The organism is Pseudomonas sp. JV414 (assembly GCF_032424305.1).
In the GTDB taxonomy this organism is placed as follows: domain Bacteria; phylum Pseudomonadota; class Gammaproteobacteria; order Pseudomonadales; family Pseudomonadaceae; genus Aquipseudomonas; species Aquipseudomonas lini.
The window spans coordinates 113,265-170,935 of record NZ_VYKC01000011.1; the positions used below are offsets into that span (position 1 = coordinate 113,265).

General features: G+C 58.9%; 53 protein-coding genes and 1 pseudogene (2 of these 54 cut by a window edge). 46 read left to right on the top strand and 8 right to left on the bottom strand.

Annotation, left to right across the window (positions count from 1 at the left end):
- Together dnaN and dnaA are read right to left on the bottom strand one after the other, a co-directional pair.
- Positions 1–837, bottom strand: partial view of a DNA polymerase III subunit beta gene (gene dnaN / locus F6R97_RS14350; protein WP_007903001.1) — the 5' portion only. Its footprint begins 267 nt before the window's first position; only the first 837 of its 1,104 coding nucleotides appear in the window; it begins with the start codon at positions 835–837; the stop codon falls past the left edge of the window.
- Between the two features lie 39 nt (positions 838–876).
- On the bottom strand, positions 877–2,397 hold the full coding sequence (dnaA, locus tag F6R97_RS14355; RefSeq protein ID WP_038980409.1) for a chromosomal replication initiator protein DnaA: 1,521 nt from the start codon (positions 2,395–2,397) through the stop codon (positions 877–879).
- Between the two features lie 567 nt (positions 2,398–2,964).
- On the opposite strand from dnaA, the gene rpmH reads away from it, so the two are divergent.
- From rpmH to F6R97_RS14550, 39 genes and pseudogenes are all read left to right on the top strand, one after another.
- Positions 2,965–3,099 (top strand): 50S ribosomal protein L34, encoded by a 135-nt coding sequence (gene rpmH / locus F6R97_RS14360; protein WP_003213577.1) that lies wholly within the window; start codon positions 2,965–2,967, stop codon positions 3,097–3,099.
- Positions 3,100–3,115: 16 nt separating this feature from the next.
- On the top strand, positions 3,116–3,517 hold the full coding sequence (gene rnpA / locus F6R97_RS14365) for a ribonuclease P protein component (RefSeq protein ID WP_038983561.1): 402 nt from the start codon (positions 3,116–3,118) through the stop codon (positions 3,515–3,517).
- A complete protein-coding gene (gene yidD / locus F6R97_RS14370) occupies positions 3,510–3,755 on the top strand; it encodes a membrane protein insertion efficiency factor YidD (RefSeq protein WP_052966011.1) in 246 nt (81 codons plus the stop codon). Before rnpA ends, yidD begins: the two co-directional genes overlap by 8 nt.
- Before the next feature lie 2 nt (positions 3,756–3,757).
- Entirely contained in the window at positions 3,758–5,446 is a 1,689-nt protein-coding gene (gene yidC, locus F6R97_RS14375) for a membrane protein insertase YidC (protein WP_038980411.1), read from the top strand.
- 79 nt (positions 5,447–5,525) lie between these two features.
- The gene (gene mnmE / locus F6R97_RS14380; protein ID WP_038980412.1) at positions 5,526–6,896 is read left to right on the top strand and encodes a tRNA uridine-5-carboxymethylaminomethyl(34) synthesis GTPase MnmE; all 1,371 of its coding nucleotides are present in this window, start codon (positions 5,526–5,528) and stop codon (positions 6,894–6,896) included.
- Between the two features lie 552 nt (positions 6,897–7,448).
- Positions 7,449–9,341, top strand: a complete 1,893-nt coding sequence (mnmG, locus tag F6R97_RS14385; RefSeq protein ID WP_038980414.1) for a tRNA uridine-5-carboxymethylaminomethyl(34) synthesis enzyme MnmG — start codon at positions 7,449–7,451, stop codon at positions 9,339–9,341.
- Positions 9,338–9,982 (top strand): 16S rRNA (guanine(527)-N(7))-methyltransferase RsmG, encoded by a 645-nt coding sequence (rsmG, locus tag F6R97_RS14390; RefSeq protein WP_038980416.1) that lies wholly within the window; start codon positions 9,338–9,340, stop codon positions 9,980–9,982. Before mnmG ends, rsmG begins: the two co-directional genes overlap by 4 nt.
- Positions 9,983–10,000: 18 nt before the next feature.
- Positions 10,001–10,798 carry a ParA family protein gene (locus tag F6R97_RS14395; protein ID WP_008007890.1) on the top strand — a complete coding sequence of 266 codons (798 nt, stop codon included), beginning with the start codon at positions 10,001–10,003 and terminating at the stop codon, positions 10,796–10,798.
- A 9-nt stretch (positions 10,799–10,807) separates the two neighbouring features.
- A complete protein-coding gene (locus F6R97_RS14400; RefSeq protein ID WP_008007888.1) occupies positions 10,808–11,680 on the top strand; it encodes a ParB/RepB/Spo0J family partition protein in 873 nt (290 codons plus the stop codon).
- 148 nt (positions 11,681–11,828) lie between these two features.
- On the top strand, positions 11,829–12,236 hold the full coding sequence (locus F6R97_RS14405) for a F0F1 ATP synthase subunit I (RefSeq protein ID WP_007903021.1): 408 nt from the start codon (positions 11,829–11,831) through the stop codon (positions 12,234–12,236).
- 16 nt (positions 12,237–12,252) lie between these two features.
- Positions 12,253–13,122 carry a F0F1 ATP synthase subunit A gene (gene atpB / locus F6R97_RS14410; RefSeq protein WP_007903023.1) on the top strand — a complete coding sequence of 290 codons (870 nt, stop codon included), beginning with the start codon at positions 12,253–12,255 and terminating at the stop codon, positions 13,120–13,122.
- A gap of 133 nt (positions 13,123–13,255) precedes the next feature.
- Entirely contained in the window at positions 13,256–13,513 is a 258-nt protein-coding gene (atpE, locus tag F6R97_RS14415) for a F0F1 ATP synthase subunit C (protein WP_002555987.1), read from the top strand.
- A gap of 56 nt (positions 13,514–13,569) precedes the next feature.
- A complete protein-coding gene (locus F6R97_RS14420; RefSeq protein ID WP_007903028.1) occupies positions 13,570–14,040 on the top strand; it encodes a F0F1 ATP synthase subunit B in 471 nt (156 codons plus the stop codon).
- Positions 14,041–14,052: 12 nt separating this feature from the next.
- Complete coding sequence (locus F6R97_RS14425) at positions 14,053–14,589, top strand: F0F1 ATP synthase subunit delta (protein ID WP_038980428.1); 537 nt, start codon at positions 14,053–14,055, stop codon at positions 14,587–14,589.
- A gap of 21 nt (positions 14,590–14,610) precedes the next feature.
- Positions 14,611–16,155: a F0F1 ATP synthase subunit alpha gene (atpA, locus tag F6R97_RS14430; RefSeq protein ID WP_038980430.1), complete on the top strand. Its 1,545-nt coding sequence runs from the start codon at positions 14,611–14,613 to the stop codon at positions 16,153–16,155.
- Positions 16,156–16,205: 50 nt separating this feature from the next.
- Positions 16,206–17,066: a F0F1 ATP synthase subunit gamma gene (atpG, locus tag F6R97_RS14435; protein WP_038980432.1), complete on the top strand. Its 861-nt coding sequence runs from the start codon at positions 16,206–16,208 to the stop codon at positions 17,064–17,066.
- Between the two features lie 27 nt (positions 17,067–17,093).
- The gene (gene atpD / locus F6R97_RS14440; protein ID WP_038980433.1) at positions 17,094–18,473 is read left to right on the top strand and encodes a F0F1 ATP synthase subunit beta; all 1,380 of its coding nucleotides are present in this window, start codon (positions 17,094–17,096) and stop codon (positions 18,471–18,473) included.
- A gap of 45 nt (positions 18,474–18,518) precedes the next feature.
- Entirely contained in the window at positions 18,519–18,944 is a 426-nt protein-coding gene (locus F6R97_RS14445; RefSeq protein WP_007969909.1) for a F0F1 ATP synthase subunit epsilon, read from the top strand.
- Between the two features lie 117 nt (positions 18,945–19,061).
- Positions 19,062–20,429 (top strand): bifunctional UDP-N-acetylglucosamine diphosphorylase/glucosamine-1-phosphate N-acetyltransferase GlmU, encoded by a 1,368-nt coding sequence (gene glmU, locus F6R97_RS14450; protein ID WP_038980434.1) that lies wholly within the window; start codon positions 19,062–19,064, stop codon positions 20,427–20,429.
- A 197-nt stretch (positions 20,430–20,626) separates the two neighbouring features.
- A complete protein-coding gene (locus F6R97_RS14455; protein WP_038980435.1) occupies positions 20,627–21,403 on the top strand; it encodes a DeoR/GlpR family DNA-binding transcription regulator in 777 nt (258 codons plus the stop codon).
- Between the two features lies 1 nt (position 21,404).
- Positions 21,405–23,237 carry a glutamine--fructose-6-phosphate transaminase (isomerizing) gene (glmS, locus tag F6R97_RS14460; RefSeq protein WP_050682848.1) on the top strand — a complete coding sequence of 611 codons (1,833 nt, stop codon included), beginning with the start codon at positions 21,405–21,407 and terminating at the stop codon, positions 23,235–23,237.
- A gap of 711 nt (positions 23,238–23,948) precedes the next feature.
- Entirely contained in the window at positions 23,949–25,010 is a 1,062-nt protein-coding gene (locus tag F6R97_RS14465) for a Gfo/Idh/MocA family protein (protein ID WP_038980437.1), read from the top strand.
- Between the two features lie 4 nt (positions 25,011–25,014).
- The gene (locus F6R97_RS14470) at positions 25,015–26,130 is read left to right on the top strand and encodes a DegT/DnrJ/EryC1/StrS family aminotransferase (RefSeq protein WP_048397370.1); all 1,116 of its coding nucleotides are present in this window, start codon (positions 25,015–25,017) and stop codon (positions 26,128–26,130) included.
- Positions 26,131–26,643, top strand: coding sequence for an NUDIX hydrolase (locus F6R97_RS14475; protein ID WP_038980441.1), 513 nt, complete (start codon positions 26,131–26,133; stop codon positions 26,641–26,643).
- Complete coding sequence (locus tag F6R97_RS14480; RefSeq protein ID WP_315866717.1) at positions 26,640–27,743, top strand: DegT/DnrJ/EryC1/StrS family aminotransferase; 1,104 nt, start codon at positions 26,640–26,642, stop codon at positions 27,741–27,743. The genes F6R97_RS14475 and F6R97_RS14480 overlap by 4 nt, the downstream gene beginning before the upstream one ends.
- The gene (locus tag F6R97_RS14485; RefSeq protein WP_315866718.1) at positions 27,724–29,094 is read left to right on the top strand and encodes an NAD(P)/FAD-dependent oxidoreductase; all 1,371 of its coding nucleotides are present in this window, start codon (positions 27,724–27,726) and stop codon (positions 29,092–29,094) included. The genes F6R97_RS14480 and F6R97_RS14485 overlap by 20 nt, the downstream gene beginning before the upstream one ends.
- Complete coding sequence (locus F6R97_RS14490; RefSeq protein WP_050682548.1) at positions 29,091–29,789, top strand: HAD family hydrolase; 699 nt, start codon at positions 29,091–29,093, stop codon at positions 29,787–29,789. Before F6R97_RS14485 ends, F6R97_RS14490 begins: the two co-directional genes overlap by 4 nt.
- A gap of 2 nt (positions 29,790–29,791) precedes the next feature.
- Positions 29,792–30,904, top strand: a complete 1,113-nt coding sequence (locus F6R97_RS14495) for a fatty acid desaturase family protein (protein ID WP_315866719.1) — start codon at positions 29,792–29,794, stop codon at positions 30,902–30,904.
- A complete protein-coding gene (gene mtnP / locus F6R97_RS14500; protein ID WP_315866720.1) occupies positions 30,901–31,812 on the top strand; it encodes an S-methyl-5'-thioadenosine phosphorylase in 912 nt (303 codons plus the stop codon). The genes F6R97_RS14495 and mtnP overlap by 4 nt, the downstream gene beginning before the upstream one ends.
- A gap of 4 nt (positions 31,813–31,816) precedes the next feature.
- Positions 31,817–32,413 carry a GDP-mannose pyrophosphatase NudK gene (gene nudK / locus F6R97_RS14505; RefSeq protein WP_038980451.1) on the top strand — a complete coding sequence of 199 codons (597 nt, stop codon included), beginning with the start codon at positions 31,817–31,819 and terminating at the stop codon, positions 32,411–32,413.
- Positions 32,414–32,415: 2 nt separating this feature from the next.
- Entirely contained in the window at positions 32,416–33,330 is a 915-nt protein-coding gene (locus tag F6R97_RS14510) for an ABC transporter substrate-binding protein (RefSeq protein ID WP_315866721.1), read from the top strand.
- An 11-nt stretch (positions 33,331–33,341) separates the two neighbouring features.
- Entirely contained in the window at positions 33,342–34,553 is a 1,212-nt protein-coding gene (locus tag F6R97_RS14515) for an MFS transporter (protein ID WP_409999802.1), read from the top strand.
- 7 nt (positions 34,554–34,560) lie between these two features.
- Positions 34,561–35,217: an HAD-IA family hydrolase gene (locus tag F6R97_RS14520; RefSeq protein WP_315866723.1), complete on the top strand. Its 657-nt coding sequence runs from the start codon at positions 34,561–34,563 to the stop codon at positions 35,215–35,217.
- Between the two features lie 60 nt (positions 35,218–35,277).
- Positions 35,278–36,180 carry a LysR family transcriptional regulator gene (locus tag F6R97_RS14525; protein WP_048397385.1) on the top strand — a complete coding sequence of 301 codons (903 nt, stop codon included), beginning with the start codon at positions 35,278–35,280 and terminating at the stop codon, positions 36,178–36,180.
- Positions 36,181–36,311: 131 nt separating this feature from the next.
- Positions 36,312–36,938, top strand: a complete 627-nt coding sequence (locus F6R97_RS14530; RefSeq protein ID WP_048397466.1) for a glutathione S-transferase family protein — start codon at positions 36,312–36,314, stop codon at positions 36,936–36,938.
- Between the two features lie 63 nt (positions 36,939–37,001).
- Positions 37,002–37,949, top strand: a pseudogene (locus F6R97_RS14535) (pyridoxamine 5'-phosphate oxidase family protein); the annotation flags it as partial.
- Between the two features lie 409 nt (positions 37,950–38,358).
- The gene (locus tag F6R97_RS14540; protein ID WP_315866724.1) at positions 38,359–38,733 is read left to right on the top strand and encodes a DUF6124 family protein; all 375 of its coding nucleotides are present in this window, start codon (positions 38,359–38,361) and stop codon (positions 38,731–38,733) included.
- Between the two features lie 371 nt (positions 38,734–39,104).
- Positions 39,105–40,298 carry a DUF3142 domain-containing protein gene (locus F6R97_RS14545; protein WP_315866725.1) on the top strand — a complete coding sequence of 398 codons (1,194 nt, stop codon included), beginning with the start codon at positions 39,105–39,107 and terminating at the stop codon, positions 40,296–40,298.
- A complete protein-coding gene (locus F6R97_RS14550; RefSeq protein ID WP_315866726.1) occupies positions 40,285–42,417 on the top strand; it encodes a hypothetical protein in 2,133 nt (710 codons plus the stop codon). The genes F6R97_RS14545 and F6R97_RS14550 overlap by 14 nt, the downstream gene beginning before the upstream one ends.
- A 10-nt stretch (positions 42,418–42,427) precedes the next feature.
- Here the strand turns inward: F6R97_RS14550 and F6R97_RS14555 are convergent, their stop codons facing one another.
- Entirely contained in the window at positions 42,428–43,057 is a 630-nt protein-coding gene (locus F6R97_RS14555; RefSeq protein WP_315866727.1) for a LysE family translocator, read from the bottom strand.
- Between the two features lie 145 nt (positions 43,058–43,202).
- On the opposite strand from F6R97_RS14555, the gene F6R97_RS14560 reads away from it, so the two are divergent.
- Positions 43,203–43,676 (top strand): Lrp/AsnC family transcriptional regulator, encoded by a 474-nt coding sequence (locus tag F6R97_RS14560; protein ID WP_052966045.1) that lies wholly within the window; start codon positions 43,203–43,205, stop codon positions 43,674–43,676.
- Positions 43,677–43,728: 52 nt separating this feature from the next.
- Here the strand turns inward: F6R97_RS14560 and lpdA are convergent, their stop codons facing one another.
- Positions 43,729–45,129, bottom strand: coding sequence for a dihydrolipoyl dehydrogenase (lpdA, locus tag F6R97_RS14565; RefSeq protein WP_315866728.1), 1,401 nt, complete (start codon positions 45,127–45,129; stop codon positions 43,729–43,731).
- A 207-nt stretch (positions 45,130–45,336) separates the two neighbouring features.
- Here lpdA and hflK point away from each other — a divergent pair, with 207 nt between their 5' ends.
- From hflK to cfaB, 5 genes are all read left to right on the top strand, one after another.
- Positions 45,337–47,301, top strand: coding sequence for a protease modulator HflK (gene hflK, locus F6R97_RS14570; RefSeq protein WP_038983565.1), 1,965 nt, complete (start codon positions 45,337–45,339; stop codon positions 47,299–47,301).
- Positions 47,298–48,347 carry a protease modulator HflC gene (gene hflC, locus F6R97_RS14575; RefSeq protein ID WP_038980476.1) on the top strand — a complete coding sequence of 350 codons (1,050 nt, stop codon included), beginning with the start codon at positions 47,298–47,300 and terminating at the stop codon, positions 48,345–48,347. The genes hflK and hflC overlap by 4 nt, the downstream gene beginning before the upstream one ends.
- The gene (locus tag F6R97_RS14580) at positions 48,344–49,402 is read left to right on the top strand and encodes a protease modulator HflK (protein WP_315866729.1); all 1,059 of its coding nucleotides are present in this window, start codon (positions 48,344–48,346) and stop codon (positions 49,400–49,402) included. The genes hflC and F6R97_RS14580 overlap by 4 nt, the downstream gene beginning before the upstream one ends.
- Positions 49,399–51,309 carry a cation-translocating P-type ATPase gene (locus F6R97_RS14585; RefSeq protein WP_315866730.1) on the top strand — a complete coding sequence of 637 codons (1,911 nt, stop codon included), beginning with the start codon at positions 49,399–49,401 and terminating at the stop codon, positions 51,307–51,309. The genes F6R97_RS14580 and F6R97_RS14585 overlap by 4 nt, the downstream gene beginning before the upstream one ends.
- 197 nt (positions 51,310–51,506) lie before the next feature.
- Positions 51,507–52,694, top strand: coding sequence for a C17 cyclopropane fatty acid synthase CfaB (cfaB, locus tag F6R97_RS14590; protein WP_038980482.1), 1,188 nt, complete (start codon positions 51,507–51,509; stop codon positions 52,692–52,694).
- On the opposite strand, the gene cls is transcribed toward cfaB, so the two are convergent.
- Complete coding sequence (gene cls, locus F6R97_RS14595) at positions 52,691–54,130, bottom strand: cardiolipin synthase (protein ID WP_038980485.1); 1,440 nt, start codon at positions 54,128–54,130, stop codon at positions 52,691–52,693. The genes cfaB and cls overlap by 4 nt on opposite strands.
- Positions 54,131–54,261: 131 nt before the next feature.
- Here cls and F6R97_RS14600 point away from each other — a divergent pair, with 131 nt between their 5' ends.
- The gene (locus F6R97_RS14600; RefSeq protein WP_038980487.1) at positions 54,262–54,783 is read left to right on the top strand and encodes a DUF3617 domain-containing protein; all 522 of its coding nucleotides are present in this window, start codon (positions 54,262–54,264) and stop codon (positions 54,781–54,783) included.
- Positions 54,784–54,861: 78 nt separating this feature from the next.
- Here the strand turns inward: F6R97_RS14600 and F6R97_RS14605 are convergent, their stop codons facing one another.
- The 3 genes in view from F6R97_RS14605 to F6R97_RS14615 are tightly spaced (at most 35 nt apart) and all read right to left on the bottom strand, a layout consistent with a single transcriptional unit that may run on beyond the window.
- Positions 54,862–55,764 (bottom strand): His/Gly/Thr/Pro-type tRNA ligase C-terminal domain-containing protein, encoded by a 903-nt coding sequence (locus F6R97_RS14605; protein ID WP_050681713.1) that lies wholly within the window; start codon positions 55,762–55,764, stop codon positions 54,862–54,864.
- Between the two features lie 35 nt (positions 55,765–55,799).
- A complete protein-coding gene (locus tag F6R97_RS14610; RefSeq protein WP_315866731.1) occupies positions 55,800–57,137 on the bottom strand; it encodes a dihydroorotase in 1,338 nt (445 codons plus the stop codon).
- A 2-nt stretch (positions 57,138–57,139) separates the two neighbouring features.
- Positions 57,140–57,671: the 3' portion of a DapH/DapD/GlmU-related protein gene (locus tag F6R97_RS14615; protein ID WP_052966054.1), read on the bottom strand. Its footprint extends 29 nt past the window's final position; the window shows 532 of its 561 coding nt (coding positions 30–561); its start codon lies off the right edge, out of view; it ends in the stop codon at positions 57,140–57,142.

Sequence of the window (57,671 nt, forward strand, 5' to 3'; positions counted from 1 at the left end):
GTACTTCTCGTTGGACAGAATCGCGGTACGGCTGAACGCCTCGCGCAACGCCTGGCGATCGCCGAGTACCAGCTTATCGCCGCCTTTGGGCAGAACACGCTCGTAGTCAGGGAATTTACCGTCGACCAGTTTCGAGGTGAAGGTGAACTCGCCGGTGGTGGCGCGAATGTGGTGCTGGCCCAGCACGATGCTGACGTTGCCGTCCGGTTCGGTCAGCAGACGCGCCAGTTCCAGAATACCTTTGCGCGGTACGATCACCTGATGACGATCCGGCTGACCGATATCGGCCTGCATCGAACACATGGCCAGACGGTGACCGTCCGTCGCCACGGCGCGGATGATCCCGGCCGAGACTTCCAGCAGCATGCCGTTGAGGTAGTAACGTACGTCCTGCTGCGCCATGGCGAAGCTGGTGCGTTCAATCAGACGACGCAGTTTGCTTTGCTCAAGGCTGCAGGTCAGCGAGCCTGGGCCTTCTTCCACGGTCGGGAAGTCATTGGCTGGCAGGGTCGACAGGGTGAAGCGGCTACGGCCGGCCTTTACTACGAGCTTCTGCTCATCGACCTTGATGTCGATCAGCGCATCGTTCGGCAGACTCTTGCAGATGTCCATCAGCTTGCGCGCAGGCACAGTGATGGAGCCCGGATCCGCAGGCTCTTCGAGTTGCACACGACCGACCAGCTCGACTTCCAGGTCGGTACCGGTCAGCGACAGTTGCTGGCCTTCGACAACCAGCAGCACGTTGGAGAGCACCGGCAAGGTCTGTCGGCGCTCGACGACGCCTGCGACCAGTTGCAGGGGTTTCAACAGGGCTTCGCGTTGAATGGTGAAATGCATGGTCTAGTCCCTTGCCTTAATAAGCTGCGCTGGTGTTCATCAAGTAGTCAGTGTACGCAGCAGGTTCTTATAGTCCTCGCGGATGTCCGCGTCGGATTCCTTAAGCTCGTTGATCTTGCGGCAGGCGTGCAAAACAGTCGTGTGGTCGCGGCCACCAAACACATCGCCGATTTCCGGCAGGCTGTGGTTGGTCAATTCCTTGGACAACGCCATGGCGACCTGACGCGGACGTGCTACCGAGCGTGAACGACGCTTGGACAGCAAGTCGGAGATCTTGATCTTGTAATACTCGGCGACGGTGCGCTGAATGTTATCCACAGACACCAGTTTATCTTGCAGCGCCAACAAGTCTTTCAGGGATTCGCGAATCAGCTCGATGGTGATATCGCGGCCCATGAAGTGCGAGTGGGCTATCACGCGTTTGAGCGCGCCTTCCAGCTCACGGACGTTGGAGCGAATACGCTGGGCAATGAAGAACGCTGCGTCGTGTGGCAGATCGACTTTGGCCTGGTCGGCCTTTTTCATCAGGATCGCCACGCGGGTTTCCAGCTCCGGTGGCTCGACGGCAACCGTCAGGCCCCAGCCGAAACGTGACTTCAGGCGTTCTTCAAGGCCTTCGATTTCTTTCGGATAGCGGTCACTGGTAAGAATGACCTGCTGGCCACCTTCAAGCAGGGCGTTGAAGGTGTGGAAAAATTCTTCCTGGGAGCGTTCCTTGCGGGCGAAGAACTGAATGTCATCGATCAGCAACGCATCCACCGAGCGGTAGAAGCGCTTGAACTCGTTGATCGCATTCAGCTGCAAGGCCTTGACCATGTCCGCAACGAAACGCTCGGAATGCAGGTACACAACCTTGGCATTCGGATTCTTCTTTAATAGGTGGTTACCCACAGCATGCATCAAGTGGGTTTTACCCAAGCCGACACCGCCATAAAGGAAGAGCGGGTTGTAGCCGTGCTTGGGGTTGTCCGCCACCTGCCAGGCCGCAGCCCGGGCCAGTTGGTTGGACTTGCCTTCGACGAAGTTCTCGAAGGTAAAAGTACGATTCAGGTAGCTGGTGTGCTTGAGCGCGCCTTCGACCTGCACCGTACGCTGTTCGGCGCGAACCGGAGCCTGTTGCGAACTGGCGCCGGCCATTGGATCGAAGCTGTCGCGGGACGGCTCTTCACTGACTTCAGCAACCTTTTGTGTCGCACGCTTGGTCGATGCAGCTGCCGGGGCTGGCGCCGGAGCGCTGACAGGCGCTTGAGCGGCCTGGGCCTGGGACGCCGCGGCGGCCAATGGAGCATTAGGTGCCGCACGCGGCGCCGAACTGCGTTTGCTGCCTATTAATAAGGAGAGCGCCGGCGCCAGGCCATTGCCATGCTCATCCAGCAGTTCAAGGACGCGGCCCAGGTACTTTTCATTGACCCAGTCGAGAACAAAACGATTCGGCGCGTAGACACGCAGCTCGTCGCCTTCGGCTTCGACCTGTAGTGGACGGATCCAAGTGTTGAATTGTTGGGCAGGCAGCTCATCGCGCAAAAGCTCTACGCACTGCTGCCAAAGTTCCACTGACACGGATATCCCCTAAGTTGAAAGCCGGTGAGGCAAAAACAAGCGGTCATTGTAGCGACCAGACGTCCACTTATCCACATGCAGGTTGCGCACAGGGCATGATTTATCAATGCGTTAACCCTGGAAAAGAAGACCAGCGGTATGTGAATAAGCTCTGTGGATAACCGCCCATGAGGGCACTGGACAAGTGGGGGCGAAACTCGGTGGATAACCTGCCTGTGGATAACTAGCCTTTCCACACACAGCTTATCCGACAGCGCAGCACAGGCTGACCACCGTTTTCCACCGTAGTTGTCATTCTCTGTACATCACGGTTTAGAAGGGCTAAAGGTAGTTATCCACAGATGAACGTGACCCTAGCTTTTATAAGCTTTACAGAAAAGCTTTAAATAATTCCCTTCTTTATTTCTATATCTAGCGAACGAGCTTCGACGAGCAAATCGTCTGGAGATCTATTTATAAGGAAACGCTGGTTGGAAATTGACCTAGAGGCTTGCTTTCTCTAGAATCCCCGGTCTCTTAAAACGGGGGCCATTCCGGCCCGTTGTGGACGAACCAGGTAACACGACAATGAAACGTACTTTCCAACCAAGCACTATCAAACGCGCTCGTACCCACGGTTTCCGTGCTCGCATGGCTACCAAGAACGGTCGTGCCGTCCTGTCGCGTCGTCGCGCCAAAGGTCGTGCGCGTCTGGCAGTTTGATAATCCGGCACTGGAGGTGAGTCAGGACTTCAGTCGGGAAAAGCGTCTGCTTACTCCCCGGCATTTCAAGGCAGTCTTTGACTCCCCTACCGGCAAGGTTCCGGGGAAAAATCTCCTGCTCCTTGCGCGCAATAACGATCTTGATCACCCCCGTCTCGGGCTGGTTATCGGGAAAAAGAGCGTAAAGCTCTCCGTCGAGCGCAATCGCCTCAAACGTCTGATGCGCGAATCGTTTCGCCTGAACCAGGATTTACTGGTCGGTTGGGACATTGTTATCGTCGCGCGCAAAGGTTTGGGTGACGTAGAAAGCCCCGAATTGATTCAGCATTTCGACAAGCTCTGGAAACGTCTGGCACGCAGCAAGCCGGTACCAGCAGTCAAAACCGAAACTGTAGGGGTAGACAGTCCCGATGCGTAAACTGGCACTCGTTCCGATCCAGTTTTATCGCTATGCCATCAGTCCCCTGATGGCCAGTCACTGTCGTTTCTACCCCAGTTGTTCCTGCTACGCGTATGAAGCCATAGAAAATCATGGCCTTCTGCGCGGTGGCTGGCTGACCTTTCGTCGTTTAGGTCGCTGTCATCCGTGGAATCCCGGTGGTTATGACCCGGTTCCATCTATCCCTACCTCCCGTTCTTCTTCGATGGCCGAGTAATCATGGATATCAAACGCACGATCCTGATCGTCGCCCTGGCAATCGTGTCCTACGTTATGGTTCTTAAATGGAACCAGGACTATGGCCAGGCTGCCCTGCCGACTCAGAATGTTGCTTCCAGTACTACCGCACCGGGCCTACCGGATACGGCGACTGGCAATAATGCTTCTGTCAGTGACGACATTCCCCGCGCCGCAAGCGATACCAGTGCAACTGCACCTGCTGAAACACCAGTAGCTGCAAGCAAAGACCTCATCCAGATCAAAACGGATGTGCTCAACCTGGCAATCGATCCACAAGGTGGCGATGTTGCCCAGTTGACGTTGCCGCTGTATCCACGTCGCCAGGACCATCCGGAAATTCCATTCCAGCTGTTTGATAACGGCAACGAGCGGACTTATCTGGCTCAAAGTGGCCTGATCGGCACCAACGGTCCGGACGCAAGTCCTGCCGGTCGTCCGGTTTACTCCTCCGAGAAGAAGATTTATCAACTGGCTGACGGTCAAGACCAATTGGTCGCGGACCTGAAGTTCAGCAAGGACGGCGTCAACTACATCAAGCGTTTCACGCTGAAACGTGGCCTGTATGACGTAACCGTTTCCTACCTGATCGACAACCAGAGCGCTCAGCCCTGGTCCGGTGCAATGTTCGCGCAACTGAAGCGCGATGCCAGCTCCGATCCTTCTTCCAGCACCGCCACCGGCACCGCGACTTACCTGGGCGCCGCCCTGTGGACAAGTAACGAGCCGTACAAGAAAGTGTCGATGAGCGACATGGACAAGGCTCAGCTGAAAGAAACCGTCACCGGTGGTTGGGTTGCCTGGTTGCAGCACTACTTCGTGACTGCCTGGATTCCGGTCAAGGGCGAAAACAATATCGTCCAGACCCGTAAAGACAGCAAAGGCAACTACATCATCGGCTACACCGCCCCGGCAATGACTGTCGCGCCAGGTGCAAAAGCCGAAACCAGCGCCGTTCTGTACGCAGGTCCGAAAAGCCAGGCTGTGCTGAAAGAGTTGTCCCCAGGTCTGGAATTGACCGTCGACTACGGCATTTTGTGGTTCATTGCCCAGCCAATCTTCTGGTTGCTGCAACATATCCACGCGCTGGTCGGTAACTGGGGCTGGTCGATCATCTTCCTGACCATGCTGATCAAGGGGATTTTCTTCCCGCTGTCGGCTGCCAGCTACAAATCCATGGCGCGCATGCGTGCAGTGGCACCGAAACTGGCCGCGCTGAAAGAGCAACATGGCGACGACCGGCAGAAAATGTCGCAAGCCATGATGGAGCTGTACAAGAAAGAGAAGATCAATCCGCTGGGTGGCTGCTTGCCAATCCTCGTGCAGATGCCGGTTTTCCTTTCGCTGTACTGGGTTCTGCTGGAAAGCGTGGAAATGCGCCAGGCGCCGTTCATGCTGTGGATTACTGACCTGTCGATCAAGGATCCGTTCTTCATTCTGCCGATCATCATGGGTGCAACCATGTTCATCCAGCAGCAGTTGAACCCGACTCCTCCGGATCCGATGCAGGCGAAGGTCATGAAAATGATGCCAATCATCTTCACCTTCTTCTTCCTGTGGTTCCCGGCAGGTCTGGTGCTGTACTGGGTTGTGAACAACGTGCTGTCCATCGCACAACAGTGGTACATCACGCGTAAGATCGAAGCGGCTACCAAAAAAGCCGAGGCGTAACTTACTCTGTGGATAACCACTCAAAACGCCCCCTAGTGGGGCGTTTTGCTATCTGTCACTTTTGTCTGGATACCGGTTTATGAGCGTTCCTCGTGAAACCATCGCTGCCGTCGCCACCGCTCAAGGTCGCGGCGGTGTGGGCATCGTCCGTATTTCCGGGCCGCTGGCGAGTCTGGCGGCCAAAGCCATCAGCGGTCGCGAACTGAAACCGCGGTTTGCCCATTACGGCCCGTTCCTCAGTGCAAACGAAGAGGTGCTGGACGAGGGCATCGCCCTATATTTCCCGGGACCGAACTCGTTCACCGGCGAAGATGTGCTTGAGCTGCAGGGCCACGGCGGGCCGATCGTTCTGGATATGCTGCTCAAGCGTTGCCTTGAACTGGGCTGTCGTCTGGCCCGGCCGGGTGAATTCAGCGAGCGCGCCTTCCTCAACGACAAACTCGATCTGGCTCAGGCCGAAGCCATTGCCGACTTGATTGAGGCAAGTTCTGCACAGGCGGCACGAAATGCCCTGCGTTCGTTGCAGGGTGCGTTTTCCCAGCGTGTGCATAACCTCACCGAGCAACTGATAGGCCTGCGCATTTACGTCGAGGCAGCCATCGACTTTCCCGAAGAAGAAATCGACTTCCTCGCCGACGGCCACGTCCTGAGCATGCTCGACAAAGTCCGCGACGAATTATCCACAGTGATGCGTGAAGCCGGGCAAGGAGCCTTGCTACGCGACGGCATGACCGTGGTCATCGCCGGCCGGCCGAATGCCGGTAAGTCCAGCCTTCTGAATGCCTTGGCTGGACGTGAAGCTGCGATCGTGACCGAGATTGCCGGCACTACCCGAGACATTCTTCGCGAACATATCCACATCGATGGCATGCCGTTACACGTGGTCGATACTGCCGGCTTGCGGGATACCGATGATCAGGTGGAAAAAATTGGCGTCGAACGGGCATTGAAAGCCATCGGCGAGGCAGATCGGGTATTGCTGGTGGTCGATGCCACCGCTCCCGAAGCCCTTGATCCCTTTGCCTTGTGGCCCGAATTCCTCGAAACCCGCCCGGATCCGGCAAAAGTTACGCTGATCCGTAACAAGGCTGACCTGACGGGCGAAGCGATTGCCCTGGAAGTCAGCAACGATGGCCACGTTACTATCAGCCTCAGTGCAAGGTCTGCCGGCGAAGGCCTGGAATTGCTGCGTGAGCACCTCAAGGCCTGCATGGGTTACGAGCAGACCTCCGAAAGCAGCTTCAGTGCTCGCAGGCGTCACCTGGAGGCACTGCGTCATGCGAGTGCATCCCTCGAGCATGGCCGTGCGCAGCTGACGCTAGCGGGTGCTGGTGAACTGTTGGCCGAAGATTTGCGCCAGGCGCAGCAGTCTTTGGGTGAAATCACCGGCGCATTCAGCTCCGATGATCTGCTGGGAAGGATCTTTTCCAGCTTCTGTATCGGTAAATAATCCCTTCTGCTATCCCCAGACAGGCCATTCAGGCCTGTCTGTTCTCTCCTTTTCTGAATTTTTTTTCCCAGTGCCGAGCAGATTCTTCGCTTGAGCGGATTTCCCTTGCTCGGGATTTGCTCATTCGGCGGCTTTTCTGTGGATTAAGCCCTGTGAATAAGTGCCGCTAAGGGCAGTTGATAACAAGGCCTCAAAACTGAAGATAACCACCTCTGTGGATAACCACCCCTTTCATCCACAGGCTTAAACCGGTTATCCAAGGGCCTCCTTGGCACATGACCACAGGGTTTTGAATCTCTGTACATACTGAAAATAAAGGGCTGTATCAATCTATCCACAGAAAGTTGGCTCAGTAGAAATAAACATAAAAACAAAGATTTAATAAATTTCTCTCTTTTTAATTTCTATAACCTCGACTTCTCCACAGCTGGTTAAATTTTGTGCAAAGGGTTCTTTAGGAAGGGCGAAGTCCCTATACTTGCCGACCAGGTCTAAAAACCTGAGCTCAAACTATTTCCGGATTACCTGACTGAAGCAGGCACGAGGTGCGTGGTGGATTTCCCTTCCCGTTTTGAAGTGATCGTCATCGGCGGCGGTCATGCCGGTACCGAGGCAGCACTGGCGTCAGCACGTATGGGGGCAAAAACCCTATTGCTGACGCATAACGTGGAAACCCTCGGTGCCATGAGTTGCAACCCGGCCATTGGCGGGATCGGCAAAAGCCATCTGGTTAAAGAAATCGATGCTCTGGGCGGCGCGATGGCCATGGCTACCGATAAAGGTGGTATTCAGTTTCGCGTATTGAACAGCCGCAAAGGCCCAGCCGTGCGTGCAACCCGCGCACAGGCAGATCGGGTTCTGTACAAGGCGGCTGTCCGCGAAGCTTTGGAAAACCAGCCGAACCTGTGGATATTTCAACAGGCTGCTGACGATCTGATCGTCGAGCAGGAACAAGTGCGCGGTGTTGTCACCCAAATGGGCCTGCGTTTCTTCGCAGATTCCGTGGTGTTGACCACTGGCACCTTCCTCGGTGGACTTATCCACATCGGCATGCAGAATTATTCCGGCGGTCGCGCCGGTGATCCGCCGTCGATTGCGCTGGCTCATCGTCTGCGCGAACTGCCATTGCGTGTTGGTCGCCTGAAAACCGGTACACCGCCGCGTATCGACGGTCGCACTGTGGATTTTTCGGTGATGACCGAGCAGGCAGGGGATACGCCGATTCCGGTGATGTCGTTCATGGGCTCCAAAGAGCAGCATCCGAAACAGGTCAGCTGCTGGATTACCCACACCAACGCCCGTACCCACGAAATCATTGCTTCGAACCTTGATCGTTCGCCGATGTATTCCGGTGTGATCGAAGGTATCGGCCCGCGTTATTGCCCATCGATCGAAGACAAGATCCACCGCTTTGCCGACAAGGAAAGCCACCAGGTGTTCATCGAGCCGGAAGGTCTGACCACCCACGAGCTGTACCCGAACGGGATATCCACATCCTTGCCGTTCGACGTGCAGCTGCAGATCGTGCAATCGATCCGCGGCATGGAAAACGCGCACATTGTTCGGCCTGGCTACGCCATCGAGTACGACTACTTCGACCCGCGTGACCTGAAGTACAGCCTGGAAACCAAAGTGATCGGCGGTTTGTTCTTCGCCGGGCAAATCAACGGCACCACCGGTTACGAAGAAGCCGGCGCCCAAGGTTTGCTGGCCGGAGCCAACGCCGCACTGCGTGCTCAGGGCAAAGATGCCTGGTGCCCGCGTCGCGACGAAGCGTACATCGGCGTTTTGGTCGACGACCTGATTACCCTGGGTACCCAGGAACCGTATCGGATGTTCACGTCCCGCGCCGAATACCGTTTGATCCTGCGCGAAGACAACGCCGACCTGCGCTTGACCGAAAAAGGTCGCGAATTGGGTCTGGTCGATGACGCGCGTTGGGCAGCGTTCTGCAAGAAACGCGAGAGCATCGACCTGGAAGAGCAACGCCTGAAAAGTACTTGGGTTCGCCCAGGCACCGAGCAGGGCGATGCGATTTCCGAGAAATTCGGTACGCCGCTGACCCACGAATACAATTTGCTCAACCTGCTGAGCCGTCCGGAAATCGACTACGCTGGTCTGATCGCCGTGACCGGCGGGGGCGCAGAAGATCCACAGGTCGCCGAACAGGTCGAAATCAAGACCAAATACGCCGGTTATATCGATCGCCAGCAGGACGAAATCGCACGGCTGCGGGCCAGCGAAGACACAAAACTGCCTGTGGATATCGATTACACGAACATCTCTGGTCTCTCGAAAGAGATCCAGAGCAAGCTCGGTGCGACCCGTCCAGAGACCCTGGGCCAGGCGTCGCGTATTCCGGGCGTGACCCCGGCAGCGATTTCGCTGTTGATGATTCATTTGAAAAAACGCGGCGCGGGCCGTCAGTTGGAGCAAAGCGCTTGAGTTCGTTGGTCACCTCGCAACACGCCGAAGAGTTATCCACAGGTGCTCGCCAGCTCGGTGTCAACCTGACGGAAGCCCAGCATGCACAGCTGCTGGGTTATCTGGCCCTGTTGATAAAATGGAACAAGGCCTACAACCTCACGGCAGTGCGTGATCCAGACGAAATGGTTTCACGGCATTTGCTCGATAGCCTGAGCGTTATGTCCTTCATCGAAAACGGCCGTTGGCTGGACGTGGGCAGTGGCGGCGGCATGCCGGGGATTCCCCTGGCGATCCTGTTTCCCGAGTCGCAAGTGACCTGCCTGGATAGCAACGGCAAGAAAACCCGCTTCCTGACCCAGGTAAAACTCGAACTCAAACTGGATAACCTGCAAGTTATCCACAGTCGCGTCGAAGCCTTCCAGCCTGAACTGCCATTCAACGGGATCATTTCCCGTGCGTTCAGCAGCATGGAGAACTTCAGCAACTGGACTCGCCATTTGGGCGACGCCGAAACACGTTGGCTGGCAATGAAGGGCGTTCATCCCGCCGATGAGCTGGTAGCATTGCCGGCAGACTTCCACCTCGATAGCGAACACGCCCTGGCCGTACCCGGTTGCCAAGGCCAACGCCATCTGCTGATACTGCGCCGCACGGCATGATTGGGAACACAAGCAAGAATGGCTAAGGTATTCGCGATAGCGAACCAAAAGGGTGGTGTGGGCAAGACCACCACCTGCATCAACCTCGCAGCTTCCCTGGTCGCTACCAAGCGTCGGGTGCTATTGATCGATCTCGATCCACAGGGCAACGCCACCATGGGTAGCGGTGTGGATAAACACGGCCTGGAAAACTCGGTCTACGACCTGCTGATCGGTGAATGTGATCTGGCTCAGGCCATGCACTATTCCGAGCACGGCGGTTATCAATTACTGCCGGCCAACCGCGACCTGACCGCGGCTGAAGTCGTTCTGCTGGAAATGCAGATGAAGGAAAGTCGTCTGCGCAGTGCGTTGGCGCCGATCCGTGAAAACTACGATTACATTTTGATCGACTGCCCGCCGTCGCTGTCGATGTTAACGCTCAACGCGCTGGTTGCCGCCGACGGGGTAATTATCCCCATGCAGTGCGAGTACTTCGCGCTCGAAGGGTTGAGCGACCTTGTGGATAACATCAAGCGGATTGCCGAACTGCTGAACCCGAACCTGAAAGTCGAAGGCCTGTTGCGGACCATGTACGACCCGCGCCTGAGCCTGATGAACGACGTATCGGCGCAGCTCAAGGAACACTTCGGCGATCAGCTCTACGACACCGTGATTCCACGCAACATCCGCTTGGCCGAAGCGCCAAGCTATGGCATGCCGGCGCTGGCGTACGACAAATCATCGCGGGGCGCGATTGCCTATCTGGCATTGGCGGGCGAGATGGTTCGCCGTCAGCGCAAAAATTCACGCATCGCCGCTGCTCAGGCAACTTAAGGAATCCCCATGGCCGTCAAGAAACGAGGTCTCGGACGTGGACTGGATGCACTGCTGAGTGGTCCGACTGTCAGCTCGCTGGAAGAGCAAGCGGTACAAGCCGATCAGCGTGAGCTGCAGCACCTGCCCCTGGACCTGATCCAGCGTGGCAAGTACCAGCCGCGTCGGGACATGGATCCTCAAGCGCTGGAGGAGCTGGCGCAGTCGATCAAGGCCCAGGGCGTGATGCAGCCGATCGTGGTTCGCCCGATCGGCAGCGGGCGCTTCGAAATCATCGCCGGCGAACGTCGCTGGCGTGCGAGCCAGCAGGCTGGCCAGGAAACCATCCCGGCGATGGTTCGCGATGTGCCGGATGAAACCGCCATCGCCATGGCGCTGATCGAGAACATCCAGCGCGAAGACCTCAATCCGATCGAAGAAGCAGTGGCCTTGCAGCGTTTGCAGCAGGAATTCCAGCTGACTCAGCAACAAGTGGCAGAGGCTGTGGGTAAGTCCCGCGTCACCGTGGCCAATCTGTTGCGTCTGATTGCGCTGCCTGAAGTCATCAAAACCATGCTGTCTCACGGCGACCTGGAAATGGGTCATGCCCGTGCCTTGCTCGGTTTGCCGGAAAACCAACAAGTCGAAGGGGCGCGACACGTTGTCGCACGAGGGCTGACTGTTCGCCAGACTGAAGCACTGGTTCGCCAGTGGTTGAGTGGCAAACCGGAGCCTGTGGAACCTGCAAAACCAGACCCGGATATCGCCCGACTCGAGCAGCGCCTGGCCGAGCGCCTAGGCTCTGCGGTGCAGATCCGCCACGGAAAGAAGGGTAAGGGGCAGCTGGTGATCGGCTACAACTCTCTTGATGAGCTTCAAGGTGTGCTTGCACACATCCGCTGAAACAATTCCTCATGTAGCGTGAAGTCGGAAATCACTACCTGACAGTTGAATAGGGGCAGAACCGCCCCTATACTCTGCGCGCATTTTGTCGGCACAAATTATGCCAAGTTATTGAATTCTGGCAGCCGACCATTGGGGAGCAAAAGAGATGGAAAACCGCACGCCAGACCGCTTGCCGTTCCATCGCCTGGCAGTTTTTCCGGTGTTAATGGCTCAATTTGTCGTTTTGCTGATTGCCGCTTTGGCGCTCTGGCAATGGCATGGAGTCGTTGCCGGGTACTCAGGACTCTGCGGAGGCCTGATAGCCTTGCTTCCCAATATTTATTTCGCTCACAGGGCATTTCGGTTTTCCGGCGCCCGAGCAGCTCAAGCCATCGTCCGGTCTTTTTATGCCGGCGAGGCGGGCAAACTGATTTTGACGGCAGTGCTGTTTGCATTGACGTTTGCAGGTGTGAAGCCATTGGCGCCGTTAGCAGTCTTCGGCGTCTTCGTGCTGACCCAACTGGTTAGCTGGTTCGCTCCCCTGCTAATGAGAACAAGACTTTCGAGACCTTAGGGCGTTTGAGGCAACCATGGCAGAGACAACCGCTTCGGGCTATATCCAGCACCACTTGCAGAACCTGACCTTCGGTCAGCACCCAACTGGCGGGTGGGGTTTTGCCCACACCGCAGCAGAAGCCAAAGAAATGGGCTTCTGGGCTTTCCACGTCGATACTCTCGGCTGGTCGGTCGCGTTGGGTCTGATTTTCGTTCTTCTTTTCCGCATGGCGGCGAAGAAGGCGACTTCCGGTCAGCCTGGTGCTTTGCAGAACTTCGTTGAAGTATTGGTCGAATTCGTCGATGGCAGCGTGAAAGACAGCTTCCATGGCCGTAGCCCGGTGATTGCACCGTTGGCGCTGACCATCTTCGTCTGGGTCTTCCTGATGAACGCCGTCGACCTGATTCCGGTTGACTGGATTCCTCAAGTGGCCATGTTGATCTCCGGCGATCCGCACATTCCGTTCCGCGCCGTATCGACTACTGACCCGAACGCTACCCTGGGCATGGCCCTGTCGGTATTCGCGTTGATCATTTTCTACAGCATCAAGGTCAAGGGCATCGGCGGTTTCATCGGCGAACTGACCCTGCACCCATTCGGCAGCAAGAACATCTTCGTTCAAGCCCTGCTGATTCCGGTGAACTTCCTGCTTGAGTTCGTGACACTGATTGCCAAGCCAATCTCGTTGGCACTGCGTCTGTTCGGCAACATGTATGCCGGCGAACTGGTCTTCATTTTGATTGCTGTGATGTTCGGCAGCGGTCTGCTCTGGCTTAGCGGCCTGGGCGTAGTTCTGCAGTGGGCGTGGGCTGTGTTCCACATCCTGATCATCACCCTGCAGGCGTTTATCTTCATGATGCTGACCATCGTTTACCTTTCGATGGCGCACGAAGAGAACCATTAAGACCAGTCTCGACTAGTCTGATGTCCCACCCGGTAACACGGGTGGGTGCCCGAACAGGGCTATGAAACGATTTGTTTTACCGCTTTAAAATCTAAAAAACCTAAACCATACGACGTAAAAGTCGGGAGGAAAGATGGAAACTGTAGTTGGTCTAACCGCTATCGCTGTTGCACTGTTGATCGGCCTGGGCGCACTGGGTACCGCAATTGGTTTCGGCCTGTTGGGCGGCAAGTTCCTGGAAGGCGCCGCGCGTCAGCCAGAAATGGTTCCAATGCTGCAAGTTAAAATGTTCATCGTTGCCGGTCTGCTCGACGCCGTAACCATGATCGGTGTTGGTATCGCTCTGTTCTTCACCTTCGCGAACCCATTCGTTGGTCAACTCGCTGGCTAATCACTCGAATCGTCGAGTGATTAGTGTGTTGTGCAACGAACGAGCGAGGTGTTGGCGTGAACATTAATGCAACCCTGATTGGCCAGTCCGTTGCGTTCTTAATTTTTGTACTTTTTTGCATGAAGTTCGTATGGCCTCCGGTCATCGCGGCTTTGCACGAACGTCAGAAGAAGATCGCGGATGGACTGGACGCTGCCGCCCGAGCAGCTCGCGACCTGGAGTTGGCCCAAGATAAAGCGGGTCAACAACTGCGCGAAGCGAAAGCTCAGGCAGCCGAAATCATTGAGCAAGCCAAGAAACGCGGTAACCAGATCGTTGAAGAGGCTGTTGAAAAAGCCCGTATCGACGCTGACCGTGTGAAGGTTCAGGCTCAGGCCGAGATCGAGCAGGAACTGAACAGTGTCAAAGACGCGCTGCGTGCCCAATTGGGTGCACTGGCTGTCGGCGGCGCCGAGAAGATCCTGGGTGCCACAATCGATCAAAACGCGCACGCGGAGCTGGTAAACAAACTGGCTGCTGAAATTTAAGCGAGGGCGATCATGGCAGAATTGACCACGTTGGCCCGACCTTACGCTAAGGCAGCCTTCGAGCACGCCCAGGCCCACCAGCAACTGGCCTCTTGGTCAGCCATGCTCGGCCTGGCTGCAGCAGTGTCGCAAGACGACACCATGCAGCGCGTGCTCAAGGCCCCGCGACTGACGAGCGCAAACAAGGCCGCCACGTTTATTGACGTGTGCGGCGACAAGTTTGATGCCAAGGCACAGAACTTCATTAACGTCGTTGCCGAAAACGACCGTCTCCCGCTTTTGCCGGAGATTTCCGCTCTGTTCGACCTGTACAAGGCTGAACAAGAGAAGTCGGTAGACGTTGAAGTGACCAGTGCTTTTGCATTGAACCAAGAACAGCAAGACAAACTCGCCAAGGTTCTCAGTGCACGACTCAACCGGGAAGTGCGCCTGCAAGTCGAGGAAGACAAATCCCTGATTGGGGGCGTTGTCATCCGCGCCGGCGACCTGGTTATCGATGGCTCGATTCGCGGCAAACTCGCGAACCTTGCCGAAGCATTGAAATCTTGAGTTTGAAGGGGCAGCAGAGCAATGCAGCAACTCAATCCTTCCGAAATAAGTGAAATTATCAAGGGCCGCATCGACAAGCTCGATGTGACCTCCCAAGCCCGTAACGAAGGCACTGTCGTCAGCGTATCTGACGGTATCGTGCGGATTCACGGTCTGGCCGACGTTATGTACGGCGAGATGATCGAGTTTCCGGGCGGCGTCTTCGGTATGGCTCTCAACCTGGAGCAAGACTCCGTAGGTGCCGTTGTATTGGGCGCTTACCAGTCTCTGGCTGAAGGCATGAGCGCCAAGTGCACCGGCCGCATCCTCGAAGTTCCGGTTGGTAAGGAACTGCTGGGTCGCGTAGTCGACGCACTGGGTAACCCGGTTGACGGCAAAGGTCCGCTGAACAACACCTTGACCGATGCGGTCGAGAAAGTTGCTCCAGGCGTGATCTGGCGTAAGTCGGTAGACCAGCCTGTACAGACTGGCTACAAGGCTGTCGATGCCATGATCCCTGTCGGCCGTGGCCAGCGTGAGCTGATCATCGGTGACCGTCAGATCGGTAAAACCGCTCTGGCGATCGACGCGATCATCAACCAGAAAAACAGCGGAATTTTCTGTGTCTACGTAGCAATCGGTCAGAAGCAATCGACCATCGCCAACGTGGTTCGCAAGCTGGAAGAAAACGGCGCTTTGGCCAACACGATCATCGTGGCTGCCAGTGCTTCGGAATCTCCTGCGCTGCAATTCCTGGCACCGTACTCCGGTTGCACCATGGGTGAATTCTTCCGCGACCGCGGTGAAGACGCGCTGATCGTTTATGACGATCTGTCCAAGCAAGCAGTGGCTTACCGCCAGATTTCCCTGCTGCTGCGCCGTCCACCAGGCCGTGAAGCTTACCCAGGCGACGTGTTCTATCTCCACTCCCGTCTGCTGGAGCGCGCATCCCGCGTTTCGGAAGAATACGTAGAGAAGTTCACCAATGGCGCAGTAACCGGCAAAACCGGTTCCCTGACCGCACTGCCGATCATCGAAACCCAGGCTGGCGACGTTTCCGCGTTCGTTCCGACCAACGTGATTTCCATCACCGACGGTCAGATCTTCCTGGAATCGGCCATGTTCAACTCCGGGATCCGTCCTGCTGTGAACGCCGGTGTTTCGGTATCCCGTGTGGGTGGTGCCGCTCAGACCAAGATTATCAAGAAGCTCTCCGGTGGTATCCGTACCGCTCTGGCTCAGTACCGTGAACTGGCGGCATTCGCCCAGTTCGCTTCTGACCTGGACGAAGCGACCCGTAAGCAACTTGAGCATGGTCAGCGCGTTACCGAGCTGATGAAGCAGAAGCAATACGCACCAATGTCGATCGCTGACATGGCGCTGTCGCTGTATGCCGCTGAGCGTGGGTTCCTGACTGACGTCGAAATCGCCAAGATCGGCAGCTTTGAACAAGCGCTGATTGCTTTCTTCAACCGCGATCACGCCGAATTGATGGCGAAGATCAACGTGAAGGGTGACTTCAATGACGAAATCGACGCTGGCATGAAAGCCGGTATCGAGAAGTTCAAGGCCACCCAAACCTGGTAAGCCGCAGCGGGAGCCGCAAGGCTCCCGCTTGCTAACCTGATAGGTGTTACATGGCAGGCGCAAAAGAGATTCGCAGTAAGATTGCGAGCATCAAAAGCACGCAAAAGATTACCAGCGCCATGGAAAAAGTGGCGGTCAGCAAAATGCGCAAGGCACAAATGCGCATGGCTGCTAGCCGTCCTTACGCGGAGCGCATCCGCCAGGTTATTGGCCATCTGGCCAACGCCAACCCGGAATATCGCCACCCATTCATGATCGACCGTGAAGTAAAGCGCGTCGGTTACGTCGTGGTGAGCAGTGACCGTGGTCTGTGTGGTGGCTTGAACACCAACCTGTTCAAGGCCCTGGTCAAGGACATGGCGGTAAACCGCGATAACGGCGTCGAGATTGATCTGTGTGTCGTTGGTAGCAAGGGTGCGGCTTTCTTCCGCAACTTCGGCGGTAACGTCGTTGCAGCTATCAGCCACCTGGGTGAAGAGCCGTCGATCAATGACTTGATCGGCAGCGTCAAGGTGATGCTGGATGCCTACCTGGACGGCCGTATTGATCGCCTGTCCGTGGTATCCAACAAGTTCATCAACACCATGACGCAATCGCCTACCGTGGAGCAGTTGATTCCACTGGTGGCAACCCCGGATCAAGAACTCAAGCACCACTGGGATTATCTGTACGAACCGGACGCCAAAGAGCTGCTTGACGGCTTGATGGTCCGTTACGTGGAGTCGCAGGTCTACCAGGCGGTGGTCGAGAACAACGCGGCTGAACAAGCTGCGCGGATGATCGCGATGAAGAACGCTACCGACAACGCCGGTGATTTGATCAGCGATTTGCAGCTGGTCTACAACAAGGCGCGTCAGGCTGCGATCACCCAAGAGATCTCGGAAATCGTCGGCGGCGCTGCCGCGGTTTAACGGTTCAAATATTCAGAGGATCCAGCTATGAGTAGCGGACGTATCGTTCAAATCATCGGCGCCGTTATCGACGTGGAATTTCCACGCGACAGCGTACCGAGCATCTACAACGCGCTGACAGTTCAAAGCGCGGCCGGGACCACCCTGGAAGTTCAGCAGCAGCTGGGCGACGGCGTGGTTCGTACCATTGCGATGGGTTCCACCGAAGGCTTGAAGCGCGGTCTGGACGTCATCGACTCCGGCGCAGCCATCTCCGTACCAGTCGGTAAAGCGACCCTGGGCCGGATCATGGACGTTCTGGGTAACCCGATCGACGAAGCTGGCCCGATCGACACCGAAGAGCGCTGGGGCATTCACCGTCCTGCGCCATCCTTCGCTGAACAAGCGGGCGGCAACGACCTGCTGGAAACCGGCATCAAGGTTATCGACCTGGTTTGCCCGTTCGCCAAGGGTGGTAAAGTCGGTCTGTTCGGTGGTGCCGGTGTAGGCAAAACCGTAAACATGATGGAACTGATCCGTAACATCGCCATCGAGCACAGCGGTTATTCCGTGTTCGCCGGTGTGGGTGAGCGTACTCGTGAGGGTAACGACTTCTACCACGAGATGAAGGATTCCAACGTTCTGGACAAAGTGGCACTGGTTTACGGTCAGATGAACGAGCCGCCGGGTAACCGTCTGCGCGTAGCACTGACCGGCCTGACCATGGCCGAGAAGTTCCGTGACGAAGGTAACGACGTTCTGCTGTTCGTCGACAACATCTATCGTTACACCCTGGCCGGTACTGAAGTATCCGCACTGCTGGGCCGTATGCCTTCGGCAGTAGGTTACCAGCCGACCCTGGCTGAAGAGATGGGCGTTCTGCAAGAACGTATCACTTCGACCAAGGAAGGTTCGATCACTTCGATCCAAGCGGTATATGTACCTGCGGATGACTTGACTGACCCGTCGCCAGCGACCACCTTCGCCCACTTGGACGCCACCGTCGTTCTGTCCCGTGACATCGCTTCCCTGGGTATCTACCCAGCGGTCGATCCACTCGACTCGACTTCGCGCCAGCTGGACCCGAACGTAATCGGCCAGGACCACTACGACACCGCTCGCGGCGTACAGTATGTTCTGCAGCGTTACAAAGAACTGAAGGACATCATTGCGATCCTGGGTATGGACGAGCTGTCGGAAGCCGACAAGCAGTTGGTAAACCGTGCTCGTAAGATCCAGCGTTTCTTGTCGCAGCCGTTCTTCGTGGCTGAAGTCTTCACCGGCGCTTCGGGTAAATACGTTTCCCTGAAAGACACCATTGCTGGCTTCAAAGGCATCCTCAACGGTGACTACGACCACCTGCCAGAACAAGCGTTCTACATGGTCGGCGGCATCGAAGAAGCGATCGAGAAAGCCAAGAAACTGTAATCCCGGCGCCCGGCAACGGGCGCTAATTTAGGTTGAGGCAATCAGATGGCTATGACAGTCCATTGCGATATCGTCAGCGCGGAAGGGGAAATCTTTTCCGGCCTGGTCGAGATGGTGATTGCGCACGGTGCACTGGGTGATCTTGGTATCGCTCTGGGTCACGCGCCGTTGATCACTAATCTCAAGCCGGGCCCGATCCGCCTGGTCAAGCAGGGCGGGGAAGAGGAGGTGTATTACATCTCCGGCGGTTTCCTCGAGGTTCAGCCGAACATGGTCAAGGTTCTTGCCGACACCGTGCAACGTGCTGCCGACCTGGACGAAGCCTCCGCTCAGGAAGCCGTTAAGGCTGCCGAGAAGGCCTTGCATGAGCGAGGCGCGGAATTCGATTACGGTTCTGCTGCCGCACGTCTGGCCGAGGCTGCAGCTCAGCTGCGCACCGTCCAGCAGATCCGCAAGAAGTTCGGCCACTAATCGGCCATCGACTTATTGTGTGATTGATTAAAAAGGGTAGCCTCGGCTACCCTTTTTTCTTTTTCCGAGTTTCATCACCCGGTCGCAGCCGCTGACCCCCAGGATTAGTAGCCTGTCATGTCTCTTGAAATCGTTATCCTCGCTGCCGGCCAAGGCACGCGCATGCGTTCGGCCTTGCCGAAAGTTCTGCACCCGGTTGCCGGTAACTCAATGCTTGGCCATGTTATCCACACGGCCCGGCAACTTGATCCACAACGCATCCATGTGGTGATCGGACATGGTGCCGAATCGGTGCGCGAGCGTCTGGCGGCCGATGACCTGGATTTCGTCCTGCAGGATCAACAGCTGGGTACCGGACATGCGGTGGCCCAGGCGGTACCGTTCATCAAGTCCGACACCGTGCTGATTCTGTACGGCGACGTCCCCTTGATCGAAGTCGAAACCCTGCAACGCTTGCTCAAGCATGTGGTGCCAGGGCAGATGGGCTTGCTGACCGTCGAACTGGACGACGCGACTGGTTATGGCCGCATCGTGCGCGACACTGACGGTAACGTTGCAGCCATTGTTGAACACAAGGACGCCAACGAGGCTCAACGTGCCATCAATGAAGGCAATACCGGCATCCTTGCTGTTCCTGCCGATCGCCTGGCCGACTGGACGAGCCGTCTTTCGAACAACAATGTTCAGGGAGAGTACTACCTGACCGATGTCATCGAAATGGCGGTCAGCGATGGTCTGGTGGTGGCTACCGAGCAACCCCACGACCCTATGGAAGTGCAGGGCGCCAACGATCGCAAGCAACTGGCTGAGCTTGAGCGTCACTATCAGCTGCGCGCTGCTCGTCGTTTGATGGCTCAGGGCGTGACCCTGCGCGACCCGGCACGTTTCGATGTGCGCGGTGAGGTCACCGTTGGTCGCGATGTGCTGATCGACATCAACGTGATCCTCGAAGGTAAAGTGGTCATCGAGGACGACGTGGTGATCGGTCCGAACTGCGTGATCAAGGACAGCACCCTGCGCAAAGGCGTGGTGATCAAGGCCAACAGCCATATCGAAGGCGCGATCCTCGGCGAAGGCAGCGATGCCGGTCCGTTCGCACGTCTGCGCCCGGGCACGGTGCTGGACGCTCGCGCGCATGTGGGTAACTTCGTTGAGCTGAAGAATGCCCACTTGGGCGAGGGCGCCAAGGCCGGTCACTTGACGTATCTGGGCGATGCCGAGATCGGTGCGCGCACCAACATCGGCGCGGGCACTATCACCTGTAACTACGATGGCGCGAACAAGTGGAAAACCGTGCTGGGTGAAGATGTGTTCATCGGTTCCAACAACTCGTTGGTGGCGCCTGTGGATATCTCCGCGGGTGCGACCACGGCGGCAGGTTCGACCATTACCCAGAATGTGGATAAGGCTCAGTTGGCCGTGGGTCGGGCGCGGCAGAAGAACATTAATGGCTGGAAGCGGCCGGAGAAGATCAAGAAGAGCTGAGTTATCCACAGCAAGATCAAAAGATCGCAGCCTTCGGCAGCTCCTACAGGATGAACACGAATTCACCGTAGGAGCTGCCGAAGGCTGCGATCTTTTTTATGGGATCCACACATTTTTTTTTCTGACGCTGGCTTGACGAAGTTTCGACAATAGGTTTTGATTGCTTACGTTATCTTTCGAATCGAAACTTACTAACCATGTCGAAGCGCAACACGCCCCAACGCCGCCACAACATCCTCGCCTTGCTCAATGAGCAGGGAGAAGTCAGCGTGGACGAGTTGGCCAAGCGCTTCGAAACCTCCGAAGTTACGATTCGCAAGGACTTGGCGGCGCTTGAAAGCAATGGTCTGTTGCTGCGTCGTTATGGCGGGGCGGTCACGATGCCTCAGGAGCTGGTCGCCGACCTCGGCCAACCGGTTTCCAAATACAAGCAGGCCATTGCCCGCGCCGCCGTCACGCGAATCCGCGAGCATGCGCGAATCATCATCGACAGCGGCAGCACCACCGCCGCGATGATCCCGGAACTCGGTCAGCAACCGGGTCTGGTGGTGATGACTAACTCCCTGTATGTCGCCAACGCTTTGAGCGAACTCGAGCACGAGCCAGTGCTGTTGATGACCGGGGGGACCTGGGACCCGCATTCCGAGTCCTTCCAGGGTCAGGTGGCCGAGCAAGTACTACGCTCATATGACTTTGATCAGCTATTTATCGGTGCCGATGGCATTGATCTGATACGCGGGACCACCACCTTCAATGAATTGCTGGGCTTGAGCCGCGTCATGGCCGAAGTTGCCCGCGAAGTAATCGTGATGGTCGAGGCCGACAAGATCGGTCGCAAAATTCCCAATCTGGAGCTGCCATGGAGCAGCGTCCATACCCTCATTACCGATGATCGTCTGCCACTGGAGGCACGCGATCAGATTCAGGCCCGCGGCATTAATTTGATTTGCGCCGCCGTCAGTCAGGAGAACTAGCATGTGTGGAATTGTCGGTGCAGTCGCAGAACGTAACGTTACCGCCATCCTGCTCGAAGGCCTCAAGCGCCTGGAATACCGTGGCTATGACAGCGCCGGTGTGGCGGTGTACACCAACGATCAAAAGCTCTTGCGCACGCGTCGTCCGGGCAAGGTCAGCGAGCTGGAACAAGCGCTGATCGAAGAGCCTCTGGTCGGCCGCCTGGGCATTGCCCACACCCGCTGGGCGACCCACGGCGCGCCGTGCGAACGCAATGCTCACCCGCATTTTTCGGGCGATCTGGCGGTGGTGCACAACGGCATCATCGAGAACCATGAAGCCCTGCGCGAGCAACTCCAGGCTTTGGGTCATGTGTTCACGTCGGACACCGACACTGAAGTCATCGCGCATTTGCTGCACGAAAAACTCAAGCTTCAACCCGACCTGACGGTAGCCCTGAAAGCGACCGTGCAAGAGCTGCACGGTGCTTACGGCCTGGCGGTGATCAACGCCCTGCAACCGGATCGCCTGGTGGCGGCCCGCAGTGGCAGCCCATTGGTGATCGGTCTGGGCATGGGTGAGAACTTCCTGGCCTCCGACCAGTTGGCACTACGTCAGGTCACCGACCGCTTCATGTACCTGGAAGAAGGCGATATCGCCGAAATTCGCCGCGACAGCGTGCAGATCTGGGACATCAATGGCGCGCTCGTCGAGCGTGAAAGCGTTCAGTACCGCGACGGTGCCGAAGCGGCTGACAAGGGCGAATTCCGGCATTACATGCTCAAGGAAATTCACGAGCAACCGGTCGTGGTGCAGCGCACTCTCGAAGGTCGCCTGAGCCATAACCAGGTGCTGGTCGAAGCATTCGGCCCAACAGCTGCCGAGCTGTTCGCCAAGGTGCGCAATGTACAGATCGTCGCCTGCGGCACCAGCTATCACGCCGGCATGGTTGCCCGTTACTGGCTCGAAGAACTGGCTGGCATCCCATGTCAGGTCGAAGTCGCCAGCGAATTCCGCTACCGCAAAGTAGTGGTGCAGCCCGACACCCTGTTCGTGAGCATCTCCCAGTCCGGTGAAACCGCCGACACCTTGGCCGCCCTGCGCAATGCCAAAGAGCTGGGCTTCCTTTCCAGCCTGGCCATCTGCAACGTCGGCATCAGCTCTCTGGTGCGTGAGTCGGACCTGACCCTGCTGACCCAGGCCGGTCGCGAAATCGGCGTGGCCTCGACCAAAGCCTTCACCACTCAATTGGTTGGCCTGCTGTTACTGACTCTGTCTCTGGGTCAGGTTCGCGGTACGTTGGCCGAAGGAATCGAAGCCACACTGGTCGAAGAACTGCGTCGCCTGCCGACCCGTTTGGGCGAAGCCCTGGCCATGGACAGCACCGTTGAGAAAATCGCCGAGCTGTTCGCCGAGAAGAACCACACACTGTTCCTCGGTCGCGGCGCGCAATTCCCGGTGGCGATGGAAGGGGCCCTCAAGCTCAAGGAAATCTCTTACATCCACGCAGAAGCCTACCCGGCGGGCGAACTGAAACATGGCCCGTTGGCGCTTGTGGATAACGACATGCCGGTGGTCACCGTGGCGCCGAACAACGAGTTGCTGGAGAAGCTGAAGTCCAACCTCCAGGAAGTCCGCGCCCGTGGTGGTGAGCTGATCGTCTTCGCCGACGAGCAGGCCGGCATGACCAATGGTGAAGGCACTCATGTCGTCCAGATGCCGCACATTCACGACATCCTGTCGCCGATCCTCTACACCATCCCGCTGCAACTGCTCTCGTACTACGTCGCTGTATTGAAAGGCACTGACGTTGACCAGCCGCGTAACTTGGCGAAGTCGGTGACGGTGGAGTAAGCCGCAGCGACTGCCCCTGCTGACAAGGCCCCGCAAGTCATGATGACTTCCGGGGCCTTGTGCATTCTGAATCTTCAGAATCTATAGGCTGGTATTCATCAGATCTATATAGATACTGGGTCTAGCAGATTAACTGGCGGGGTTATCAATCATGGTCTAAACATAAAGCCACATTGAAGAGCTTGCTATCAATGTGGCGCCGCAGGGGACTCGCGGAGTTCGAGTACCTGCGTCTCAGGGAAGAAAATGATGTTCAAGGATGATTTCGCTCATGCATGATTATTTGCAAGAGAGTCGCTTTTCCATTGCTGATGGAATCCGCGGCCGGCTCATGAAGGCTTTTGCTCGATGGGCAACAAATCCGGACCCGGACACCTCGCTGAAGGCCCGATCCAGGGATCCCCTCAATCACCGCTTCGGCGGCGTAACACCGGCTTCCGCCGACAGCCAGGCTGCCCGATGGCATGCCTGTTCCACGCGGCAATCGTCAAGGCATACGGCTTTGGCAACCTCAGGTAACAGCCCCAATAGACTGCGCGATGATGATCATCGTCAGTGCGAGCTATTGATCTAGAAGAAGCACTGCAAGAGTTCAAAACGAACGCTGGATTCTTTTGGCTTACTGGAGAGTAAAGCCAGTCGGAATCCGTGTACACGTTCGTCCAACATTCCTACGTACGCAGCACCCACTTTTCCAGGATGGAGATGGTAATGACAGTACTCAGAGTTGGCATCGTTGGTCTCGGCAATCAAATGCAAGAAAATTTGCTGCCCACCCTATTACAAATGCCGGACATTCGGATTGTCGCCGTATGTGACAGCGACCTTGCCCGAGCCGCGCAAATCCACCGCTTTATCTCGGATGTCGTTATTACCGACGACTTCGACCATATGCTCGATACAGGCACGCTCGACGCCGTCGTCATGGCTTGTCCACCCCAGGCGCATCGAGATCTTTCGCTCAAGGCCATGGCCAAGGGCGTCCATGTGTTCGTCGAAAAACCACCGTGCTTTACCCTGAGTGAGCTGGAAAACCTGATTGAGGTCAGCCGTCAGACCAATGTGATCACTGGCGTTGGCATGAACTTCAAGTTTGCCAAGCCTATGCGTCAGTTGCGCGATATCACCCGCACCGAACAGTTCGGCAAAGTCGTACACATCCAACTCAACCATTACGCCAGCAAACCCACGGCACCACTCTGGGGCCTGGATTCGACACTGCGTTCCTTCCTGCTGGCTCAAGCAATCCATACGATCGACTTGGGGGTGACATTCGGCGGCGGTGAGCTGCGTGACATCGAATCACGGGTTCAACGGCATGACGACTCACTGTTGGTGAGCCTGGAATTGCAATTCTCGACCGGTGCCACGGTGAGTCTGTTGAGCGGCACGATGTTCCCGTACTTCGAGTTCGACATGAAGATCGTCAGCTCCAAATCGATGATGGTCGAGTTGAACAACCTGTGGAATATCACCATGCACGAGCCGGAGCACGGCACCAGTGCAACCGGCACTGCCAAGCGCTGGCGCGGGGCCTGGCAGCCTGGTCCGCTGGACTCCGGGTATGAACGCAGCGGCTATTTCGGTGAGTTGGAGAAGTTCTTCGACGCCGTGCGCAATCACACACCGTACGAGGCCAATTTCGAAAGCCTGCTGCCGACCTTCAAAGTGATCGAGCAAATCTGCTACGCCGATAGCCAACGTGATATCGCGCCGGTGCTTCCCCTGCGCGCTGACCATTTCGCGAAATCCAAAGCCCAAGTCGGAGCCTGATTCAATGCCTTCTAATCAATCCAACGTCGCGACTGCCCGAGTGTCTGTTTCTGATAAGTATCGCCCGGTGTATGCCGACGACCTGCTGACCATGCAACAAACCCTGGAGCGTCCGCTATCGGGCACCAGCGATGTGGTGACCGAGTACGAAAGCAAGCTTGCCCAGTGGTTCGACGCTCGGCATGCGATTGCCGTTTCGTCGGGCGGTGCAGCGCTGAGCGTGGCAATTTATGCCGCTGGCGTAGGTCCGGGCGATGATGTGCTGCTGACCCCGAGCTGCCCGTTGTGCACCATTTACCCGATCATTGCTGCCGGCGCCAATCCGATTTTCGTCGACACCCGCACCCATGGTTTTGGCGCCGATCCGGCATCGATCAAGGCCCGCATGACTCCGCGTACCCGGGCGATCATCGATATTCCGATGTGGGGCTATCCGACCGAAGTCGATGAGTTGCGCACCCTCACCCATGAATTGGGTATCAAGCTCATTCTGGACCTGGCGCATTCCCACGGTACAACCCTGCATGACCGTCCGCTTTCGCAGTATGGCGACCTGTCGTGCTTCAGTACCCATGAACGCAAGCCGCTGGCCACCGGTGAGGGCGGTTTTATCCTGACCGACGACGATGCGCTGGCCCAGCGCAGCCGCGATTACAGCCGTTTCGGCAACCTGAACGGCAAGGATTTCGGCCTGAACTACAAGCTTGCGGCGCTGCCAGCAGCGCTGGGTGGCAGCCGTTTGGCGTCCCTGGCGGGTCAGATCGAGAAGCGCAGCGAGAACGCGGCGTATTTCCTCAGCAAGCTTGATCACAGCAAGGTGCGTGAGAAGAAAATCATTAATGGCGGTGTGCCGAACTACTACTTCCTGAATCTGGAACTGCACTTCGCCGATAACCGCGCCTTCATCGATTATCTGGACGAAGCCGGTATTCCCTCCGACATCAAACGTTACGGTTGCAAGGCGCTCTATGAGTTTCCGGCATTGACCCAATACCGCAATGAGTGCCCGAATGCCGAAGCCTTGCTGGCGGGCATGACGACGATTCCGGTGCATCCGGACATCACCCTGGCCGAGCTCGACTACATGGCCGAACGCATCAACCAGTACGGTGCCCCGTGAATGACTGACACACTCGATCGCTCGCAATTGGATCGGCACTTCACCGCGTCCGGGTTCGTTCTGAACCCGGAGCGGGAGATGTTGCTGCTGCATCACCGCAAGCTCGACGTCTGGCTGTACCCGGGCGGCCATATCGAGCAAGGCGAAACCCCTGACGTGGCGGTGTTGCGGGAAATTTTCGAAGAAACGGGGATTCGCGCCCACCTGATCGGTGAGCGCGATGAAGAGCTTGCCGATGTCGAAACCGACGTCACGGTGCTGCATCAGCCGTACCGGATTCTGTGCGAATACATCAACGACAAGCGCGGGCCGCACTATCATCTGGACCTGATTTACGTCACGGCGACCGAGTTGCGCAGCGTCCCTGACAACAGGGAGGTGGAGCACGCCCGGTTCTTCACGCAAAAGGAAACGGCGAACCTGAAGATGTTCCCCAACTTCCGGCGCATGGTGGACCGGGTGTTTGCCGATGATGCGGTCTGGGACATGGTCGGCATGAAGGTGTCGAAATGAGTCTGGCGGCGGTTTCAACGCGAACCATCGCGCAGAAATGCTCTCACGCCACGGCCGACGATCTGCGGGAGCTTGAGTGGGCATTGCATAGCGGCCTGACCGGTACCTCGCAGATCGTCGACGAGTACGAGGCCGCGCTTGCGGCGCTGTACGGCGTGCGGCATGTGATTGCCGTATCGTCCGGGGCGGCGTCGGTGACAGCCGCGTTGGCCGGTGTCGATTTCCGTCCGGGGGATGAAGTTATCGTCGCACCGACAGGACCGATCTGTACCGTGCTGCCGATTTTGTCCCTGGGGCTGGTGCCGGTCTTTTGCGATGTGGCGCCGGACAGTTTCGGCCTCGACCCAGTGGACCTGCGACGCTGCATCAGTGATCGCACCTGCGCGGTGATCGAGGTGCCAATGTGGGGTTATCCGATTCGCTCGGATGCCACTTGGGCGTATTTGCGTAAGGCAGGCATTCCGCTGATTCAGGACTTGGCCCACGCCCACATGACTCGCCTGAACGGCACCTGGCTTGCCCATCACGGCGAGATCAGCTGTTTCAGCACCCACGATTGTAAGTTCATCTCCACCGGCGAAGGTGGTTTTGTCATGACCGATGATGATGAGCGGGCAGCGCGCATCCGCGCCTACACGCGCTTCGGCAATCTGACAGGCGAAACCCTGGGCATCAACCTGAAACTCGGTGGCCTGCAAGCGGCGCTGGGTCTGGCGCGCTCGCGTCAGCTCGGTGCGAACCTGCAGCACCGCCAGCGCAATCGCGAGCGGTTGCTGGGGATGCTGGACAACCCGGCCTTTCGGGAAATGCCGGTGGTCGTCGGTGGTGAAGTCAACGCCTATTCGTTGTTGCTGCAAGCAGTCGGGCACGATGGGCGCGAACTGGTGCACTACCAGCAGCGGCACGGTATCGAGTCGGATATCGGCAAGTACGATAACCAACCGCTGTACCAGTTGCCCCTGTTGACCCGCTACCAGCGCGATTGCCCCAACGCCGCCCGATTACTGCGTTCACTGACCACAGTGCCGTTGCACCCCGATCTGGTGGACGACGACCTGCATTACATCGCCAAGGTGCTCAATGACTACTCTCCCGCCTGAATCAGCCGGTCGCGGCCGCCATGCGGTGGTGATCGGCGGCAGCGTGACCGGTTGCCTGACGGCCGCGGTGCTCGCCCGTCGTTTCGAGCGCGTCACCGTGATCGAAAAAAGCAACTTCTACGACGAAACCGGCCCGCGTCAGAGCATTCCCCAGGAGCATCACGTGCATCTGCTGCTGTTGCGTGGCAAGCAGATCATCGAGGGCATATTCCCCGGAATCCTCAAGGCGCTGGAGCACAGCGGTGCGCAAGTGGCGGACCTTGGCCACGATGTGAAGTGGTATCAGGGTGGACGCTGGAAGAACCGCTACCGAAGCGGCATCTATGCGCACTATTGCAGTCGTCGACTGATCGACAACCAATTGCGCCGATGCCTGTCGCAGGTGCCACGGGTCGAGGTGCTTTCCGGCGCGCGGGTGACGCGTCTGGAGTTTTCCGGCCACAGCAACCCGCGTGCGGTGAGCGGGGTGGTGATTGACAGCGGCTCTGGCGAACACAGCCTGGCCTGCGATCTGGTGGTGGACGCCAGTGGCCGGGGCACGCACCTGCCAACGTGGCTGAAAGAGGCCGGGTTCGGCGCGGTCGAAACCAGCGTGGTCAAGACCGAGCTCGGTTACGCGTCACGCATCTATCGCCGCCTTCCGGCCTTCGCCGAGCAATGGCAGGTGCTGCTGGTGCTGCCCACGGCACCGACGCAGAGTTCCATGGGGGTAATCAGCCCCATTGAAGGCGATCGGTGGATGGTGACAACCGGGGGATGGTTCGGCAATTTTCCTGGCAAGGACCCTGACGAGTTCTTGCAGGCCCTGGCCGCGCTACCGGTGCCGGATATCCATGAAGTCATCCGCGAAGCCGAACCGCTGTCGGACGTTTTCACCTTCAAGATGCCGGGCAGCAGTCGTCGCCATTACGACCGTATCGAACACTGGCCGACCGGTCTGCTGGTGGTGGGCGATGCCCTGAGCAGCATGAATCCGCTCTACAGCCAGGGCATGACCATCGGTGCCCTCGAAGCCGATTGCATCGATCAAAACATCGATGCAGTGCTGGGGCAATCGATCAGTTTTCAACAGTTACAGGCCTCGCTGTGTGGTGTGGTCGATGGCGCCTGGAACATGGCCACCACCGAGGATTTCCGTTTTCCGCAGACTCAGGGCGAGCGCAGTTGGCGTACCGGTTTCCACCATTGGTATGGCGCAGGCCTTGGCAAATTGTCGGCGAGCAATCGTCGCGCGCTCGAAACGCAAATCGGTGTGACCAACCTGGTGATGGAGCCCAGCCGGCTCTATTCACCGGCGATTGTGTCGCGTATCGCACTCAATGCCATCTTTCCCGGGAACACTCGACAATGATCGACGATCTCCTGCACTTCTCTGGCATCGAACACCTGGTGTTCGATTGGAACGGTACTTTGATCGACGATCTCGATCTGGCCGTCTTCGCGGTGAATCGCTGTGGCGAGCATTTTGATGTGGCGCCCATCACGGCGGCTCAATACCGGGCCAAGTTCGATTTCCCCATCGCCGATTTCTACGCGTCGTTGGGTTTTGATTTTGCGCAGACCCCATTCCCGATCATCGTCCAGCGCTACCTTGAGCATTTCGACGCCAACGTTGCGCAATGTCGGTTGCATGACGGTGTCCTCGAGTTACTCGATGCGGCGCGGCGCGCAGGCATTGGTGTGTCGATCCTGTCGGCGTCCCACTGCGATGTGCTCCTGCAAACCCTGGAAGCCAAGGGCCTGCGCGATTGCTTCGAGCACGTGGTGGGGCTGACGCACAATCACGCGACCAGCAAGGCCGCCGAGGCAGTCGTCCTGCAGCAAACCCTCGGCACGCCGGCCGCTCGCACCCTGTTTGTCGGCGATACCCTGCATGACTTTGATGTCGCTCGTTCCGTGGGCTGGCAACCGGTGTTGGTCACCACGGGCCATCAGGACGCCAATCGTCTGCGTCGCAGTGGCGCGGTGCTGTTCGACGGGCTGGGTGAGTTGCTGACCCGCTTCAGCCCCGACGACATGCGCGTCATCGAACTCGGGGAGGCCTGATCGTGACCACACCGCAGATTGTTCTTGTTTGCCTGATCGCGACAGCGCTGCTATTGCGTGCGCTGGTCACCTTTTATTACCGCGACAAGCAGCGTGTGCTGCGTTTGCTGAAGCTGGAACCGCGCCTGCCCGATCGCAAGGAGCATTACTACCGACCGCTGGATGAATGGTTCGCACCGTTGCCGTTTATCTGGGTCTGGCTGGATATCGTCGCCGCCGTGCTGCTCGCGTCGATTTATTCCACGCCGTTGATGTGGCTGGGGGTGGTGCTGTGGAGTGGCGGGCGCATGCGGGCGCTGCAAGAGTTCGGGCACAACGCTGTGCATTTCGCCTTGTGTCGGCACCACGCCTGGCAATGGTGGCTGGGCAACGTGTTCTATCAGTTCCCGATATTCAAGCGCGACATGCGCAGCCGTCACCAGGCGCACACCATCGAACACCATCGCCACCCCAATCATCCGCAACTGGACCCCAACCGCGCACGCGTGCACGCCGGCGGTTATGTCGCCGGGTTGTCGCCGGGCGGCTTCTATCGCTTGTTGCTGTACCCGCTGACCCCTGCCGGGGCCTGGGTAAATCTGAGCACGATGGTGCGCAACAGCCTGTTGAATCATTCCCGGGTGACGACGGTGATCCGCTGGCTGAGTGTAATGGCCGTGGCGGCGCTGCTTTACTGGGCGGGTGGCTGGAAAGGCGTGGTGTTTGGCTGGTTGCTGCCGTTGCTGACGTCGTACCCGGTCTATGCCTGGGTCTCGTTGCTTACCGAACACCGCTGGTTCATCGAAGGGTCGTCAAGGGACCGACGTGATCTCGAATACCTGGCCGGTCGGCCCACCGACTACTTCGGCCTGAGCGGCTGGATGGTGCGTGTGTTCATCGCGCCGACCTCTGACGCCTATCACCTGGCCCATTCGCTGTATCCCGGGGTGCGCTGGAATTACCTGCCGGCAATCGACCGTCATCTGAAGATTCACGAACCGCGCTACAGCAACAACGCCAGTGAAGGCTTGCTGTTGCGCCGGGGCAACGCACCGACGGCGCTTTCGGAACTGTACGAGCGCCTGGTCAGCACCGAACAAGAAGAATCCATCCTGAAGACGAGAGGCAATACGTGACGAACTCAACGGAATTTCAACAGGTGCAACGCATTGGCATTATTGGTGGCAGCGGTCTTCAACAGCTGCCAGGTCTGGAAGATATTCGCCTGGTCGAAATCGAGACCGCGTTCGGCCAGCCTTCCTCCCCCGTCACCCTTGGCACGCTCAACGGCGTGCCGGTGGCCTTCGTACAGCGTCATGGGGTTGGGCACACGATTCCACCCGCCTCAATCAATGTGCGCGCCAACATTGCCGCGCTACGTCACGTCGGTTGCACTCAATTGTTATCGGTCAGTGCGGTGGGCAGCCTCAGCCACGATGCGCCACCGGGCAGTTTCGTGCTGATAGATCAATTCATCGATCGCACCATCCAGCGTGACAAGACCTTCTTCGGCCCAGGCCTGGTGGGGCACGTGCCGTTCGGCAATCCAGTGTGCGGGCGCATGCACGCTGTCCTGGCCGAGAGTGTGAAAACGACGGATGTTCAGGCACTCGATAGCGGTACTTATGTCGTGATGGAAGGGCCGCAATTTTCGACCCGGGCCGAATCGAACCTCTATCGCCAATGGGGCGGCACCGTCATCGGCATGACCGCGATGCCCGAGGCGAAACTGGCTCGCGAAGCCGAGCTTTGCTACGCGATGATTGCCATCCCCACCGACTTCGATTGCTGGCATGAGTCCCATGAGGATGTGAACGCCGCCCTCGTCGCCCAACGCATGGCCGACACCTTCACCCTGACTCGCCGATTGGTCACCGAGGCGGTTTCGCGTCTGGGCGAGCATCGCGGTGCCTGCCCGTGCGGCTGTGACCGCGCACTTGATACGGCGGTGATGACCGCGCCTGAACACCGTGACCCGGCCATGGTGGATCGTTTGCTGACCGTCGCACCCAACGCCATGCACCTGAGATCGAATAAGGATTGAAATCATGAATCAAGCCATTGCCACCAAGGATCGCGTGCGCATCAAGCAGGTCGAGGTACTGTCGGATAACTGGTACGTACTGCGCAAAACCACCTACGATTTCCAGGGCCGCGACGGCACCTGGCGAAACATGTCCCGGGAGACCTACGACCGTGGTAACGGGGCGACGATCCTGCTTTACAGCAAGTTGAAGCAGACGGTTGTACTGACCCGGCAATTCCGGTTCCCGGCCTTCGTCAACGAACACGATGGCATGCTCATTGAGACCTGCGCCGGCCTGCTGGACCGAGACGATCCGCACACCTGTATCCGCAAGGAAACCGAGGAAGAAACCGGTTACCGGATTAAAGACGTGCGCAAGATTTTCGAGGCTTTCATGAGCCCTGGATCGGTGACCGAACGCTTGTATTTCTTTGTCGGCGAATATTTCGACGAGGACAAGCTGGGGGAGGGGGGCGGCGTCGAAGCGGAGGGCGAAGAGGTCGAAGTGCTTGAACTGCCCCTCGACGAGGCCCTGGCCATGATCGAGACAGGCGCTATCAGTGACGGCAAGACGATCATGCTCTTGCAGTACGCCAAATTACACCGGCTACTGGAGTGAGCATGAACGAGCTTATTGCGATCAGCTCCATGGAAAACGCCGAACTGGCCGAGTTCGTCGACGGCATTGCTGCTCACGTCGGTATACCCGTGCGCCTTACCCGTTGGTCAACCGCCGAACTGGTCGAGCGTTTGCGCAGCGACACCGCCGGGCCGTGGGATCTATTGCTGGGCACGGCGGCCACCGCGTTGCTGGACCCGGCACTGGCGTCGCTATTGATGCCCCTCGACAACCTGGACGTTTCGGCCTTGCCTCCCTCGGCGGTTGCGCAAGACCGACGCTGGTTCAGCCCATCCGGTTTTGTACCGGCGTTCTGTTACGACCCGCACGTGTTGGCAGAGCAAGGTCTTGCGCCGCCCACAACGTGGGAAGCCCTCTGTGCCGCGCGCTGGTCGGGGCGCCTTGCGTTGCCGGATCCGGCGCGCTCGGGCGCAGGCTATCTGCACCTGAGTGCGCTCCTTGAGCGTTACGGTGACGGCGCCTGGGACATGCTCGACACGATTGCCCGGTTGCAGCCGTCAATCAGCGGTTCGTCCACTGCGCCGATCGAGGCTGTGCTTGCCGATCAGGCGTGGCTGGGGGTGACCGTGTCAACGGCGGCTACCCGGGCCGCCCAGGAACATCCTTCGCTACGCTGGTGCGTGCCCGATGATGCGCGCTGCTACGAGTATGAAGTGTTCGGTTGTCGTGCCGGTTCGGCAAAGGCTGTGCAGGCACAGCAAGCGCTCGGCTGGATGCTCACACCCGCCGCGGCGGCGATCAGTCGCCGCTTCGGCAAAGTGGTGTTGGGCGGTGTTTCGGGTGGCGAACTGGAGGTCAGCGATTTGCAGGCGCTGGATGCGCAAAAGGCCAGTCAGGCGAAGATTGCCCGTTGCGCGCAGTGGCATTCCCTCTTTGCTGAAACGAGTGCTCGATGAGTGAGTTGCCTATGACTGACACCACACGCAACGACTGGCCCGTACCCGTCGACGGACACCCCTGGGGCATCTACCTGATGTTCGGACTCTTCGGCGCCCAACAAGGCATGTTGGGTCCGATCATGCCTTTTTTGCGCGGTGAACTCGAGCTGGACCTGCGCTGGACCGGTTTGCATTTTGCCGCCTACGCGTTGGGCCTGGCCTTGGTCGGCTTTCCGTATCGCTGGCTGGAGCGACGTTCGTTATCCATCGGCATGGGGCCAATCGCGATTGCCTCGATCGTGGTTGCCAGCGGTTTGTTCAGCTTGGCCAACTACCTGCCGATGACGCTTCTTGCCGCGATGTTGATGGGGTTGTCGGGTGGGTTGGTCATGGCGGTTGGCCAAGCCATGCTCGGCGCTCGCTATCAGGAACAAGCAGCGGCAAAACTGGTGGCGGCCCATGTGGTGGCTGGTCTTTGCGTGCTGGGCGGCGCCTTGCTGGTGGGCGGCGCGACGGCCGTCGATTGGTCTTGGCGGGTGGCGCCACTGGTCGTTGCAGTGTGTGCGGTCCTGCTGGTGGTGGTGTCGCGCACGGCGTATCGAATGGACGCGGGGTCGCCACATGACGCTCGGCTTGTGCAGGGCAACAATAGCCTGCCCCTTGGACGACGGTTGCAGCTGAGCCTGTGGGCGTTGGTAATCCTGGGGATTTCGGCGGAATGGGGCGTCGGTTTCTGGGGCGCCGAGTACATGAAAACCCATGTGCAGATCAGCGCCTCGGCAGCGGCGACCTTGATGAGTGTGTATTTCGCGGGTACGGTCTGCGGTCGCCTGGCCAGCAGCTATGCGTTGCGCGCAATCAGACCGCTGACGCTGCTGGTGGCGGTAATGCTGGGGGCGATCGCCACGTTGTTGGTGTTGTACTTCACGCAAGAGCGATGGGCCACGGCGGCTTTCACCTTTGTACTGGGTGCCTGCCTGGGCAATTTTTTCCCGCTGATCCTGGGCTCGGCGATGAGCATCGCGCCCCGCGCCAGTTCCGCGCTCAGTACCCAGGCATCGCAAGCGGTGGGGGTGGCGTTGTTGCTGGCGCCGTTTCTGCTCGGCCTGCTCTCGGAACGGATAGGCGTAGAAGCCGCCTTCAGTTTGTTGATTGTGTACCCCATTCTCATGTTGCCGGTTGTGCTGGGGTTGCGCGGCGCGTTATCCACAGGCAATGCGGCTGTTATTCGACAGGAGTAAGTATCAATTGGTTATCTCTGCACTGTTGTTCGACCTGGATGGCACCCTCATCGATACCGATGAGTTACACCTCAATGCTTACAATCAGTTGTTGGCGCGTTGGGACCGCTCGATGGACATCAGCTATTACAAAGCAAATGTCATGGGCTTTCCGGACGACATGATCTTCGGCGGGTTGTTTCCCGATATGCCCGTAGAACAATACGCGGCACTGGCGGCGGAAAAAGAGACAATGTTCCGCGATCAATTGGGTGAAACCCATCCTGTGCCCGGGGTGCTGCGCATTCTTGACTATGCCGACGCCGCCAACATTCCCGTGGCTGTGGTGACCAATGCCCCGCGTGAAAATGCAGCGGCCATGCTGAGCGGAATGGGGATTGCCAACCGCTTCAAGACGTTGGTGATTGGTGGCGAACTGGCACGCGGCAAACCGCATCCGATGCCGTACCTCACCGCCCTGGAAATACTCGGTGTCGAGGCGGGTGATGCGATTGCCTTCGAGGACTCGCTGGCCGGTGTGCAATCGGCTTCGGCGGCCGGCATCCATACCTTTGGCATGCTGGCCGGGCTGCGAGAAAACCAGCTTCGCGAGGCCGGTGCCCAGAGTATTATCCGGGACTTCAACGATGCTGCCCTGTGGGACTGGATCAAACCCGTCTCTTGATCCATCGTCCCCCGGGTCGAAGTGTGTCGGGTGGCGGCACACGACTGGCCGAGGACACCGATGGACCGATTCCAGGAAATGCAGGTATTCGCCGCCGTCGCCCAGGAGCAAGGCTTCTCGGCGGCGGCGCGGCGGTTGGGGATGTCGGCGGCCAGCGTCACCCGCGCCGTGGCGGCGCTGGAGAAACGCATCGGCACCCAGTTGCTGACACGTACCACCCGCAGCGTGCATTTGAGCGAGGCGGGTCAGCGTTATCTGGAGGACTGTCGGAGAATTCTCACCGAGGTGCAGGAAGCCGAGGATTCAGCAGCCGGGAGCCACGCCCAACCCCGTGGGCAACTGACGATCACGGCGCCGGTATTGTTCGGTGATTTGTTCGTTACGCCGGTCATGGTCGGTTACCTGACTCAATTCCCTGACGTCAGCATCAACGCTCTACTGGTCGACCGGGTGGTGAGCATGGTCGAGGAGGGCATCGATGTGGCTGTGCGCATCGGTGAGTTGCCTGACAGCAATCAGCATGCAATTCGCGTGGGCGAAGTGCGGCGGGTGATCTGCGCTTCCCCTGGATTCCTGGCTGACCATGGCCGGCCTCGGCATCCTGCAGATTTGAGCGCAGCCCCGATCATCGCCACCTCGTCCATTGGCCAGCAGAGAAGCTGGCCGTTCCTTGACGCGGGAGAGCCGATCAGCGTTCGTCCGGAACCGCGTCTTGTGGTCACCGCCAATCAGGCGGCTATCACTGCCGCCGCCATGGGGCTGGGACTGACCCGGGTGCTGTCGTATCAAGTGGCGAGCAAGGTCGCCGTCGGTGAGCTGGAAATCGTTTTGTCTGACTTCGAACTGCCGCCATTGCCCATTCATGTGGTCTACCAGGGTGGGCGCAAAGCCCCGGTGCGGGTCCGTAGTTTTGTGGACTTCGCGGTGCAGGTACTGCGCGAACACCCAGCCCTGCACGGATGAAGGGTTATTGCACTGGATGAAATAATGGATTGCGTTTGCTGGTTATTCTGTTGTTTTGGTTGCAGATGGAAGATAGCCCCCTATCGGCGCTGATCTTTCCTGAACGGCGCCACCACCCAGCGGAGTCGACCATGCAAGCCATCAAGCTCTACAACTTCCCCCGTTCCGGCCACGCTCACCGTGTGGAGCTGATGCTGTCGCTGTTGCAACTGCCGGCCGAGCTGATCTTCGTCGATTTGGCCAAGGGCGCGCACAAGCAAGCGGATTTTCTGGCGCTCAACTCGTTTGGTCAGGTTCCGGTGATTGATGATCAAGGCGTGGTGCTGGCCGATTCCAACGCGATCCTGGTTTACCTTGCGCTGAAATACGGCAACGGCCATTGGCTGCCAACCGATCCGGTCGGTGCGGCCAAGGTTCAGCGCTGGTTATCGGTCGCCGCCGGGCCGATTGCCTTTGGCCCGGGCAGGGCAAGGCTGATCACTGTGTTTGGTGCACCTTACAACGCGCAAGAAGTGATCGCTTATGCCCACACCTGGCTCAAAGTGATCGATCAGGAACTGGGCGCAACGCTCTATCTGGTCGGTAGCGAGCCGACCATCGCCGATGTCGCCGCGTACAGCTACATCGCCCATGCACCGGAAGGCAATGTGTCGCTGGACGACTACGCCAACATCCGCGCGTGGCTGGTGCGGATCGAAGCCTTGCCAGGGTTTGTCGGCATGCCGCGCACCGTCGCCGGTTTGCAAAAAACTGCCTGATGCTCACGGCCCGATTCAGTCGGGCCGTGCTTATTGCGCGATGAGCGCAGGGGAGAAACCGTTATGGAACGTTCACCTTGGCACGCAGGCGAGAAACAGTTGCAGGCTTATGTGGGTGTCGCCGAGCGAATGGACGCATTAGGTCGTAGGGTGATTCGCGGCGAGATGCCGGATCTGCACCGCGCGTTCTATCAGCAACTGCCGTTCATGCTGTACGGCGCGGTGGATGCCGACGGCAACCCTTGGGCCAGCATTCTTGAAGGAGCGCCGGGGTTTGCCCATTCTCCAGAGCCAACGCTGCTGCAATTCGGCAGCCTGCCTGGCAACGACGACCCTGCACAATTGCAAGAGGGAGCGGCGATCGGTCTGCTCGGTATTGAGTTGCACACCCGACGTCGCAACCGCCTCAATGGTCGAGTCGGCGCTGTGACGGCGAGCGGCTTCGAGGTGAAGGTGGAGCAGTCTTTCGGCAATTGCCCGCAATACATTCAATTGCGCCAGTTTCGCTCGGTGCCCTTGGCGGATCCGGCGATTCGTATTGCGCAGCACCTCAATGGGCTGGATGACGCGGCCAAAGCCATGATCACCGGCGCCGATACTTTCTTTGTCGCCAGTTATGTGGACGTCGATGGCCAGCGCTCGGTGGACGTTTCTCACCGGGGTGGCCAGGCAGGTTTCGTCCAGGTAGAAGGCAATCGCCTGACCATCCCGGACTTCGCCGGTAACCTGTTCTTCAATACCTTGGGCAACCTGTTGATCAATCCTCGAGCCGGTTTGCTGTTCATCGATTTCGATTCGGGCGACCTGCTGCACCTCAGCGGTCGCGCACAAATCATTCTCGAAGGCCCGCAGGTCGAAGCCTTTCAAGGGGCCGAGCGGCTGTGGACATTCGAGGTGGAGCGCGTGGTGCGCCGGCCCGCGGCGCTGGCCTTGCGCTGGCGCTTTGACGGCGTGTCACCCAAAAGTTTGCTGACCGGTACTTGGGCGAAGGCGAATGCGCACCTGCAAGCCCATGGTTCAGAGCCTTTGGTGCTCGACCTTTAGGAAAAGATCGCAGCCTTCGGCAGCTCCTACAGGATGTAAACAAATCCCGCGTAGGAGCTGCCGAAGGCTGCGATCTTTTGATCTTCAGGCAGTCCTACAGACGATGATTTTAGAGGGATGTTTCCGACAAGTTTTGACGGTTGTCGGTCGGAAATGGGGTGGATAGGCTTTGGGGGTCGCTGCAAATTCAGTGATCGGGTTTGGTCGCCCAGGTTTAGAATGGCGCACTTTTGTGCTTGCTTCATGGCGAGCTGTGCGTGGGAGGGCTTAGGCCCTGCCGGGTTCCATTCCCTGGTCGACCAACCCGCGTACGGTTCGCCACCCTTCTGCTTGGTCGCAGTGTTGGCGAACTCCAGTCCTCGAATGGAGTTTCATCATGTTCAAAGCAACACCGAATCCCCCGGAAACCGATGACGTTTCCCCCTACGAATCCCTCGATTCAAAAAAACTCCACGAAGCCGCTAACCGCGCGCTCGATCACTACCTCAACCCAGCCGCCCTCAAATCACCCGCGACCCGCAAGCCGAGCACGATGTATATGGTTGCGCCGGATATCAAAGACGAAGACCTGTTGGCCCACACCTGTGAATCGTTGGCCCAGGCCAGTGTGATGGCGAGTGATTTTGCGGGGTATCTGGAAGGGCCGCACCGGCACACGGCGATGGCGATTCAACAGATCGTCATGCTGGCAGAGCTGGCGGTGAACCGGATGCTGGATAACGTGGGCGTACCAAAACCTGCGCCCCTGTAGGAGCGAGGCTTGCCCGCGAAGGCGGCCTGACATTCAACATTGATGTTGGCTGATACGCCGCCTTCGCGGGCAAGCCTTAATGCCAGTCAGTTAAGCGAATGAACCGCTTTTCGTAGGAGCCAGGCTTGCCGGCGAAGGCGCTCTTAAGGACGCCTTCGCCGGCAAGCCTGGCTCCTACAGGTCCGATTTACCCTTAACTGACTGGCATTAGGGCAAGCCTCGCTCCTACGGAGTCATGCGTAGGACAGGGATTTCTCTTCCACCGAAAATTCAGGTGATCATTGCCCGCAAGCCAATGGCTGAGTAGGGTAACGAGCAGAGCGACATAGGGCTTGAGAGGCCCTTTTTGTATTTCAGGGATAAGGTTTTTCATGGTTTTTTTCACACGCTTGATCGTTTTGCTGGCAGCGGTGTTGCTCAACGGTTGCGAGCGACCGGGCGCACCGCCACTCGATCAGCAACTCTACGTCTGGCAACGCCAATGGACGTCGGCCCATGACGCCGCGCTGCGCGACAGCCGCGCCGATTTCTCGACCTTGCGCGTGCTGGCCTTGCAGGCGTTCCCACAGGCCGGCTGGAGCCGGGCGCGGATCGATCCGGTGCTGCTCAAGCGTGATGGCCGGCCGCTGATTGCGGTGGTTCGTCTGGATGGCCAGCTCCCGGGGCTGGATCAGGACGAGGTCACCGCGCACATCCAGCAGGTGCTCAGCGATTGGCAAGGGCAGGGACTGATCCTCTCCGGCGTGGAAATCGACCACGATGCGGGTAACGCCCGGCTACCGGCCTACCACGAATTCCTCACGCATCTACGCGCCGTTCTGCCGGCCTCCTTGCCACTGAGCATCACCGCATTGCCGGCCTGGCTCGACAGCCCAGAATTGCCGGCGCTGCTGGCGGCGGTCGACAGCAGCGTATTGCAGGTGCATGCGGTGAGCGATCCACGGCGTGGGCTGTTCGACCCGAATCAGGCACGGCAATGGGCCAGGGCCTGGAGCCGTATCACCTCGAAACCGTTTTATCTGGCGCTGCCGGCTTATGGCGTGGCGTTGTTGCCGGGGGCCAGTGGCGCGCCGATCGTGGAAAGCGAAGTGTCTATCGACCGGGGTGGCGATCGACGGGAGTTGCTGGCGGATCCGCTGCAACTGAGCAAACTCGGTGCCGAGTTACGCGCCGATCCTCCGGCTCATCTGGCCGGATTGATCTGGTTTCGTCTGCCGCTAGTCAATGATCGCAGGGCCTGGAGCCTGACAACGCTAATCGCTGTGGCGCGTGGCGATACGCTCGACAGCCGCATGGGGCTGAAGCTCTTGGCGCAGGACGGCCTCTACGACATCGGCGTCAGCAACCAAGGCAATCTCGACAGCGCCTGGCCCGAACGCCTGACACTGGCGGTGCAGGGCTGCGATGGCGCCGATGCATTGGCCGGTTATGCATTGCAACAGCGCCCGGATCTGCTTACCTTCACCCGCCTGCGCGAGGGTCGAATCCCCGCCGGCGGGCAGCGCGCCATCGGTTGGGCACGCTGCGCAAATATTGATCAAGGAGGTTCGAATGTTCACCCGTAACTGGCCCCGCCATATGCTTTGCCTGAGCCTCAGCCTGCCGTTGGGTTCGGCGCTGGCCTGCGGGCCGGACTTCCCCATGCGGCTGCTGGACAACCGTGGGCAGTCGCTGACGGAACTGCCGGAAGGCAACTTCAACGTCGAGATCAACCGCCTCGGGCACGCCATCGCGGGACTGAAAAATGTCACCGCAGCCACCAACATTCCGGGGGACGGTTACGGCGATGCGCCGGATTACGCGGGTCAGCGGAACACTGCCGAACAAGCCGGTCTGACGCCTGAGCAGCAAGCGCTGGTGCAACAGCTGCGCAGCCTGAGCGATGCCCGTCAGGTTGAAGAACAAGGTGCGAGCCTGCCGGCCGAGCACATGTTCTATCTGGCGGGTGCCGTGGCGTTCAACGCGGGTGATCACGGTTTGGCCACCGAGTATTTTCAGAAAGTGCTGGCGCTGCCGGCGGATCAACGTGCGTTGCGCAGCACCTGGGCGGCTTACTCGTTGGGGCGGGCACTGTTTGCCATGAGTTCAGAGGCGGACGCGGGTCCCGACCTGTTGGCTCAATCCCGGAAGGCCTTCGAGCAGACTCGTCAATTGAGTATCGACGGCTTCAGCGACCCTTTGGAGCTGGGTGTTGCCAGCCTCGGCGAAGAAGCGCGAGTGGCCCGCACCGCGGGTGATTGGGATAGCGCCATCGAACTCTACGCGACGCAGAACCTTCACGGTTCGGCGGTGGGCTACAGCTCGTTGAAGTTGTTGATGGCCGATCTGATGACAATGTCCGACGATCGACTGGCCGTATTGCTCAAGGGCAAAGCGGTGCAGCAACTGGTGACGGCGTCGTTGATCAGTCGACTGGGCTGGTCATTCGGTGATCAACCCCCGAACGAACAGAAATTGATCAAACTGCTGCAAAACAGCACCCGCGGCAGCCTGGATAACGCGGATCGCCTGGCGGCGATGAATTATCAACAGGGCGATTACGCCAGTGCCAAAGGCTTCCTCGAACAGGCCGGTGACGGCGGCCTCGCATGGTGGCTGCGGGCGAAACTGGCGTTGCGTGATGGCGACAAAAGCGCTGCCGCGGCGGCCTATGCCAAAGCAGCCCAGGCCTTCCCGCAAAACGAATCCTGGGGTGAACGACGGACCCCTGACTGGGATTACGAAACGGTGCAGCCCAAGTGCCGGGTCGACGGCGAAAGCGCAATCCTGGCCCTGCAACGCGGGGATTATCTGCAAGCCTTTGATCAGCTCTATCGCAGCCAAAACATTTACTGGTACGACGCGGCCACCGTTGCCGAGCGGGTGCTAACCCTCGATGAACTCAAGCAGTACGTCGACACTCAGGTGCCCGCACCGCCGCCGCTCAGCCAGCAAGATCGCGACAATTATGTGCCGTTGCCGGTAGCCGCGAACCTGCGCAATTTGCTCGGGCGGCGCCTGCTGCGCGAAGGGCGTTATGACGAAGCCCCGGCTTACTTCGACAACGTCGATCTGCAAAACAAGGCTAAGGCGTATGGGCAGTTGCGTCAGGAGGCAGACGCTGCCTGGTGGCCGACCAAACGTGCCGCGGCGTTGTTCAACGCCGCTTCGACGGCACGCCAATGGGGAATGGAGCTTCTCGGCTACGAAATGGCGCCCGATTACGCCACATTCGGTGGCAATTACAGCCTTGAGAGCCGTGAGCTAAAGGTCGGCCCGTTAGTGGCTGAAGATGAAGTCTTGCGTCAGCAAGCCAGCGCCGCTCAACCCGATGAGCGCTATCACTATCGTTATGTCGCAACGGCTTTGGCCAGTCGTGCTGCCGATAATCTGCCTCATACCAGCCAGGCTTTTGCGGCGGTGTTGTGTGCGGCGGCGGGGTGGAACACCAGCGTTGAAGAAGAACGTGCGTTCTATCAACGCTATGTGAAAGAAGGCCCGTACGTGGATTGGGCAGAGAACTTCGGTCACCAATGCCCTTATCCAGACTTTGAAAACGCCAGCAAACGTTATGTCACCCAGGCCACCGATGCTACGCGTTCGATGCTGCGGCCCTACAAGAAACCGGTGCAGGTAGGCGCTATTGTGGCGATCACGGCGACGGCTTTGCTGCTAATTAGTCGCCGCCGTCGTAGAGCGCGATAACCCTCAAGCCTCAAGCCTGCTGCACAAAGGTCAGCCGCACCGCGAAGCCGATCAGCAGGCTGCCGAACAACCACTGCTGCACCCGCTGGGCCGATGGACTGCGTTGCAGCCAGCGGCCCAGTGCGGCGCCGACCAACGCGTAGGCGCTGTCGAACAACAACCCGACACCCACCAGCATCATGCCCAGCGTTGCGAATTGCGCGAGCACTGGGCCGGCGTGCGGATCAATGAACTGCGGCAACAGCACCGAGCAGAACAGCAGCGCCTTGGGGTTGAGCAGGTTCGTCAGCAAACCGCGCTGGATCGCCTCGCGCCAATGCGGTTTTTCAGTTGTGGCGCCTGCACTGTTCAAGCTCGGCAGCATCGTGGTGCGCAGGCACTGAATGCCGATCCACAGCAGGTACGCTGCTCCGACCAGGCGCACCATATCGAAGGTCCAGGGCGCCGTCTTGAATAGCGCCGCCAAACCCAGCGCCGCCAAGGCCACATGACAACCACGCGCCACGCCCAGCCCCAACGCCGTGGCCAGCGCCGCGCCTTTGCCCTGACGTGCGCCGGTCTGCAATAGCAGAATCATGTCCGGGCCGGGCAACAGGTACACCACCGCCAGTGCCATGAAAAACAGCCAGAGTCCTGCCATGTTGCACCCCATTCGTTGTCGATTTGGTGGGATCAGTCTATGGCTGGAGGGCAGGGCAGGTGGTTGCGTAGTCAGCTTCTAAAGCGTCGATATTTGGCATAACCTGCCATTTTATGATGATCGAACCATCGGGATCTGCCAAACCATGAAACTGGACGCCTACGACCGCAAGATTCTCGCGGCGCTGCAACGGGACGGTCGCCTGAGCAACGTGCAATTGGCTGACGAAATCGGTTTGTCCGCCTCGCCCTGTTTGCGTCGGGTACGGATGCTGGAAGAAGCGGGAGTGATTCGCGGCTATCAGGCCAATCTGGATCGAGATGAAGTGGGCCTTGGGCTGACGGTGTTTGTCGGGGTCAAAGTCGAACGACACAACGATGAACAGGCCGAAGCCTTTCGCCTGGCCGTGACGGCATTGCCCGAGGTGATTTCGGCGTTCCTGGTGTCAGGGGAATCAGATTTTCTGCTGCAAGTGGTGGTGCCGGATTTGCGCGCCTATGACCGTTTTCTCACCGGGCGACTGCTGAAATTGCCGGGTGTGAGCGACATCCGCAGCAACTTTGCGATTCACACGGTGAAGACACCGGGGGCACTGCCGTTGGAGCATTTGCCCAGCTGAAAAGATCGCAGCCCGCGTAGGAGCTGCCGCAGGCTGCGATCTTTTGATCTTCCTACATCTGCGTCGCCATTCCCTCCACATCCATTGCCGCCTGACGCAAGGCTTCGGAGCGGGTCGGGTGTGGGTGACAGGTCAGGGCGATGTCTTCGGCCGAGGCACTGAACTCCATGGCTACGCAATATTCGCCAATCATTTCACTGACGCTCGGGCCCACAAGATGCACGCCGAGGACTTCGTCGGTGCGCTCATCGGCCAATACTTTGGCGAAGCCTTCGGTTTCGTGATTGATCTTCGCCCGGCTGTTGGCGGTGAAGGGAAATTTGCCGACCTTGTAGGCGCGACCTTCGGCCTTCAGCTGTTCTTCGGTCTTGCCGACGCTGGCCAGCTCCGGTTTGGTGTAGATCACGCTGGGGATCAGGTCGTAATTGACCTCGCCGGCCTTGCCAACGATTTGCTCGATGCACGCCATGGCTTCGTCTTCGGCCTTGTGGGCGAGCATTGGCCCCGACGTCACATCACCGATCACCCAGACGCCCGCCGCTTCGGTGCGGTGGCCCTTGTTGGCGAGCATGCCGCGTTTGTCCGTGGCGAGGCCGACGTTTTCCAGTCCCAGGCCTTGGGTGTAAGGGCGCCGACCAATGGCCACCAACACGTAATCGGCTTCAAGTAACTCGGCGGTGCCACCCGCGGCCGGTTCGACGCTGAGCTGAACACCGCTCGCCGACGTCGTGGCGCGGGTGACTTTCGAACTCAACTTGAAGCTGATGCCTTGCTTGCTTAATGAGCGCTGAAGGGTCTTGCCCGCTTCGCCATCTACACCGGGGCAGATCCGGTCGAGAAATTCGACCACCGTCACCTGAGCACCCAGGCGCCGCCATACCGAGCCCAGCTCCAGGCCGATCACCCCGGCACCGATCACCACTAGGTGCTTCGGTACTTCGTTCAGCGACAGGGCGCCCGTGGAGTCGAGGATACGTTTGTTATCGATGTCCACGCCGGGCAGGGGAGTGGGTTCGGAACCGGTGGCGATAACGATTTCCTTGGCGCTCAGCTCGGTCTTGACGCCCTGGCTGTCGGTCACCGTGACTTTGCCCGGCCCGTCGATGTGGCCCCAGCCCTTGATCCAGTCGACTTTGTTTTTGCGAAACAGAAACTCGATGCCTTTGGTCAGCCCGGTAACGCTTTCATCCTTCTGTTTCATCATTTGAGCCAGGTTGAGGACAGGTTTGACCTCAATCCCCAGGTTGGCGAATTCCGCCCCCATGGCCGCGTCGTAGAGTTCGGAGGCATGCAGCAGCGCCTTGGACGGCATGCAGCCGACATTCAGGCAGGTCCCGCCCAGAGTGGCGCGGCCTTCCACGCACGCCGCTTTCAGACCCAGCTGGCCGGCGCGGATCGCTGCGTTATAACCGCCGGGGCCTGCGCCCAGAATCACGACGTCATAGGTGCTCATAGTGGTACTCCTGGCAAAAGGGACGGGATCGATAAAAGTAGCCTTCGATAAAAATTACGAACGTAATATGTGCGTTTCGAGCCATTTCGGTCAAGGCTTCAGCTTGGCGACAGGTTCAGGGTTTTTAGATAGAGCGATTTACGACGAATATTTCACCACTTTCGTTATATCGTAACGAATTGTGATGTGAGCGATGGCTGGGGTGGTATGCAAGTCGATCTCGATGGCGATGGGGCACAGATAGCAGGGCTGCCGCGCTTTCAGCAGGCGGTCATTCAAGGACGGCGATTGCGGCAATTCGCGATCGGTTTAGGGGCCTTGGCTGGCGCAGGACTGGTGCTGGCGTTTTTTGTCGGGCTGTTTGCGCGGCAGTCGCTTTGGCCGGCATTGCTGGTTAATCAGAGCGCCGGTTTGCTGGTCATGGTCGCCGGCCTGCAATCGGCCTGGTGGGTAACGCAGTGGCGCGCACGGGCGATGAATCCGGTCGTGTTAGTGCCGGTGGCTGTCGCTGAAGAAGTCGTTGCCGCCGAAGGCTGGTACGAGCGGTTGCTGGACCGGCTCAGTCAGCGTTGGTTGCGCTTGCTGGGGCAGATTGGTGCCCCGACGCTTTGGCTTGCCGGCTGGGCGTTATTGACGATGTACTGCATCGAGCAAGTCTGGAACCTGGCCTTGCCGCCCGCTGCGTTGGGGTTGTCGGCCAGTGTCGGCGCCACGCTGTCGTTGCTGCTGGCTTTCGGTTTGCTGGTGCTGGAGCGGCAACTGGCGCAGGAAAACGTCGCCCAGTGGCCCGAAGCAGGGCCGTTGGCGCAGCTGACGCGGGTCGCGATTATTTGCCTGGTGCTCAGCGCCCTGTGTTTGCTGTTCGGCAGCGAAACATCGGTCTGGCCGGTACGTCTGGCGGTGCTGATCGGCTTGCTGCCGGGGCTGGTCGCCGTCGAGTTACTGCTACGGGCCGTGTTGTCGCTGTTCAGTCCTCGTCGTGAACAACTGGAGCCGGCCTTGCTGGCGCGAAGCTTCGTCGCCGACATGCTGCGTTGGCCGCCGCAACCTTTGCTCGCATTGCAGCACGAATTGCACAACCGCTTCGGTATCGACCTGCGACAAATCTGGGCCTTTACTTACATGCGCCGGGCGTTTTTGCCGGTGCTGGCGGTGGTGGCTATCGTCGGTTGGTCGCTCACCGGCATTCACGAAATTGCGCTGCAAGGCCGAGGTATCTATGAGCGCTTTGGCAAACCGGTGGAAGTTTTCGGTCCCGGTTTGCACGCCGGTTTGCCGTGGCCACTGGGCCGCGTGCTGAGCGTCGAGAACGGCGTGGTCCACGAGTTGGCCACCAGCGTGGGCGAAACGTCGGCACCGGTCGAGGCCGAACCAGCCGAAGGCCCGGCACCGGCGATTGCCAATCGCTTGTGGGACGCCAGCCATGTGAACGACAAATCCCAAGTCATCGCCAGCAGTCGCGCCGACAAGCAGAGCTTCCAGATCGTCAATATGGACGTGCGCTTCGTCTATCGCATCGGCCTGAGTGATCAGGCGGCGCTGGCCGCGACCTACAACAGCGCCGATGTGCCAACGTTGATCCGCAGCACCGCCAGCCGGATTCTGGTTCACGATTTCGCCTCGCGAACCCTCGATGGTTTGCTCGGCGAGGACAGGGTAGGGCTCGCCGAAGAGATCGGTCGCGCCGTGCAGGCTGACCTGCAAAAACTCGATAGCGGCGTGGAAATTCTCGCCACGGTGGTTGAGGCCATTCACCCGCCAGCGGGGGCGGCCAACGCTTATCACGGCGTGCAAGCGGCGCAGATTGGTGCTCAGGCATTGATTTCCCGTGAGCGCGGCGCTGCGGCGGAGGCGACCAACCAAGCACAGTTGCAAGCCAGCATCGCTCACGATCAAGCCACGGCCAGTGCTCATGAAATCAACTCGACCGCTCAGGCCGCCGACCTGAAATTTGCCGCCGAGCGAAAGGCTTATTCCAGCGCCGGCCAGGCCTTCGTGCTGGAGCAATACCTCAGTCAACTGACCCAAGGTTTGACCAACGCCAAGCTGCTGGTTCTCGACCATCGTCTGGGCGGCAACAGCAATGCGCCAACCATCGACCTACGTACATTCACGCTGCCGGCTGACCCTGCGCCGCCGCGTAATTCCGCTCAGCCAGGAGCCGTCCATTGAGCCAGCCGACGCCTACACACAATCGCGATCACGATGATCACGCCGGCCACGATCACGGCCATGGCGGGCATCACCACGGCCATCACCATCATCACCACGGCGACCCACACGAAGCGGGCCCTTTCCCGTGGCGGCGAATGGGTTGGGCGGCGCTGCTGGTGGCGTTTGCCATTGCGGCGGCGAGCCTGGTGCAAGTGCGTTCGGGCGAGGCCACGGTCATCACTCGCTTCGGCAATCCATCGCGGGTGTTGCTGGAACCCGGTCTTGGCTGGCGCTGGCCGGCACCGTTCGAGGCGGCGATTCCGGTGGATCTGCGGCTGCGCACCACCTCCAGCGGTTTGCAGGATGTGGGCACGCGCGATGGTCTGCGCATCATCGTGCAAGCTTACGTGGCCTGGCAGGTGCAGGGTGATCCGGACAACGTGCAACGCTTTATGCGCGCCGTACAGAACCAGCCGGACGAAGCGGCGCGGCAGATCCGCACCTTTGTCGGCTCGGCGCTGGAAACCACCGCCAGCAGTTTCGATCTGGCTAACCTGGTGAACACCGATGCCAATCAGGTACGCATCGCCGATTTTGAAGCGCAACTGCGTCAGCAGATCGATCAACAGTTGCTCACCACTTATGGTGTGCGAGTGCTGCAAGTCGGCATCGAGCGTTTGACGTTGCCGTCGGTGACGCTCACCGCGACGGTTGATCGTATGCGCGCCGAGCGTGAAACCATCGCCACTGAACGCACGGCCATCGGCAAGCGTGAAGCCGCGCAAATTCGCTCTGCAGCCGAGCGTGATGCGCGAATCGTGCAAGCCGATGCGACGGTGAAAGCTGCGGACATCGAAGCTCAATCCCGCGTCGAAGCCGCGCAGATTTACGGCCGTGCCTACGCCGGTTCGCCGCAGCTCTACAACTTGCTGCGCTCTCTCGACACCTTGGGCACCATCGTCACGCCAGGCACCAAACTGATTTTACGCACCGATGCCGCGCCGTTTCGGGTGTTGGTTGACGGCCCGCCGACGCTCGATAACAAGTCCGGGTCGCAGCCATGAGTTTAGTTCCACGTGGAACACATGAGTTGAGCAGCCCCTGGATTCAGGCCGGGCGCTTGGCTTTTTTGGCGCTGTACGCCGTAACTGTGCTAGCTGCTTTGGCATGGGCATTCTCCAATGTGCGGCAAATCGACCCGCAAAATCGTGCCGTGGTGCTGCACTTCGGCGCACTGGATCGCATTCAAAATGCCGGTTTGCTGTTGGCATGGCCGCGCCCGTTCGAGCAGGTAATCTTGTTGCCGGCAGCGGATCGGGTGATCGAGCGTCGGGTGGAAAATCTGCTGCGCACCGATGCTGCATTGCAGGCGGATCGTGTGGCGAGTTTCGCCACGCCCATCAGCGATGCGCTCGCCGGCTCCGGTTATTTGTTGACCGGTGATGCGGGCGTCGTGCAGCTGGATGTGCGGGTGTTTTACAAAGTCACCGAACCTTATGCCTTCGTCCTTCAGGGTGAGCATGTGCTGCCGGCACTGGATCGGCTGGTGACGCGCAGTGCTGTGGCGCTCACCGCCGCACGAGATCTGGACACCATTCTGGTGGCTCGACCGGAACTGATCGGTGCCGACAGTCAGGCCGCTGAGCGCCGCGAACGTCTACGCGGCGATCTGGTGCGGGGCATCAATCAGCGCTTGGCCGAACTGACGGCGACCGGGCGGGGGGTGGGCATTGAAGTGACGCGGGTCGATGTGCAATCGAGTCTGCCCGGCCCGGCGGTGAACGCGTTCAACGCAGTATTAACCGCCAGCCAGCAGGCCGACAAAGCCGTGGCCAATGCGCGCACTGAAGCCGAGAAACTGACTCAGTCCGCCAACGAACAAGCCGACCGCACGCTGCAAGTGGCTCACGCCCAAGCCAGCGAACGCCTGGCCAAAGCCTCTGCCGACACCGCCACGGTGCTGAGTTTGGCCAAGGCGCAACAGCAGGGCACCGACCCGCAAATGCTGCTGCGTATTTACCGTGAACGGATGCCGAAGATTCTCGGGCAGGCCGGCTCGGTGACCACGGTTGATCCAAAAGACGATTCCCGCCTGATCATTCAGGGAGCTGCGCAATGATTGCCCAAACCGCCGCCGCGCCGAGCATGTTGTCCTCGGCTGAACAACGTAGCGCCGCGCGCCAGTTGACTCTGGCCATGCTTGCACTGGGGTTGCTTGCGCTAGGCCTTATCTGGCGTTGGTTGTCGCCGGAGCAGACCGGTGTCAGCCAATTGCTGCTGGGTTTCGCGTCCTTGCTGGTGGCCGTGCCGGTCATGCGCTCGGCGTGGTACAGCCTGCGTTATCCGAGCTTGCACGGGATCACCGATCAGTTGATTGCCTTGGCCATGCTCGGCGCCTGGGCCACAGGCGATCTGCTCACGGCGGCGCTGCTGCCGATCATCATGATCTTCGGTCACGTGCTGGAAGAGCGCAGCGTCATCGGTTCCCAAGAAGCGATTCATGCCCTTGGCAAACTGACTCGCAGCCATGCACGCAAGATTCAGGTTGACGGTTCCGTCGTTGAAGTCGACAACGGCACACTCAAGGCCGGTGACCTCGTGGAGGTGCGTGCCGGTGATCGAGTGCCGGCGGATGGCCGGGTGTTGTCCGGTCAGGCAAGCCTCGACACCGCCTCGATTACCGGTGAGTCGGTGCCGATAGAAGCCGGCGTGGGCATGCCGGTGTTCGGAGGGGCGATCAATCTTGATGGCCTGCTGCGCATTGAAGTGACCCGCACCGGTAACGAATCGACCCTGGGCAAAGTCATCGCGTTGATGCAAAGCGCGGAACGTTCCAAGCCGCCAATCACGCGATTGCTCGAACGCTATGCCGGCAGCTACATGGTGTTGGTGTTGCTGCTGGCCGCCGTGACCTGGTTCGTTACCAATGATGCGCAAGCAATGCTCGCAGTATTGGTAGCGGCTTGCCCTTGCGCGCTGGTGTTGTCGGCACCGGCCACGGCCATTGCCGGGGTGGCGGTGGCGGCTCGGCACGGGATTCTGATTCGCAGCTCGGCGTTCCTTGAAGAGTTGGCTGACCTGACGTCGTTGGTGGTCGACAAGACCGGAACCCTGACGTTCGGCACCTTGCGCCTGCAATCCATCGACAGTCCACTGCAAGATCGCAGTCAGGTACTGAAGCTTGCCGCCAGCCTCGGTTCCGCCAGCAGCCACCCCGTCAGCCGCGCTTTGGCCGGGTTGGTCACTCAGGAACACTTTCTGCTGCTCTCTGACATTCATGAGCGTCAGGGGCTGGGTGTAGTGGCGATGACCGAGCAGGGCGAGGCGGCCCTCGGTCGTCCTGAGCTGTTCGCGCAATTGGGCATCAACACATCAGCTGTGCCCGAACACGACGGCCCGATTGCCGGATTGGCACTCAACGGTGAATTTCTCGCCTGGTTGTTGCTCGCTGACAGCGTCAAACCCGAGGCGCGGTTTGCCCTGAGCGAATTGCGTGAACTGGGTTTGGGTCGTCAGTTGTTGCTCACCGGGGATCGGCAGAGCGTTGCGCATACGCTGGCCCGGGATGTGGGCATCAGCGATGTCGAAGCCCAGGCCTTGCCCGAGGACAAACTCAATCGTGTGCTGAAAGAAATCGGCAGCGGATTCCGGCCGATGGTGGTGGGAGACGGCATCAACGATTCCCTGGCGCTCAAGGCCGGTGTGGTCGGCGTGGCCATGGGGGCGGGCGGTGCGGACATCGCGCTGGCCTCGGCCGATATCGTACTGATCGGCAGCGACCTGCGCCGGCTGGGAACCTGTGTGCGCTTGAGTCGCCAATGCCGCCAGACCTTGCAGGTCAACGTGATCATCGGTTTGGGCTGGACCCTGGCCATCGTCGCGTTCGCCGCATTCGGCTGGCTCGGCGCGGCAGGAGCGATGATTGCCGCCCTCTTGCACAACTTGAGCACGTTATTGGTGCTCGGTAATGCCGGGCGTTTGCTACGCTTTCAGGAACCCCTACTCAAGCTTAAGGATGAGGTGTGAGCGTCTACAACTTTTCAGAACTGTGTGCCGGATTTGTAGTCATCTAGGGTAAGGCGATCATTTTCAACGGTCGCCCGCCGGCTGGCTTCACTGTTGGAAGCAATACGGGAATAGAAAAAGGCTATTAATTCGATAGCCTGCTATTTTTCAAGGATGGTCTACCCTCAGATTTGTCGTCTGAAAAAGGGGGGCTTTTCATGCTCGCGCAACTTCCACCGGCCTTACAGAATCTGCAATTACCGCTTCGCTTGCGACTCTGGGACGGCCATGAGTTCAATCTGGGGCCGACGCCCAGCGTCACCATTGTGGTCAAAGACCCCCACATGGTTACCCAGTTCACCCATCCCAGCCTTCATGCGCTGGGGGCGGCATTTGTCGAAGGCAAGCTGGAGCTGGAAGGCTCCATCAGCGATGTGATTCGTGTCTGCGATGAATGGAGTCAGGCACTAATCAACGAAGACGAAGATGCGCAACCGGAGCGCTCGGTTCACGACAAGGAAACCGACGCCCAAGCCATCTCCTATCACTACGACCTCTCCAACGCGTTTTATCAACTGTGGCTCGACAGCGACATGGCGTATTCCTGCGCCTATTTCGAAACCGGCAGTGAAACCCTCGAGCAAGCTCAACAAGCCAAGTTTCGCCACCTGTGCCGCAAGCTGCGGTTGCAACCAGGCGAGTATCTGCTGGATGTCGGTTGCGGCTGGGGCGGGTTGGCGCGGTATGCGGCTCGTGAGTTCGGCGCGAAGGTGTTCGGGATAACGCTCAGTAAGGAGCAATTGGCGCTGGCCCGTGAACGGGTGAAAGCCGAAGGCCTGGAGGATCAGATCGAATTGCAACTGCTCGACTACCGCGATTTGCCTCAGGACGGGCGCTTCGACAAGGTGGTCAGCGTCGGCATGTTCGAACACGTCGGCCACGCCAATCTGGCCGAGTACTGCAAAATCTTGTTCGGTGCGGTGAAAGAGGGCGGTCTGGTGATGAACCATGGGATCACCGCCAAGCACACCGACGGTCGGCCGGTTGGGCGCGGCGCCGGTGAATTCATCGAGAAGTACGTGTTCCCCAACGGCGAGCTGCCGCACTTGGCGATGATCTCGGCCGAGATCAGCGAAGCGGGGCTGGAGATCATCGATGTCGAGAGTCTGCGTCTGCATTACGCGCGAACCCTGGACCACTGGAGCGAACGCCTGGAAGACAATCTGGAAGCTGCCGGCAAACTGGTGCCAGAACAGGCTCTACGCATCTGGCGGTTGTACCTGGCGGGGTGCGCCTATGCCTTCGCCAGAGGCTGGATCAACCTGCATCAAATCCTCGCGGTGAAAGCCCATCCCGATGGCAGCCATGAACTGCCATGGACCCGCGATGACATTTACAACCCTTAAAGAATCGGTGAAATAAGCCGGGCGATCCGCATGCCGATCTGTTGCAGGCGGTGGGTCTCCCGGCCTTCTTCTTTGGCGATCTCGTGAGCCTGGGCGAAGTCATCGTTGAGCATCTGTTCCACTTCGGCGGCAAATACGCTGTCGACCGTCAGCAACATCACTTCGAAATTCAGCCGGAACGAACGGTTGTCCAGATTGGCGCTGCCGATGGCGCTGATTTCGCTGTCGATCAACACCACTTTCTGATGCATGAACCCCGGCTGGTAACGGAACAAGCGCACGCCTGCACGTACCGCTTCGAAGGCGTAAAGGCTGGAAGCGGCGTAGACGATCCGGTGATCCGCCCGCGCTGGCAACAAAATCCGTACATCCACACCACGCAACACTGCCAGTCGTAACGCGGCGAACACCGCTTCATCGGGGATGAAATAAGGGGTGGTGATCCACACCCGTTCCGTCGCCGCATGGATGGCTTCGACGAAGAATAGCGAACAGGTTTCGTAGGAATCCGCCGGGCCGGTGGCCAGCAATTGGCAGAGCACGCCGTCATCCGGATAAACCTCCGGCAGGATCAACGGCGGTAGCGAACGGGCCGCCCAGAACCAGTCTTCGGCAAAGGATTCCTGCATGCAGGCCACCACCGGTCCGCGCACTTGCACGTGGGTGTCGCGCCAGGGTGCCAAGGGTGGTTTTTCGCCCATGTATTCGTCACCGACATTGAGCCCGCCGACAAAACCGACAATCCCGTCGACCACGACGATCTTGCGGTGGTTGCGGAAATTGACCTGAAAGCGGTTGAGCCAACCGCTGCGGGTGGCGAAGGCTTTGACCTCAATACCGGCATCGCGCAACGGCTGCACGTAACCGTGGGGCAGGGAGTGGCTGCCGATGCGGTCGTAGAGCAAGTAAATCGCCACGCCCTCTGCTGCTTTCTTCATCAGCAGGCTGTGCAGGCGTTGGCCGAGGCGGTCGTCGTGGATGATGAAAAACTGGATCAGTACCGCTTGCCGGGCGTTGCTGATGGCGTCGAAAATCCCATCGAAGGTGGCTTGGCCATCGATCAGCAAGCGCACTTCGTTATTCGCCAGACAAGGCATGCGTCCCAGTTTCGGCATAGCCCTCAAAGACGCGTAGGCGCTGGAGGCGCGAGCAGCCAGTGCCTCTTCTACCCAGGGGCGCCAGTTCAGCTCGGAGATTGCCTTGCGCATTTCCTCGTTGGCTTGCCGCCGGGCCTTGATGTAGCCATCGAAGGTGCTGCGGCCGAAGACCAGATAAGGGATAAGCGTGAGGTAGGGAATGAACAGCAGTGACAGAGCCCAGGCGATCGAGCCCTGAGCGGTCCGAACGGTCAATACGGCATGGATGGCGGCAATCGAACCCAACGTGTGCAGCATTGCGATCAGATAACCGAAAACATGCGGTCCAAAATAATCCATGGGGCAGCCTTGCTCCTGAAGATTCAATGCTTAACAGACCATGTTCCGGGCAGAATGTCGCTATTTAATTGGCCCATGAACCGAAGCCCGTGGCTGACGTCTAACGGCCACTAATGATCAGGAGTAACTCGATGAACGTTCGTCTGCTGGGTTTGGCCATTGCGTTTGGTTTGACACTTCCTGTGGCTGCTCAGGCGCAGATGTTGCAACCGGGCTTGTGGGAAATGACTTCAAGCAACATGAAGGTCGATGACCAAAACCTGCCCGATCTGCAATTGATCCTCGGCCAGATACAGAGTCAGATGACCCCTGAACAGCGCGCCATGCTGGAAAAGCAGGGTATCACCATGGGTGGTAAAGGGATTCGGGCGTGCCTGACGCCTGAGCAGGTGAAGACCGACAACATTCCACTGACGGACCCACAATCGGGCTGCAAGCAGGAAATCACCGAACGCACCGGCAACCAGTGGAAATTCCGTTTCAGCTGTCCGAAAGCGCAAGGTGCGGGTGTCGCCACGTTCCTCAGTGATCGTGAGTTCACCACCAAGGTCAACGGCACCTTTAACGCCACCGGCATTCAGCAGAAAGGTAGCCTCGATACTCGCGCTGTGTGGTTGGGTCAGAATTGCGGGACTGTTAAACCCAGAGCTTAAAAGCTTCGCGGGCAAGCCCGCTCCCACAGGGATCACACTTGACCTTGTGGGAGCGGGCTTGCCCGCGATGGCGTCCGCTCAGGCACCTCCAGTCTTGGACGGATTCAACAATTCACACACCGCCTCAATCCCTTTCTCCCCAAAGTCCTCTCCACTGCCGCTGCGCATACTGACAAACCCGCCTTCCTTTTCCTTCTCTCCCACCACCAACAGATACGGCACTTTCTGGCTGTGCTGGCGAATCTTGTGACTGATTTTCTCGTTACGCAGATCCGAGTTGGCCCGCAGTTCGCGGCGGCGCAGTGCCTGGGTCACCGAGTGCGCATAAGCGCTCTGACGTTCATCAATGTTCAGGACCATCACCTGCGGCGGCGCTCGCCAGGTGTCCAGCTCCTGTTGGCTGGACCAGCACGTGCCGTAGATCCGTTGCTCAGAGGTGCCGCCAATATGATCCAGCGCGAAGGCCTGCAACACCTTGGTGGTGGGAACATGCGGGCCTGTGGCAAAACTTTCAAAATCCCCCAAGCGATACAGCGATAACCGTTCGGTTGACGTCCCCTGGAGAGCTGTTTCCTGGCGGATCGAATGGTTGGTCGCCGCCAGTGCACGCATGCGCGCTTCAATCAGGGGCAGCTCGGCCAGGGTTAAAGAGCGCTGGAAAGCAAACTCATAAAAGAAACCATCACCCAGTGACGATCCGGCTCGCAACTGTGCATTCGGATGGAGCTGTTTGACGGCCATGGCCAGCATCAGCGTGCAGGAACGGCGAAGGATCTCCAGGCCATCGGGTTCCTGGGGCGTGACGATACTGACCCGGGCATCGCCCTCGATCAGGAATCCACAGTCCACCAACACGCCGTCGACCCGACCGGCCACCGCCGCGTTGGCCAACCCGAGACTGATAGTTGCAGCGACTTCATACACAGTCAGCGGCTGATCGTACTCACGCAATGAACCATCGGGCAGGGTGATGTGGATCATGATCGGTGTTCTCGAATGTTTTTCGATAACGCGCGCTAGCGCATAAACCGTAGGGCTAAACCCTGGCAGCTGTCATTTAGACGTTGGTCGTGCCAGGCAATTTGCCCCGACACGACCGTGGTGGTGACGCTGTGGCGAAAACGATGGTGGGTGAAGGGCGTCCAGCCGCATTGCGAAAGGATCGGCTGCTGGGAAACGGCAAGGCCATCGGGCTCGGGTTTGATCAACACCAGGTCGGCCCAGTAACCTTCGCGCAGGTAGCCGCGGTCAGGAATGGCAAACAGATCGGCGACCCGGTGACTGGTTTTGGCCACAAGGGTGGTGATCGGCAAAACTTTATCGGCCACCAGTTCCAGCAGCGCGGGCAGGGCGTGTTGCACCAACGGCAAACCGGACGGCGCCTGGCTGTAGGGGCGCTGTTTTTCGGCCCAGGTATGAGGCGCGTGATCACTGCCGATCACATCCAGTCGATTGCTCAACAATGCTTTGCGCAACGCATCGCGGTCGGCCTGGGTCTTGATCGCCGGGTTGCACTTGATCAGGTTGCCGAGGCTCGGGTAGTCGCGATCGTCGAACAGCAAGTGGTGCAGACAAACCTCGGCAGTGATGTGTTTCTGTGCCGGCAGTCTGTCTTCGAACAGCGCCAGTTCGCACGCGGTAGTCAGATGCAAAACGTGCAACCGGGTGCCGTGTCGTTTGGCCAGATCAACGGCCATAGAGGAGGAACGAAAGCACGCTTCGGCGTTGCGGATCAGCGGGTGAGCGGCTGGCGGAAGGTGCTCGCCGAACAGCTCTCGCAGGTTCGCGGCATTGGCCTCAATGCTCGGCGTGTGTTCGCAGTGAGCCAACAAAATGGTCGGCACCTCGGCGAAGAGTCGCTCGAGAATCCGTGGATCGTCCACCAGCATGTTGCCGGTGGAGGCGCCCATGAACACTTTGACCCCGGCCACCTCGCAAGGATTGAGCGCGGCAACCGTGTCGAGATTGTCGTTGCTCACGCCGAAATGAAAACCGTAATTGGCCACTGAACTCGTCGCCGCTCGACGCTTCTTGTCGGCCAGCGCGGCGAGGGTCAGGGTGGCCGGGGAGGTGTTGGGCATGTCCATGAAGCTGGTGATGCCGCCGGCCACCGCCGCTCGAGACTCGGTATGGAAGCTGCCCTTGTCTGGCGCTCCTGGATCGCGGAAATGCACTTGGTCATCGATCATGCCCGGCAGTAGCCATTGGCCGTTGGCATCGATTTCCACGGTGGCCGTTTCACCTTCGATGCTGCTGGCGATCTTGACGATGCGACCGTGGCTTACCAGCAAATCACCGTCGAACTCACGACCTTCATTGACCAGCCGGGCATTGCGAATCAGCACGCTGCTCATGGTCAGAACTCGTTTTGCAGGGCTTTGTAGCCCCGCACCAGATCGACGTTGGTGCGCGCCACGTCTTCGGAAAACTCCGAAGCGCTGACGCTAACTGGTGGGAACTGCGACAAGTCAGTGTTGGGGCCGATGCGCGTGGTGGAGGGCACGTAGAAGTCTTCAGGCAAGTCACGACCGTCGACCACCGAGTTGTGCCGCACCACGCAACCGTCGCCCACTTCGCAGTTGAACAGCACGCTGTTGAACCCGATGAACACTCGGTTACCGACGGTGCAGGGGCCATGCACGATGGAGCGGTGGGCGATGGAGCTGAATTCGCCGATTGTCACCGCCGCGCCGGACTTGGAGTGAATCACCACGCCGTCCTGAATGTTCGAATTGGCGCCGATGGTGATTGGCTCCATCTCGCCTGAGTCATCCACTTCATCGGCGCGAATCACCGCGTACGGACCGACGAACACGTTCTCGCCAATCACCACTTTGCCGCAGATGATGGCGGTTTTATCCACATACGCCGACTCCGCAATCGACGGC

Excerpts from the sequence above, each read along its gene's own strand:
- mnmE (WP_038980412.1), top strand. The coding sequence starts at position 5,526 with ATGAGCGTTCCTCGTGAAACCATCGCTGCCGTCGCCACCGCTCAAGGT.
- F6R97_RS14580 (WP_315866729.1), top strand. The coding sequence starts at position 48,344 with ATGAGTTTAGTTCCACGTGGAACACATGAGTTGAGCAGCCCCTGGATT.
- F6R97_RS14400 (WP_008007888.1), top strand. The coding sequence starts at position 10,808 with ATGGCCGTCAAGAAACGAGGTCTCGGACGTGGACTGGATGCACTGCTG.
- F6R97_RS14515 (WP_409999802.1), top strand. The coding sequence starts at position 33,342 with ATGACTGACACCACACGCAACGACTGGCCCGTACCCGTCGACGGACAC.
- F6R97_RS14525 (WP_048397385.1), top strand. The coding sequence starts at position 35,278 with ATGGACCGATTCCAGGAAATGCAGGTATTCGCCGCCGTCGCCCAGGAG.
- F6R97_RS14610 (WP_315866731.1), bottom strand. The coding sequence starts at position 57,137 with ATGAGCAGCGTGCTGATTCGCAATGCCCGGCTGGTCAATGAAGGTCGT.
- cfaB (WP_038980482.1), top strand. The coding sequence starts at position 51,507 with ATGCTCGCGCAACTTCCACCGGCCTTACAGAATCTGCAATTACCGCTT.
- cls (WP_038980485.1), bottom strand. The coding sequence starts at position 54,130 with ATGGATTATTTTGGACCGCATGTTTTCGGTTATCTGATCGCAATGCTG.
- atpE (WP_002555987.1), top strand. The coding sequence starts at position 13,256 with ATGGAAACTGTAGTTGGTCTAACCGCTATCGCTGTTGCACTGTTGATC.
- F6R97_RS14585 (WP_315866730.1), top strand. The coding sequence starts at position 49,399 with ATGATTGCCCAAACCGCCGCCGCGCCGAGCATGTTGTCCTCGGCTGAA.
- atpG (WP_038980432.1), top strand. The coding sequence starts at position 16,206 with ATGGCAGGCGCAAAAGAGATTCGCAGTAAGATTGCGAGCATCAAAAGC.
- atpB (WP_007903023.1), top strand. The coding sequence starts at position 12,253 with ATGGCAGAGACAACCGCTTCGGGCTATATCCAGCACCACTTGCAGAAC.
- glmS (WP_050682848.1), top strand. The coding sequence starts at position 21,405 with ATGTGTGGAATTGTCGGTGCAGTCGCAGAACGTAACGTTACCGCCATC.
- F6R97_RS14530 (WP_048397466.1), top strand. The coding sequence starts at position 36,312 with ATGCAAGCCATCAAGCTCTACAACTTCCCCCGTTCCGGCCACGCTCAC.
- F6R97_RS14405 (WP_007903021.1), top strand. The coding sequence starts at position 11,829 with ATGGAAAACCGCACGCCAGACCGCTTGCCGTTCCATCGCCTGGCAGTT.
- F6R97_RS14510 (WP_315866721.1), top strand. The coding sequence starts at position 32,416 with ATGAACGAGCTTATTGCGATCAGCTCCATGGAAAACGCCGAACTGGCC.
- F6R97_RS14465 (WP_038980437.1), top strand. The coding sequence starts at position 23,949 with ATGACAGTACTCAGAGTTGGCATCGTTGGTCTCGGCAATCAAATGCAA.
- atpD (WP_038980433.1), top strand. The coding sequence starts at position 17,094 with ATGAGTAGCGGACGTATCGTTCAAATCATCGGCGCCGTTATCGACGTG.
- hflK (WP_038983565.1), top strand. The coding sequence starts at position 45,337 with ATGCAAGTCGATCTCGATGGCGATGGGGCACAGATAGCAGGGCTGCCG.
- F6R97_RS14545 (WP_315866725.1), top strand. The coding sequence starts at position 39,105 with ATGGTTTTTTTCACACGCTTGATCGTTTTGCTGGCAGCGGTGTTGCTC.
- F6R97_RS14540 (WP_315866724.1), top strand. The coding sequence starts at position 38,359 with ATGTTCAAAGCAACACCGAATCCCCCGGAAACCGATGACGTTTCCCCC.
- F6R97_RS14490 (WP_050682548.1), top strand. The coding sequence starts at position 29,091 with ATGATCGACGATCTCCTGCACTTCTCTGGCATCGAACACCTGGTGTTC.
- F6R97_RS14445 (WP_007969909.1), top strand. The coding sequence starts at position 18,519 with ATGGCTATGACAGTCCATTGCGATATCGTCAGCGCGGAAGGGGAAATC.
- F6R97_RS14560 (WP_052966045.1), top strand. The coding sequence starts at position 43,203 with ATGAAACTGGACGCCTACGACCGCAAGATTCTCGCGGCGCTGCAACGG.
- F6R97_RS14605 (WP_050681713.1), bottom strand. The coding sequence starts at position 55,764 with ATGATCCACATCACCCTGCCCGATGGTTCATTGCGTGAGTACGATCAG.
- nudK (WP_038980451.1), top strand. The coding sequence starts at position 31,817 with ATGAATCAAGCCATTGCCACCAAGGATCGCGTGCGCATCAAGCAGGTC.
- F6R97_RS14485 (WP_315866718.1), top strand. The coding sequence starts at position 27,724 with ATGACTACTCTCCCGCCTGAATCAGCCGGTCGCGGCCGCCATGCGGTG.
- F6R97_RS14455 (WP_038980435.1), top strand. The coding sequence starts at position 20,627 with ATGTCGAAGCGCAACACGCCCCAACGCCGCCACAACATCCTCGCCTTG.
- F6R97_RS14470 (WP_048397370.1), top strand. The coding sequence starts at position 25,015 with ATGCCTTCTAATCAATCCAACGTCGCGACTGCCCGAGTGTCTGTTTCT.
- F6R97_RS14550 (WP_315866726.1), top strand. The coding sequence starts at position 40,285 with ATGTTCACCCGTAACTGGCCCCGCCATATGCTTTGCCTGAGCCTCAGC.
- glmU (WP_038980434.1), top strand. The coding sequence starts at position 19,062 with ATGTCTCTTGAAATCGTTATCCTCGCTGCCGGCCAAGGCACGCGCATG.
- F6R97_RS14425 (WP_038980428.1), top strand. The coding sequence starts at position 14,053 with ATGGCAGAATTGACCACGTTGGCCCGACCTTACGCTAAGGCAGCCTTC.
- yidC (WP_038980411.1), top strand. The coding sequence starts at position 3,758 with ATGGATATCAAACGCACGATCCTGATCGTCGCCCTGGCAATCGTGTCC.
- rpmH (WP_003213577.1), top strand. The coding sequence starts at position 2,965 with ATGAAACGTACTTTCCAACCAAGCACTATCAAACGCGCTCGTACCCAC.
- atpA (WP_038980430.1), top strand. The coding sequence starts at position 14,611 with ATGCAGCAACTCAATCCTTCCGAAATAAGTGAAATTATCAAGGGCCGC.
- lpdA (WP_315866728.1), bottom strand. The coding sequence starts at position 45,129 with ATGAGCACCTATGACGTCGTGATTCTGGGCGCAGGCCCCGGCGGTTAT.
- F6R97_RS14475 (WP_038980441.1), top strand. The coding sequence starts at position 26,131 with ATGACTGACACACTCGATCGCTCGCAATTGGATCGGCACTTCACCGCG.
- F6R97_RS14600 (WP_038980487.1), top strand. The coding sequence starts at position 54,262 with ATGAACGTTCGTCTGCTGGGTTTGGCCATTGCGTTTGGTTTGACACTT.
- yidD (WP_052966011.1), top strand. The coding sequence starts at position 3,510 with ATGCGTAAACTGGCACTCGTTCCGATCCAGTTTTATCGCTATGCCATC.
- F6R97_RS14555 (WP_315866727.1), bottom strand. The coding sequence starts at position 43,057 with ATGGCAGGACTCTGGCTGTTTTTCATGGCACTGGCGGTGGTGTACCTG.
- F6R97_RS14395 (WP_008007890.1), top strand. The coding sequence starts at position 10,001 with ATGGCTAAGGTATTCGCGATAGCGAACCAAAAGGGTGGTGTGGGCAAG.
- F6R97_RS14480 (WP_315866717.1), top strand. The coding sequence starts at position 26,640 with ATGAGTCTGGCGGCGGTTTCAACGCGAACCATCGCGCAGAAATGCTCT.